The 55,769-nt window shown below is 65.6% G+C and carries 59 protein-coding genes (1 of these 59 only partly in view); 28 read left to right on the top strand and 31 right to left on the bottom strand.

What is annotated here, in order from left to right:
* The 3 genes in view from KDG50_04070 to KDG50_04080 are tightly spaced (at most 4 nt apart) and all read left to right on the top strand, a layout consistent with a single transcriptional unit that may run on beyond the window.
* On the top strand, positions 1-365 hold the end of the coding sequence (locus KDG50_04070; GenBank protein MCB1864579.1) for a penicillin-binding protein activator. The gene continues 1,516 nt to the left of window position 1, outside the view; the window shows 365 of its 1,881 coding nt (coding positions 1,517-1,881); its start codon lies beyond the left edge, outside the window; its stop codon occupies positions 363-365.
* On the top strand, positions 365-751 hold the full coding sequence (locus KDG50_04075; GenBank protein MCB1864580.1) for a YraN family protein: 387 nt from the start codon (positions 365-367) through the stop codon (positions 749-751). The genes KDG50_04070 and KDG50_04075 overlap by 1 nt, the downstream gene beginning before the upstream one ends.
* 4 nt (positions 752-755) lie before the next feature.
* Positions 756-1,346 carry a phosphoheptose isomerase gene (locus KDG50_04080; GenBank protein MCB1864581.1) on the top strand — a complete coding sequence of 197 codons (591 nt, stop codon included), beginning with the start codon at positions 756-758 and terminating at the stop codon, positions 1,344-1,346.
* Positions 1,347-1,581: 235 nt separating this feature from the next.
* Here KDG50_04080 and KDG50_04085 read toward each other — a convergent pair whose 3' ends face one another.
* Genes KDG50_04085 through KDG50_04095 form a run of 3 tightly spaced genes read right to left on the bottom strand, consistent with a single transcriptional unit; the run spans position 1,582 to position 3,889 of the window.
* Positions 1,582-2,103: an O-acetyl-ADP-ribose deacetylase gene (locus tag KDG50_04085; protein MCB1864582.1), complete on the bottom strand. Its 522-nt coding sequence runs from the start codon at positions 2,101-2,103 to the stop codon at positions 1,582-1,584.
* Positions 2,100-2,762, bottom strand: coding sequence for a thiopurine S-methyltransferase (locus KDG50_04090; protein MCB1864583.1), 663 nt, complete (start codon positions 2,760-2,762; stop codon positions 2,100-2,102). The genes KDG50_04085 and KDG50_04090 overlap by 4 nt, the downstream gene beginning before the upstream one ends.
* 29 nt (positions 2,763-2,791) lie before the next feature.
* Positions 2,792-3,889: a nucleotidyltransferase family protein gene (locus KDG50_04095; GenBank protein MCB1864584.1), complete on the bottom strand. Its 1,098-nt coding sequence runs from the start codon at positions 3,887-3,889 to the stop codon at positions 2,792-2,794.
* Between the two features lie 214 nt (positions 3,890-4,103).
* On the opposite strand from KDG50_04095, the gene KDG50_04100 reads away from it, so the two are divergent.
* Genes KDG50_04100 through KDG50_04120 form a run of 5 tightly spaced genes read left to right on the top strand, consistent with a single transcriptional unit; the run spans position 4,104 to position 6,887 of the window.
* On the top strand, positions 4,104-4,559 hold the full coding sequence (locus KDG50_04100; protein ID MCB1864585.1) for a hypothetical protein: 456 nt from the start codon (positions 4,104-4,106) through the stop codon (positions 4,557-4,559).
* Between the two features lie 19 nt (positions 4,560-4,578).
* Complete coding sequence (locus KDG50_04105; protein ID MCB1864586.1) at positions 4,579-4,866, top strand: HPr-rel-A system PqqD family peptide chaperone; 288 nt, start codon at positions 4,579-4,581, stop codon at positions 4,864-4,866.
* Positions 4,859-5,821, top strand: coding sequence for an HprK-related kinase A (locus KDG50_04110; protein MCB1864587.1), 963 nt, complete (start codon positions 4,859-4,861; stop codon positions 5,819-5,821). The genes KDG50_04105 and KDG50_04110 overlap by 8 nt, the downstream gene beginning before the upstream one ends.
* Positions 5,818-6,459 (top strand): SCO family protein, encoded by a 642-nt coding sequence (locus KDG50_04115; GenBank protein MCB1864588.1) that lies wholly within the window; start codon positions 5,818-5,820, stop codon positions 6,457-6,459. The genes KDG50_04110 and KDG50_04115 overlap by 4 nt, the downstream gene beginning before the upstream one ends.
* 2 nt (positions 6,460-6,461) lie before the next feature.
* Positions 6,462-6,887, top strand: a complete 426-nt coding sequence (locus KDG50_04120; protein ID MCB1864589.1) for a copper chaperone PCu(A)C — start codon at positions 6,462-6,464, stop codon at positions 6,885-6,887.
* An 18-nt stretch (positions 6,888-6,905) separates the two neighbouring features.
* Here the strand turns inward: KDG50_04120 and KDG50_04125 are convergent, their stop codons facing one another.
* The 9 genes from KDG50_04125 to lexA form a co-directional block, all read right to left on the bottom strand.
* Positions 6,906-7,226, bottom strand: coding sequence for a non-heme iron oxygenase ferredoxin subunit (locus KDG50_04125; protein ID MCB1864590.1), 321 nt, complete (start codon positions 7,224-7,226; stop codon positions 6,906-6,908).
* Positions 7,227-7,322: 96 nt separating this feature from the next.
* The gene (locus KDG50_04130) at positions 7,323-7,688 is read right to left on the bottom strand and encodes an SUF system Fe-S cluster assembly protein (GenBank protein MCB1864591.1); all 366 of its coding nucleotides are present in this window, start codon (positions 7,686-7,688) and stop codon (positions 7,323-7,325) included.
* 1 nt (position 7,689) lies between these two features.
* Positions 7,690-9,015 carry a Fe-S cluster assembly protein SufD gene (gene sufD, locus KDG50_04135; protein MCB1864592.1) on the bottom strand — a complete coding sequence of 442 codons (1,326 nt, stop codon included), beginning with the start codon at positions 9,013-9,015 and terminating at the stop codon, positions 7,690-7,692.
* On the bottom strand, positions 9,012-9,764 hold the full coding sequence (gene sufC, locus KDG50_04140; protein ID MCB1864593.1) for a Fe-S cluster assembly ATPase SufC: 753 nt from the start codon (positions 9,762-9,764) through the stop codon (positions 9,012-9,014). Before sufC ends, sufD begins: the two co-directional genes overlap by 4 nt.
* A gap of 32 nt (positions 9,765-9,796) precedes the next feature.
* Positions 9,797-11,245 carry a Fe-S cluster assembly protein SufB gene (sufB, locus tag KDG50_04145; protein ID MCB1864594.1) on the bottom strand — a complete coding sequence of 483 codons (1,449 nt, stop codon included), beginning with the start codon at positions 11,243-11,245 and terminating at the stop codon, positions 9,797-9,799.
* Between the two features lie 19 nt (positions 11,246-11,264).
* The gene (locus KDG50_04150; protein ID MCB1864595.1) at positions 11,265-11,732 is read right to left on the bottom strand and encodes an SUF system Fe-S cluster assembly regulator; all 468 of its coding nucleotides are present in this window, start codon (positions 11,730-11,732) and stop codon (positions 11,265-11,267) included.
* Positions 11,733-11,849: 117 nt separating this feature from the next.
* A complete protein-coding gene (locus KDG50_04155) occupies positions 11,850-12,209 on the bottom strand; it encodes a BON domain-containing protein (protein MCB1864596.1) in 360 nt (119 codons plus the stop codon).
* Positions 12,210-12,227: 18 nt separating this feature from the next.
* Positions 12,228-12,926 (bottom strand): translesion DNA synthesis-associated protein ImuA, encoded by a 699-nt coding sequence (gene imuA / locus KDG50_04160; GenBank protein MCB1864597.1) that lies wholly within the window; start codon positions 12,924-12,926, stop codon positions 12,228-12,230.
* A gap of 5 nt (positions 12,927-12,931) precedes the next feature.
* The gene (gene lexA, locus KDG50_04165) at positions 12,932-13,549 is read right to left on the bottom strand and encodes a transcriptional repressor LexA (protein MCB1864598.1); all 618 of its coding nucleotides are present in this window, start codon (positions 13,547-13,549) and stop codon (positions 12,932-12,934) included.
* A 30-nt stretch (positions 13,550-13,579) separates the two neighbouring features.
* Here lexA and KDG50_04170 point away from each other — a divergent pair, with 30 nt between their 5' ends.
* From KDG50_04170 to KDG50_04180, 3 genes are all read left to right on the top strand, one after another.
* The gene (locus KDG50_04170; GenBank protein MCB1864599.1) at positions 13,580-14,347 is read left to right on the top strand and encodes a class I SAM-dependent methyltransferase; all 768 of its coding nucleotides are present in this window, start codon (positions 13,580-13,582) and stop codon (positions 14,345-14,347) included.
* 585 nt (positions 14,348-14,932) lie between these two features.
* A complete protein-coding gene (locus tag KDG50_04175) occupies positions 14,933-15,505 on the top strand; it encodes a hypothetical protein (GenBank protein ID MCB1864600.1) in 573 nt (190 codons plus the stop codon).
* Between the two features lie 56 nt (positions 15,506-15,561).
* Positions 15,562-16,200, top strand: a complete 639-nt coding sequence (locus tag KDG50_04180) for a transglycosylase SLT domain-containing protein (protein ID MCB1864601.1) — start codon at positions 15,562-15,564, stop codon at positions 16,198-16,200.
* Positions 16,201-16,222: 22 nt separating this feature from the next.
* On the opposite strand, the gene KDG50_04185 is transcribed toward KDG50_04180, so the two are convergent.
* Genes KDG50_04185 through KDG50_04195 form a run of 3 tightly spaced genes read right to left on the bottom strand, consistent with a single transcriptional unit; the run spans position 16,223 to position 19,866 of the window.
* Entirely contained in the window at positions 16,223-17,002 is a 780-nt protein-coding gene (locus KDG50_04185; protein MCB1864602.1) for an SEL1-like repeat protein, read from the bottom strand.
* Positions 16,999-19,284, bottom strand: coding sequence for a phosphoenolpyruvate--protein phosphotransferase (ptsP, locus tag KDG50_04190; GenBank protein ID MCB1864603.1), 2,286 nt, complete (start codon positions 19,282-19,284; stop codon positions 16,999-17,001). Before ptsP ends, KDG50_04185 begins: the two co-directional genes overlap by 4 nt.
* A 33-nt stretch (positions 19,285-19,317) precedes the next feature.
* Entirely contained in the window at positions 19,318-19,866 is a 549-nt protein-coding gene (locus KDG50_04195) for an RNA pyrophosphohydrolase (GenBank protein ID MCB1864604.1), read from the bottom strand.
* A 239-nt stretch (positions 19,867-20,105) separates the two neighbouring features.
* On the opposite strand from KDG50_04195, the gene KDG50_04200 reads away from it, so the two are divergent.
* The 8 genes from KDG50_04200 to KDG50_04235 all read left to right on the top strand — a co-directional run bounded on the left by KDG50_04200 (position 20,106) and on the right by KDG50_04235 (position 28,399).
* Complete coding sequence (locus tag KDG50_04200) at positions 20,106-20,780, top strand: HAD family hydrolase (GenBank protein ID MCB1864605.1); 675 nt, start codon at positions 20,106-20,108, stop codon at positions 20,778-20,780.
* A gap of 183 nt (positions 20,781-20,963) precedes the next feature.
* Positions 20,964-21,677: an RDD family protein gene (locus tag KDG50_04205; protein ID MCB1864606.1), complete on the top strand. Its 714-nt coding sequence runs from the start codon at positions 20,964-20,966 to the stop codon at positions 21,675-21,677.
* The gene (locus tag KDG50_04210) at positions 21,674-22,648 is read left to right on the top strand and encodes a stage II sporulation protein M (GenBank protein MCB1864607.1); all 975 of its coding nucleotides are present in this window, start codon (positions 21,674-21,676) and stop codon (positions 22,646-22,648) included. The genes KDG50_04205 and KDG50_04210 overlap by 4 nt, the downstream gene beginning before the upstream one ends.
* Positions 22,638-24,140 (top strand): DUF4129 domain-containing protein, encoded by a 1,503-nt coding sequence (locus KDG50_04215; protein MCB1864608.1) that lies wholly within the window; start codon positions 22,638-22,640, stop codon positions 24,138-24,140. Before KDG50_04210 ends, KDG50_04215 begins: the two co-directional genes overlap by 11 nt.
* Positions 24,137-25,261, top strand: coding sequence for a hypothetical protein (locus KDG50_04220; protein MCB1864609.1), 1,125 nt, complete (start codon positions 24,137-24,139; stop codon positions 25,259-25,261). Before KDG50_04215 ends, KDG50_04220 begins: the two co-directional genes overlap by 4 nt.
* Positions 25,258-26,241, top strand: coding sequence for an AAA family ATPase (locus KDG50_04225; protein MCB1864610.1), 984 nt, complete (start codon positions 25,258-25,260; stop codon positions 26,239-26,241). The genes KDG50_04220 and KDG50_04225 overlap by 4 nt, the downstream gene beginning before the upstream one ends.
* A 9-nt stretch (positions 26,242-26,250) precedes the next feature.
* Positions 26,251-27,558 carry a DUF58 domain-containing protein gene (locus KDG50_04230; protein ID MCB1864611.1) on the top strand — a complete coding sequence of 436 codons (1,308 nt, stop codon included), beginning with the start codon at positions 26,251-26,253 and terminating at the stop codon, positions 27,556-27,558.
* A gap of 55 nt (positions 27,559-27,613) precedes the next feature.
* Positions 27,614-28,399, top strand: coding sequence for an undecaprenyl-diphosphate phosphatase (locus tag KDG50_04235; GenBank protein ID MCB1864612.1), 786 nt, complete (start codon positions 27,614-27,616; stop codon positions 28,397-28,399).
* Between the two features lie 207 nt (positions 28,400-28,606).
* Here the strand turns inward: KDG50_04235 and KDG50_04240 are convergent, their stop codons facing one another.
* On the bottom strand, positions 28,607-29,059 hold the full coding sequence (locus tag KDG50_04240) for a hypothetical protein (GenBank protein MCB1864613.1): 453 nt from the start codon (positions 29,057-29,059) through the stop codon (positions 28,607-28,609).
* Between the two features lie 86 nt (positions 29,060-29,145).
* On the opposite strand from KDG50_04240, the gene KDG50_04245 reads away from it, so the two are divergent.
* Complete coding sequence (locus tag KDG50_04245; GenBank protein MCB1864614.1) at positions 29,146-30,219, top strand: hypothetical protein; 1,074 nt, start codon at positions 29,146-29,148, stop codon at positions 30,217-30,219.
* 34 nt (positions 30,220-30,253) lie between these two features.
* Here KDG50_04245 and KDG50_04250 read toward each other — a convergent pair whose 3' ends face one another.
* From KDG50_04250 to KDG50_04275, 6 genes are all read right to left on the bottom strand, one after another.
* Positions 30,254-30,700, bottom strand: coding sequence for a VOC family protein (locus tag KDG50_04250; GenBank protein MCB1864615.1), 447 nt, complete (start codon positions 30,698-30,700; stop codon positions 30,254-30,256).
* Positions 30,701-30,794: 94 nt separating this feature from the next.
* Positions 30,795-32,054: a matrixin family metalloprotease gene (locus tag KDG50_04255; GenBank protein ID MCB1864616.1), complete on the bottom strand. Its 1,260-nt coding sequence runs from the start codon at positions 32,052-32,054 to the stop codon at positions 30,795-30,797.
* A complete protein-coding gene (locus KDG50_04260; protein MCB1864617.1) occupies positions 32,051-32,683 on the bottom strand; it encodes a hypothetical protein in 633 nt (210 codons plus the stop codon). The genes KDG50_04255 and KDG50_04260 overlap by 4 nt, the downstream gene beginning before the upstream one ends.
* Before the next feature lie 138 nt (positions 32,684-32,821).
* Positions 32,822-34,648: a polysaccharide biosynthesis protein gene (locus tag KDG50_04265; GenBank protein ID MCB1864618.1), complete on the bottom strand. Its 1,827-nt coding sequence runs from the start codon at positions 34,646-34,648 to the stop codon at positions 32,822-32,824.
* A gap of 157 nt (positions 34,649-34,805) precedes the next feature.
* Positions 34,806-35,618, bottom strand: coding sequence for a glycosyltransferase (locus KDG50_04270; GenBank protein MCB1864619.1), 813 nt, complete (start codon positions 35,616-35,618; stop codon positions 34,806-34,808).
* The gene (locus KDG50_04275; GenBank protein MCB1864620.1) at positions 35,612-36,475 is read right to left on the bottom strand and encodes a polysaccharide deacetylase family protein; all 864 of its coding nucleotides are present in this window, start codon (positions 36,473-36,475) and stop codon (positions 35,612-35,614) included. The genes KDG50_04270 and KDG50_04275 overlap by 7 nt, the downstream gene beginning before the upstream one ends.
* Positions 36,476-36,544: 69 nt before the next feature.
* On the opposite strand from KDG50_04275, the gene KDG50_04280 reads away from it, so the two are divergent.
* Both KDG50_04280 and KDG50_04285 read left to right on the top strand, forming a co-directional pair.
* Complete coding sequence (locus KDG50_04280; protein ID MCB1864621.1) at positions 36,545-37,684, top strand: class I SAM-dependent methyltransferase; 1,140 nt, start codon at positions 36,545-36,547, stop codon at positions 37,682-37,684.
* A complete protein-coding gene (locus tag KDG50_04285) occupies positions 37,681-38,451 on the top strand; it encodes a sulfotransferase (GenBank protein ID MCB1864622.1) in 771 nt (256 codons plus the stop codon). Before KDG50_04280 ends, KDG50_04285 begins: the two co-directional genes overlap by 4 nt.
* Here the strand turns inward: KDG50_04285 and KDG50_04290 are convergent.
* Both KDG50_04290 and KDG50_04295 read right to left on the bottom strand, forming a co-directional pair.
* On the bottom strand, positions 38,441-39,751 hold the full coding sequence (locus KDG50_04290; GenBank protein MCB1864623.1) for an ABC transporter ATP-binding protein: 1,311 nt from the start codon (positions 39,749-39,751) through the stop codon (positions 38,441-38,443). The genes KDG50_04285 and KDG50_04290 overlap by 11 nt on opposite strands.
* 25 nt (positions 39,752-39,776) lie before the next feature.
* On the bottom strand, positions 39,777-40,574 hold the full coding sequence (locus KDG50_04295; GenBank protein ID MCB1864624.1) for an ABC transporter permease: 798 nt from the start codon (positions 40,572-40,574) through the stop codon (positions 39,777-39,779).
* A gap of 90 nt (positions 40,575-40,664) precedes the next feature.
* Here KDG50_04295 and KDG50_04300 point away from each other — a divergent pair, with 90 nt between their 5' ends.
* Positions 40,665-41,120 (top strand): acyltransferase, encoded by a 456-nt coding sequence (locus tag KDG50_04300; protein MCB1864625.1) that lies wholly within the window; start codon positions 40,665-40,667, stop codon positions 41,118-41,120.
* 149 nt (positions 41,121-41,269) lie between these two features.
* Here KDG50_04300 and KDG50_04305 read toward each other — a convergent pair whose 3' ends face one another.
* Together KDG50_04305 and KDG50_04310 are read right to left on the bottom strand one after the other, a co-directional pair.
* Positions 41,270-42,214 (bottom strand): peptidylprolyl isomerase, encoded by a 945-nt coding sequence (locus KDG50_04305; protein MCB1864626.1) that lies wholly within the window; start codon positions 42,212-42,214, stop codon positions 41,270-41,272.
* Between the two features lie 121 nt (positions 42,215-42,335).
* Positions 42,336-42,701 carry a hypothetical protein gene (locus KDG50_04310; protein MCB1864627.1) on the bottom strand — a complete coding sequence of 122 codons (366 nt, stop codon included), beginning with the start codon at positions 42,699-42,701 and terminating at the stop codon, positions 42,336-42,338.
* Between KDG50_04310 and KDG50_04315 the strand changes: the two genes are divergently transcribed.
* Positions 42,700-43,074 (top strand): hypothetical protein, encoded by a 375-nt coding sequence (locus KDG50_04315; GenBank protein ID MCB1864628.1) that lies wholly within the window; start codon positions 42,700-42,702, stop codon positions 43,072-43,074. The two genes, KDG50_04310 and KDG50_04315, sit on opposite strands and share 2 nt — an antisense overlap.
* A 317-nt stretch (positions 43,075-43,391) precedes the next feature.
* Here KDG50_04315 and KDG50_04320 read toward each other — a convergent pair whose 3' ends face one another.
* The 5 genes from KDG50_04320 to KDG50_04340 form a co-directional block, all read right to left on the bottom strand.
* Positions 43,392-44,969, bottom strand: coding sequence for a hypothetical protein (locus KDG50_04320; GenBank protein MCB1864629.1), 1,578 nt, complete (start codon positions 44,967-44,969; stop codon positions 43,392-43,394).
* Between the two features lie 389 nt (positions 44,970-45,358).
* Positions 45,359-45,817, bottom strand: a complete 459-nt coding sequence (locus KDG50_04325) for a hypothetical protein (GenBank protein MCB1864630.1) — start codon at positions 45,815-45,817, stop codon at positions 45,359-45,361.
* A 165-nt stretch (positions 45,818-45,982) separates the two neighbouring features.
* Entirely contained in the window at positions 45,983-46,438 is a 456-nt protein-coding gene (rimI, locus tag KDG50_04330; GenBank protein MCB1864631.1) for a ribosomal protein S18-alanine N-acetyltransferase, read from the bottom strand.
* Between the two features lie 104 nt (positions 46,439-46,542).
* Positions 46,543-47,247 (bottom strand): uracil-DNA glycosylase, encoded by a 705-nt coding sequence (locus tag KDG50_04335; GenBank protein ID MCB1864632.1) that lies wholly within the window; start codon positions 47,245-47,247, stop codon positions 46,543-46,545.
* Between the two features lie 61 nt (positions 47,248-47,308).
* A complete protein-coding gene (locus tag KDG50_04340; protein MCB1864633.1) occupies positions 47,309-48,856 on the bottom strand; it encodes a 2-isopropylmalate synthase in 1,548 nt (515 codons plus the stop codon).
* A 434-nt stretch (positions 48,857-49,290) separates the two neighbouring features.
* Between KDG50_04340 and KDG50_04345 the strand changes: the two genes are divergently transcribed.
* The 4 genes from KDG50_04345 to KDG50_04360 are packed head-to-tail and all read left to right on the top strand — an operon-like array spanning position 49,291 to position 55,711.
* The gene (locus KDG50_04345; GenBank protein ID MCB1864634.1) at positions 49,291-52,125 is read left to right on the top strand and encodes a 2-oxoglutarate dehydrogenase E1 component; all 2,835 of its coding nucleotides are present in this window, start codon (positions 49,291-49,293) and stop codon (positions 52,123-52,125) included.
* Positions 52,126-53,319, top strand: coding sequence for a dihydrolipoyllysine-residue succinyltransferase (sucB, locus tag KDG50_04350; protein MCB1864635.1), 1,194 nt, complete (start codon positions 52,126-52,128; stop codon positions 53,317-53,319).
* Between the two features lie 11 nt (positions 53,320-53,330).
* On the top strand, positions 53,331-54,719 hold the full coding sequence (locus tag KDG50_04355; GenBank protein ID MCB1864636.1) for a class II fumarate hydratase: 1,389 nt from the start codon (positions 53,331-53,333) through the stop codon (positions 54,717-54,719).
* 5 nt (positions 54,720-54,724) lie between these two features.
* On the top strand, positions 54,725-55,711 hold the full coding sequence (locus tag KDG50_04360) for an acryloyl-CoA reductase (GenBank protein MCB1864637.1): 987 nt from the start codon (positions 54,725-54,727) through the stop codon (positions 55,709-55,711).
* The last annotated feature ends 58 nt before the right edge of the window (positions 55,712-55,769 follow it).

A 55,769-nucleotide genomic window follows, 5' to 3' on the forward strand; every position in this document is an offset into this window, starting at 1 on the left:
GTGACGCCGATCTGGATGGTGTACGTTTTGAAGACCTGCCGTGGATCATCGAACCGCAGCGCTTCGGCGAACTTTCACGCAACCGCATCGAGGCACTGCTGGAACACGCACGCAGCCAGTATCGCCGCCTGTTTGCGCTCGGCGCGGACGGCTACCGGCTCGCCGTTGCCGCGCACCGCGACGGTGACACGACGCTCGATGGCCTGACCGGACAACTCGCGATCAACAGCACCGGCGTCGTCATGCGCACGCCGGCCTGGGCGGAATTTCGCGATGGTCTGGCCATACCACTTCGCGAAGACGGCAGCATCGGTACGAGTGCCGAAGCATTGCCGACCACACCCATCGTGATGCCCGCGCGCTGATGCGCCTGCTGTCCGCGCGCCGTCCAACCCAAGCGCGCGACGGCGCCAGCGCAGAGCGCCGTGCCGAGGCGCACCTGCAACGTCACGGACTACTGACCGTCACCCGCAACTTTCGCACGCGACGCGGCGAGATCGATCTCGTCATGCGTGATGGCGAGACGCTGGTTTTCGTCGAGGTGCGCATGCGCAGCAGCTCGCGCTTCGGCGGGGCGGCGGCGTCGGTGGATCGCCGCAAGCGCGCGCGGCTCGCGGCCTGTGCACTCGAGTATATTGCGCGCCACCACGCACGCGACTGGCCGGCCTGCCGGTTCGACGTCATGACGCTCGATGGCAACGACGCCAGCGAGCCGCAGTGGATTCGCAACGCCTTTGATCTCGACGCCTGAGGCCATGACCGAACTCGAAACCATCATCGACGCGCATTTCGCCGCCAGCATCGAACAGAAGCAGCGCGCGCGCGAGACCATGGGCGGGCCGCTGGCCCGCGCATCCGCGCGCCTGTTTCAGTGTCTGGTTGGCGGCCACAAGGTGATGTCCTGCGGCAATGGCGGATCGGCCGCCGACGCGCAGCACTTCTCCTCGGAGATGATCAACCGGTTCGAACGCGACCGACCGGGCCTGCCCGCGATCGCGCTCACCACCGACAGTTCCACGCTGACTTCCATCGCCAACGATTTCGAATACGCGCGGGTTTTCGCGCGGCAGATCGAGGCACTCGGCCAGCCCGGCGATGTGCTGCTGGCGATCTCCACCAGCGGACGCTCGGCGAACGTCGCGGCCGCCGTCGTGGCCGCGCACGCGCGACAGATCGACGTGATCGCCCTGACGGGCGGCGACGGCGGATCCATCGCAACGCTTCTACGCGATCAAGACATCGAGCTACGGGTGCCCGGCGACCGAACGGCGCGCATCCAGGAAGTCCATCTGCTTGCGATCCATTGCCTGTGCGACCTCGTCGACCGGCAACTGCTGGGCGTGTGAACCGGCGGGTGCAACCCGCGATCCACCGGACCGGCACTCGGCGGCAAGGCGCGATTTTAACAGGCTGTTGAAATTCTCTTTTCAACGGCCTGTTAACGCGAGACAGGGACGTCTCGCCCGAAAATCGAACGCACAAGTGTTTGATTTTCGTGAGCAACCGAAAACCACGCTTTTCGGTTGCGACGTTGAAAAGGCCATGGATGGGCCTTTTTCAACAACCCGTTAAATCGAACGATCAACCCGTGGTGCGAGTCGCCAGCATGCGTTCATAGAGATCGCCATCGGCCACGCTGTACGCGCAGAGAACCATTCGCTCGAAACGATCCTCGAACCTCCGCAGCTCGCGCACGGCGATCTGCGCCGCGGCTTCCTTCGGATAGCCATACACACCGGTGCTGATCGCCGGATAGGCGATTGAAACCAGCGCCTGCTGCAAGGCAAGCCGCGCGGTTTCGCGATAACAGCGCGCGAGCAGTTCAGGTTCACCGTGCGAACCACCGCGCCAGACCGGGCCGACGGTATGCACGACGTGGCGCGCAGCGAGCGCGTGTCCGGATGTGATGCGCGCCGCGCCGGTCGGGCAACGCACGCCCGGTGCAAGTTCGGGAATCGCGCGGCATTCGGCGAGCAGTCCGGGCCCGGCCGCGCGGTGGATCGCGCCGTCCACACCGCCACCGCCGAGCAGGCTCTCGTTCGCGGCGTTGACGATCGCATCCAGCGCAAGGGTCGTGATGTCAGCGACCAGGACCTCGATCATGCGCCGTGTTCGCGCGGGATCAACCGCCAGGCCGTTTCGATCATCCAGTCCAGCCGGCGCTCGCGAAACCGCGGTTCGCTTGCCAGCACGTCCACGGCCTCGAGCAGTTCGACGCGGTAGTGTTCGCCGAACAGCCGCTGCACTTCGGCAGCGGGTACGGCAAACGGCGGACCGGCCATGCGGACCTGCTCGTAATCGAGGGTGACGAGCAGGATCGGGGCGTCCGGCGCGAGTCGGCGCAGATGCTGGACATAGCGCGGGCGCAGTGCGTCGGGCAGCGCCACCAGGGCCGCGCGATCGTAGACGATGTCGACATCCCCGAGCGTGTCGGACGTCAGCGCAAAGTAGTCGCCCTCGATCAGGCGATAGCGCACCGCCGTATGCAGGCTCAGTTCGCCGAGCGGGTCGGGCACCAGTTGCAGGCCATGCCGATCGGCAAACCTGGCGATGGCCACACCGCTCAGCTCCACGCCGGACACGGCGTGGCCCCGCTCGTGCAGCCATTCGAGGTCCAGCGAAGCGCCACACAGCGGCACGAAGGCGTGGCTGTCATGCGCCGTCATCGCGGGCCAGTGCAGGCGCAGCAGCGGATGCACATCCGCACGATGCCAGCCGGTATGTCCCTCGCGCCAGCGTTCCAGCCAGAAGTCAGCTTCCACGGTCGCGCACACCATTTTGGTTCACATGATTACTCCGCAGTCCGGGCGCGGCCCTTGCCCCGCCGCAGGCCCTTGCGCGTCAGATGCGCAGCGAGCTGCAACGGCGGCATGCGCAGCCAGTGCGAACGAACGTACAGCAGCCAGCGGGGAAAACGCACGCCGCGCGGCGCATCGGCATCGGCGACGGGCTCGATCGCACGCCGGGCAAGCGCAAGAAAGCCGGCACGGCGGACACGGTTCAGGCGTGAGGCCGGCAGCTTCGGCCACCGGTCGCCAAGCGGGGATGTGCCGAATACCGCGCCGACGAGGTGCAGCCCGTAGTCCAGCGGACGCTCCAGTCGGTGCCGCTGCGCGCGCCCGGCCAGCGAGTCCGCAAAGCCCGCGTGGCCCATGCCCGCGACCAGCAACCCGTGCAGATCGAACACCTCGCGCAGGCGGTTGTTCAGATCGCCGTCCTGCACCAGGTGCGCACAGCAGTGCAGGACCTGGTCGGCCCGGTCCAGCACCAGCAACCCGGCCTCGCCGACCGGGCGCGCGCCGTCGAGCAGCGCCGCTGCGTCGGGATGCAGACGCCCGGTCGGCGGCAGAATCGTGTGGTGCAGATCCGCGATGGAGTTCCGCGAACGGTGCCGTAACGGCGGCAACTCGTGCATCCACTGGCGATAGTAGCGCTCGTCATACGGCGTGAGTTCCGCCTCGATCCATCCGGCGCGACGCAGGGCGGCCTCGGCAGCGGGCAGTTCGTCCTCGGCGACGAGCAGATCCACGTCAGACACGTACCGACCAGCCGAAAACGGCAGACCCTCGGCGAAATATGCCGCCCCCTTCAGTAGAACGACTTTCGACACCTGCCCGCGCAGCGCCGCGGCAAGCTGCTCGATCTCCCAGTCGAGCATACGCGCGTATTCGTTCCCCACCCGCGTGGCGACGGCGAGCTGGCGGCGCGCGGCCGTCGGCAACTGGGCGACAACCGTCGGCGGCACGATCGCCGCGAACCGCCCGAGCAGTCCGGCCTGACGGGTGACCCGCAGCCAGTCCTCGAGCGACCGTGGCGACATTGACGCCAGCAGGGCCGGGGCGGCAAAGGCGTCGACGATCGCCCGCACGGCTCCCATACGCATTTTCATTGCGGGTCCGGAGTTGTCAAAATCCACGCCCCGGGATGTCGGATTTTTTTACACTTGCGCCAGTCCGCGTCCGGCGAAAAAGAGCCAACATACGCAAAATCATTCGCTTAGGATCCGTGGTGCGATTCTTGCTTTGTATTGTGGACACGCGCCGAAACGGCTGATACCGTGTTCGGCAACAGGATGCCCAAACGTCGCCTACAGCTCGCGAGTCATGTCGAAAACCCCCACGACCAAGCAGCCGGATCAACAACCCACCGCGGACCACGTGGTGGAGTCCCGACGCAAGCTGCTGCGCGGTCTCGCCGCCGGCGTACCGGCCATCGCGACCCTGCATGTCGGCCCGAGCGCGGCGGTCAGCTTCGTAGATGGAACCGCAAAGTGCTTCAACAACATCCAGGACGCCTACACCAATAACCCGAACGTGCCGCCCCAATGTGTGACTGCGGTGCAGGCCGGCACCGAACTCCCATCTTGGATTCGCGACCCGGAAGGGAACTTCCAGGGGGGCGGTCCAATGGATATCAACGGGGACAGCGATACCGCCGACTACTGCCTGCTGTACTTCGATGAGAACGGCAACGAGTTGCCCTCGACCGAGTTCCCGTATCAAAGCGGCGGGTATCCTATCACCGCGTCCTGCCTGACCTCGTTCGTCGTTCTCAACTGAACCAGCCGCTCGCCCGGATGTGACCGCCGCAGAAGATCGCTGGCTGGGTCCATCGGCCGACCATCTCAATTGGGCCGAATTCGACGACGAATTCTTCGTGCACCACGCACGTTCCGGGCAGACCCACATTCTGAACGCACCCGCGGCCCTGATCCTGCGCGAACTCGGCACGCGTGCAATGAGTTTAGGCGAACTGGTCGCTGTGGTCTGCGAGCAGGCCGAGGTGAACCGCACCGATGAACTGCACGCGCAGGTTCTTGCTCACCTCAAACAGCTGCAACAACTCGGACTCGTGCGCCATGCATGACTGGCAAACGGTCGGCAGCCTGGGCGCGGGACAATTGCGTGCGCAGCTAAAACGCGACGGAATCGTGTTTCGTGCCGGGCCCTGGATCGTCCGCCTGCAGAGCGACGACAGCGACTTCGCGGAGCTGTTTCGCTGGATGTATTTCGAGGCACCGCTTGCGACCAGCGAGGCCTGCGCGGATATCACACTCGAACTCCGGCGCAAGCACGGCCTGCGCCGCGTCATCCGTCCGCAGATCGAACTCAAGACCGATCGCGAGGAACTGCTGCCATTCACGCCGTTCCCGGCCGATCATGCGTTCGCCCTGTTTGAATGGGGCATGAACTGGTGCATGGCCATATCCGGCCACACGCGTTTCATGCTGCATGCGGCGGTGCTGGAACGCTACGGACGCTGCCTGATCCTGCCGGCCGCACCGGGAAGCGGAAAAAGCACCCTGTGTGCGGCGCTGGCGGTCAGCGGCTGGCGGTTGTTCTCCGATGAATTCGGGCTCATCCGGATCGACGACCTGGGCGTCGTGCCCATGCCCCGCCCGATCGCGCTGAAAAACGACTCGATCGAGATCATCCGGCGCTTCGCGCCCAGTGCCGAATTCGGCCCCGTGTTTCCGAAGACCCGCAAGGGCGATGTCGCGCACATGCGCCCGAGCGATGCGGCCGTGCGTGCAATGGACGTCGAAGGGCAACCGGCCTGGATCGTGTTCCCGACCTGGCAGGCCGGCGCGGCCACCCGAATCGAGGCCTTTCCGCGCGGTCGCAGTTTCCTCAAGCTCACCGGGAACTCATTCAATTACATGCTGCTGGGTGCCGACGGTTTCCGTACCGCGGCCGCACTCGCCAGCTGCTGCGACTGCTACACGCTGCAATACAGCGAACTCCCGGAGGCCGTCGAGGTCATTGACCAGATCACGCGCAGCCCGATGCGCGCCAACGAGAAATCCGACGTCCAACGATGAACCAGACCACCTCCGCCCCCGCCCGCTGGCCATTGATTGCCGCGGCGCTGATCGCGATCGCCGTTGGTTTTCTGATAGGCCGGATGTTTCTGGACCAACCGACGCCGTTCGACGCCAACGCGCCGACCCAATGGCCGGAGCCAAAACCGCTCGCGCCCTTCGAACTGGTCAGCGACAGCGGCAAGTCATTCACCAACTCCGCACTCGCTGACCGCTGGTCATTGGTATTCTTCGGTTACACGCACTGTCCGGATGTGTGCCCGACCACGCTGTCATATCTGAACAACGTGGCCGGCAAGCTCGCCAAGGACCACACGCTGGAACGTCCGCTGCAGGTCCTGTTCGTGTCGGTCGACCCGCAACGCGACACGCCCGCGCAACTCGGCGAATACGTCCGCTACTTCAATCCGTCGTTTACGGGGCTCACTGGATCGGATTCCCAGCTCGAGGCATTCGCCCGCCAGCTCGGTTCGATCTACATGCGCATCGCGGGCTCAAGCGAAACCGATTACCTGATGGACCATAGCTCGCATATCCTGCTCGTCGACCCGAAGGGCCGCCTGAGCACCCTGTTCCGCACCAACCACAGCGTGGAAACCATCACCGCCGCCATTGCGCATCTGGATAAGGAATTCTGACCATGAAACGCAGTCTGCTCGCCGCACTGTTGCTCGCGACCATGGCCGTGACGGCCAGGGCCGCGAAAGTCGAAATCGTCGATGCGTGGATCGCAGCGGCCCCGCCGAACGCGACGGTGTTCGCCGGCTATCTGAGCGTGCGCAATGATGGTGACGAACCGATCCGGATACTGGGCGCAAAGAGTCTGGATTTCGGCGCGATCGAAATGCACGAAACCGTCGAACAGGACGGTATCGCGCGCATGCAGGCACTGACTGATACGCTGATCATTCCCGGCGCCCAACTGCGTTTCGAGCCCGGCGGCAAGCACCTGATGCTGTTTCGGCCCGCGAACTCGCCCGTGCGCGAAGGCGAAACCCGCAACGCCAGGCTGCATTTTTCCGACGGCGACTCGCGCGTCGTAACGTTCACGATCCGCCGCCGATAAGCACGCCCCGCGCGGCAATCAATCCCAGCGCGCGTCGCGCACCTGAATCGTTTCACCCGCGACCTGAACCGGAAACGTGGCGGTCGGCTCATACGCGGGCGCACTCAAGGCCGCGCCGGTGCGAATCGAAAAGCGCGCACCATGCCGCGGACACACGATCACATCGCCCTCGACGTCCCCGCCGGTCAGGCATTCGTAATCGTGCGTGCAGACATCCTCGATCGCGAAGTATTCACCACCCAGGTTGAACACTGCGATGCGCGTATCGTCGATCTCCGCAATTGCATGAGCACCGTCGGCGATTTCTCCGACGCGCGCAACATCTACCCAGTCGGCCATCTCGGAAGGCTCCTGTCGTGTTTAATCAAGAATGAAAAGGCGAACAGGGCGCCAGACACCACCGGCGCGCGAAGTTGATCGTTGGACTTCGTGTACCTACAGCAGGCCCAGTTCCAGCTTGACCTCGTCGGTCATCCGGTCGGTCGTCCAGGGCGGATCCCAGACCAGTTCCACGCGCGCGCTCGCAACCCCCGGCACCTCGCGGACCTTGCCCTCGACGGTCGCCGGGAAACTCATCGCAACGGGACAGCCCGGCGTGGTCAGCGTCATGTCGACGATCACATTTCTGTCGTCGTCAATCTCGATGTCGTAGACGAGCCCGAGATCGTAGATGTTCACGGGAATCTCCGGATCGAAAACCGTGCGCAGCTGATCCACGATCTGCTGATGCAGGCCCCCGGCACCGACGCGTTCCGTGCCAGCTGCCTGCGCTTCGGTAACCTCGGTGGTCTGCGCGCACATTTCAGATCAGCTCCCGCAGAGCCCGCGCGCCGGGCAGGCGCCGGACCAGAAACGACTCCACGTGAGAGCGCACGGCTTCGAGCGGCATGCGCGAGAGCACATCGCCGGCAAACCCCCAGGTCAGCAGTTCGCGCGCAGCGTCCCGATCGATTCCCCGCGCACGCAGGTAGAACAGCTGTTGCTCGTCGAGCTGGCCGACCGTTGCCCCGTGTGAGCACTTGACGTCGTCGGCGTAGATCTCGAGCTGCGGTTTGGTGTCGATCTCGGCATCGCGCGACAGCACGAGATTCAGATTGGCCTGCCGGGCATCGGTCTTCTGCGCATCCGGATGGACGTGCACATAGCCGCTGAACACTCCGCGACCATGGCCATCGAGAATGCCCTTGTAGTATTCGTCACTCGTGCAGTTTGGCGGCGCGTGTTCGATGCGCGTATGAAAATCGACATGCTGCCGTTCGGTCGCGAGGTAAAGACCGTTCAGACCCGCGTGTGCGTGTTCGCCCTGAAATACGACTTCGATATCGTGGCGCGCAAGCCTCGCACCGACCGATACCGCGTGCGAAACAAATCGGCTGCGAGCCGCCAGGCGCGCGTGCAGCGCCCCGACATGATAGGCGCCGGCGCCCTCGTTCTGGATACGGTAATGCTCCAGCCTTGCACCTTCGGAAAGCACAATCTCGGTCGTGGCGTCCGTCAACTGCGCTCCGGGACCGATCGATACATAGCTTTCGACGATCTCCGCCGCCGAGTCACCGCCAGCGACGATCAGCACGCGCGGGAACACGGCCACATCGTCCGCACCCGAGGCCGCGTGCAGCACATGCAGGGGTCGATCCAGCGTCACGCCATCGGCCAGTTCCACAATCACGCCATCGCTCAGGAACGCCGCGTTGAGCGCGGCGAAGCCGTTGGCGCCCGCGTCCGCGCCACGTGCCAGATGGGCCTCGACGAACTGCGGTCGTTCGCGCACGGCATCGACCAGCGATTGCACTCGCACACCGTTGACGCCACGCGGCAGCTCCGAGAGATCGGCAAGCACGCATGCATCGCTCAGCACGACACGATAGGCATTGAGACCGGCAATCTCGAAGCCGGAAACCGCCGACCGATCCAGCGCACCGCGCGGCGCGCCGATTGCAAACCGGCGTTTCTCGATCGCGCGGACGTTGGTGTATTTCCACGCCTCGTCATGCGGCCCGGGAAACCCCAGTTCCTCGAAACGCGCCAGCGCATTGCGGCGCGTTGCGTTCAGCCAGCCGGGGCCGTCCATCGCCGCGCCCTCGAAGGCGCCGCGGTAATGACTTGCGAGCGCGGGTTCGGTGCTCATGCGTTGACGGCCTGATCGATCCAGCCGTAGCCCTGCTGTTCGAGTTCCAGCGCGAGCGACTTGTCGCCGCTGCGCACGATCTTCCCGCCCGCGAGAACATGCACATGGTCGGGGACGATGTAGTCGAGCAGACGCTGATAGTGCGTGACGACGATGAACGAGCGCTTGTAATCGCGCAGCGCGTTGACGCCATCGGCAACAACCTTCAGCGCATCGATGTCCAGACCGGAGTCCGTCTCGTCGAGGATCGCGAGCGTGGGCTCGAGCACGGCCATCTGGAAGATTTCATTGCGCTTTTTCTCGCCGCCCGAAAACCCCTCGTTCACCGACCGCTTGAGCAGGTCCTGTTTCATCTGCACGAGCGCCATCTTCTCGCGCACGAGCTTCATGAAACCCATCGCGTCCAGGGGTTCCAGCCCGCGATGCGCGCGCACGGCATTCAGCGCGGCCTTCAGGAAATAGCTGTTGTTGACGCCGGGGATCTCGACCGGGTACTGAAAGGCCAGAAAGATGCCCTCGCGCGCACGCTCTTCCGGCTCGAGCGCAAGAAGGTCCTGCCCCGCGTATTCGACGCCGCCGTCGGTGACTTCATAGCCATCGCGACCGGCCACCACGTTTGCGAGTGTGCTTTTGCCCGAGCCGTTCGGGCCCATGATCGCGTGCACCTCGCCGGGCGCGACTTCGAGATCGATTCCCTTCAGGATCGGCTTGCCTTCGACCGTGGCATGCAGGTTGTGGATCTTCAACATGAATCTGAACTCCGAAACATGACGCGACCGGGTTAGCCGACCGCACCCTCGAGACTGACGGCCAGCAGTTTCTGCGCCTCCACAGCGAACTCCATGGGAAGCTCGCGGAACACGTCCTTGCAGAAGCCGTTGACGATCATGGACACGGCATCCTCTTCCGACACACCGCGGGAACGGCAATAGAACAGCTGATCCTCGCCGATCTTGGACGTGGAGGCCTCGTGTTCGACCGTGGCCGTCGGATTCTTGACCTCGAGGTACGGGAACGTGTGCGCACCGCAGCGATCACCGATCAGCAGTGAATCGCACTGGGAATAATTGCGGGCGTTTTCGGCCGTGCGCGCGACCCGCACGAGCCCGCGGTAGGCGTTCTGCCCGTGGCCGGCGGAAATGCCCTTTGAAACGATGGTGCTGCGCGTATTGCGCCCGAGATGGATCATCTTCGTGCCGGTGTCGGCCTGCTGGCGGTTGTTGGTCAACGCGACCGAGTAGAACTCGCCGATGGAGTTGTCGCCGCGCAGCACACAGCTCGGGTACTTCCAGGTGACGGCCGAACCGGTCTCGACCTGCGTCCACGAAATCTTTGAATTCGCGCCGCGGCACTCGCCGCGCTTGGTCACAAAGTTGTAGATGCCGCCGCGACCGTTTTCATCGCCCGGATACCAGTTCTGCACGGTCGAGTACTTGATCTGCGCGTCGTCGAGCGCAACGAGTTCTACGACGGCCGCGTGCAGCTGATTCTCGTCACGCTGTGGCGCGGTGCAGCCCTCCAGATAACTGACATATCCGCCCTCGTCGGCAATGATCAGCGTGCGCTCGAACTGCCCGGTGTTGCGCGCATTGATGCGGAAGTACGTCGACAGTTCCATCGGGCAGCGCACGCCCCTGGGGATGTACACGAACGAACCGTCGGAAAACACCGCGGAATTCAGCGCCGCGTAATAATTGTCGCCCTGCGGCACCACTGAGCCGAGATACTGCTTCACGAGGTCCGGACGTTCCCGCACGGCCTCCGAGAACGAACAGAACACGATGCCCTGATCGGCGAGCTGCTTCTTGAACGTGGTCGCGACCGAGACCGAGTCGAACACCGCGTCCACGGCGACGCCGGCCAGCGCCGCGCGTTCGTGCAACGGGATGCCGAGCTTTTCGTAGGTTTCTAGCAGTTTCGGGTCGACCTCATCGAGGCTCTTAGGCGCGTCTTCGGGACGTTTCGGCGCTGCGTAGTAGGAAATGGCCTGATAATCGATGCGCGGATAGTGCACATGCGCCCACTCGGGCTCGCGCATGGTCAACCAGTGGCGATAGGCCGCGAGCCGCCAGTCGAGCAGCCACTGTGGTTCTTCCTTTTTCGCCGAGATGAACCGGATCACGTCCTCGTTCAGGCCCGGCGGAACGGTTTCCTGATCGATGTCCGTAACAAAACCGGCCTCGTAGCCGCGTTTCAACCGGGCTTCGACTTCCTGCATGTTGGTGCTCATGATCGTTACCGTCAGTGGTTCAGGAGTTGCAACCCGGGTTCGCCCCCGCGGAACGCAGCGGCCTCGCAGGCATCGCGACCGCCCGCTTGGGCGCCGCCAGATCGGCCAGGGTCATCTGGCCCAGTGCGTCGCGGATCGCCGTATTGATGCGCTGCCAGTTCGGTCGCACGCTGCAATGCGCGGCCTGCGCGCAGGCCCCGTCGGTCTCGCTGCATTCGGTCAGAGCCACCGGCCCCTCCAGGGCGTCGATGATTTCGACCACCGTGATCTTCGACGCCGCGCGCGCGAGCCGATAGCCGCCATGGGCGCCGCGGAACGAATCCAGCAGCCCGCCACCGGCAAGCGCCTTGAGCAGTTTGCTGACGGTCGGACCACCGAGCCGGGTGCGGTCAGCGACCTCGTTCGCGCGCAGCACGTCGCCGTCGGCCTGCGCGAGGCAGGTCATCACGACGGTGCCGTAATCGGTCAGTTTGCTCAGTCGCAACATCGCTGGTTCGGGCGCCTTGGACGCCGATAGCGGACCATATTAGTCCGAATTAACCGCAAAAAAAGAGCGGAAATATAAGAATATTAATTATTGCTCATTTAGATGCGGGTGGACAAGTCAGGGATAACCAACCACGAGCCCACCTGCATCCACGCCGGTGACGCCGCGAACGCCCGCCGCCGCACCGGCGGCGGCCTGGCGATCGGCGAGGGAACGCACGCGACCGTCCAGGATCACGACGCCGGCCGGGGTGACCCGCACCCGCACGGTCGAGGCATTCACGCCGCGCGTGCGACGCAGCGTTCCATCGACCTCCGAGCGGATATGGGCGCGCTGACCGCTGTCGAGCGCCGCCGGGCCGGCTCCGCTCGATTTTTGCGCCACGGCCGGAGCGGTCGCGGTGACCAGCACCCCGCTGCACGCCAGCAGCGCCGCCTTCACAAAGGATGACCACTTGGCTGAATTGTGCTTGCGCATTGGGGCTTGTCTCGTTGGCTATTCCGTCTCAGTGGACACGAAGCCTGACACATGGTTCGCCACGCAAGCACCCAGATCGACCGCAATCCGCTGCCCGGCCCAGCCGCCACGCCGCTTGAGGACATGCAGGTCCAGCCCCGCCCCTCCCGGCTGCAACCGCACACGCAGAGCCGCGGGCGTGGAGCCGCGCGCCAGCGCGGCCGGGCGAAACAGGAACCCGCAGGCATCCCCACGCGCGGCGGCCAGTTGCAGCCGGCGCAGGCTGCCTGTGACCATCCGGCCGTCGCGATCAGGCCAGGCCAGCACGGCCGCGCAGGTACCGCCGGCCAGCGCCTGCTCCAGCGCCCAGACGCGGGCTGCGGCGGTCTTTGGCCATACCAGCAACATGCGCGACAACTGCAACCCTGCGGCGATCAGCCCGGGCGCATAGGGCAGGGCCGGCGGGGCGATCCAGGCGATCCAGCGTTGCCCGGCGCTCAGGCGCGCCAGTGCCGGCAACAACAGGCGCAGGGTGGCACCCGGCTCACCCAGCAGTTCACTGACGGCCGCATGCGGCCACAGACCCTGCGGAAATCTTTCATCCAGCGCAGCATGCCCGCTGACAAGCGCCTGCGGGGTCGACGCCAGCCGCGCACCGCCGCGCCAGACCCCGGCCTGCGCCAGCGCCTGATTCAGCCCGGGCGCGACCCCGGCCGCGGCCGGCAGCGGATCATGCATGGCATTCAGCGCAGCGCCGTGCGCAACACGCCGACGGCGAGGCCCTCAATCGCCACGTCGACCTCGCGCAGATCGACCTCGATCGGCTCGAAGTCCGGATTCTCCGGCAGCAGCCGCACACGGTTGCCCCGCTGGCGCCAGCGCTTGACGGTAACCTCGTCATCCAGACGCACGACGGCGATCTGCCCCGAACTGACCTCCGGCACACGATGCACGGCGAGCAGATCGCCATGCATGATGCCGGCGTCACGCATGCTCATGCCCTGCACGCGCAGCAGATAATCCGCGCGCGGGCGGAACACCTGGCCCAGGGTTTCGTAGTAATCCTCGATATGCTCTTCGGCCAGGATCGGCTGGCCGGCCGCGACCCGCCCGACCACGGGCAGCGCATCCGCACTGACATGATCGACAAGCTGGATGCCGCGCGCGGCGCCGCGCACGATCTGCAGCACGCCCTTGCGCTCGAGCGCGCGCAGATGTTCCTCGGCGGCGTTTGCGGAGCGGAACCCCAGTTCGGCGGCGATCTCCGCGCGCGTGGGCGGCATGCCGGTATCATCGAGGTATTCGCGGATCAGATTCAGGATCTGCGCCTGACGCGCGGTGAGATTCGTCCGATCGCTCATGGGCATCACCTGTATAATTACACAGCATCGATGGTAACGCCGGACCTGCCCAACACTCAAGCACGCGAACTGTTCGCGCGGGGCGGCACCCGATATGCCAGGCACCGCCCCGGCTATCCGCCCGAACTGTTCGACCGGCTCGTGGCGCTTGCGCCCACGCGCTCGACCGCGCTGGATTGTGCGGCCGGCACTGGCCAGGCCACGCTGCCGCTGGCCGAATATTTCGAACGCGTGATCGCGATCGACACGAGCGCCGATCAGCTGCGCGCCCTGCCCACCCACCCGCGCTGTCACCGCCTGCGCGCCGCCGCCGAACAACTTCCGCTGGCGAATGCCAGCGTTTCACTCGTCTGCGTAGCGCAGGCCCTGCACTGGTTCGAGCACGAACGTTTTTTCGCGGAGACACAACGCATTCTGATACCCGGCGGGGTATTCGCGGCCTGGACGTATGCACTGGCGCGTGTGAACGACGCCGTCGATGCCGTCGTCGACCACCTCTATCGCGAGGTTCTGGAGCCGGACTGGCCGCCGCAACGTCGGCATGTCGAAACTGGCTATGCACAACTGCCGTTTCCGTTCGCGCCGATTGCGTTCGATCCCATGGCGATCGAACTCGATTGGCGGCTGGGCGATCTGGTGGCCTATCTCGGCACCTGGTCGGCCGTCGCACGCCATCGTGAACGCACCGGCCACGATCCGCTCGCGCTCATCGATGTTGACCTTCGTTCCGCCTGGGGCGAACCATCAGAATCCAAACGCATCCGCTGGCCGTTGGCGCTGCGTGTTGGTCGTCGGTAAAAATGACCGGAACGCCCACCGTAATCACCGCAGGGTGCGCACCGCGTACCTTTAGCAGGCTGTTGGAATTCTCTTTTCAACGGCCTGTTGGCGCGAGACAGGGACGTCTCGCCCGAAAATCGAACACCCAAGTGTTTGGTTTTCGTGAGCAACCGAAAACCACGCTTTTCGGTTGCGACGTTGAAAAGGCCATGGATGGGCCTTTTTCAACAACCTGTTAGACACGTTTGAAAATCTCTACTGGACGAACAACATAGAACCATCGACCGACTCGAGGCGGCGCTGGATAGATGGTTGTCCGAATAACCAAGGAAGATCTGAAAAATCGACCTTGTTCAATGTCATTCATCGAACAAGTGGGTTTGCCAAGGCAACGGATGATGTTCGCTGCCATGGCTGCAGGTAGTGGATGGTGCGCGGTACGCACCCTACGCGGACTACGACAACGGTGCGCGGGGCGCGCCCCATTCAGACTGAAAATCCCTTGGCGTACTTGGCGCCTTGGCGGTTCAAAAGCGCAGATAAAACCCGGCACAGGACCCGCTCACGTACAATGACGGCCCGTTTTTCGCCGTCAGGATACCCATGACCATCATCGTCGCCGTTCGCAAGGGCAATCGCGCCGTGCTCGCCGCGGACACCGCGGAGTCCGAAGGCTCGATGCTGATTCCGGCGGGCTACCGGGCGAACCACACGAAGATCATCAAACACCGGCGCGCCCTGCTCGGCATGGCCGGCTGGTCGGCGGTCAGCGATGCGATGGAATCCGTGCTGCGCGGTGAACCGGACATCCTCGACACCTCCTCGCGCGCGGCCGTCTACGAGTCGTTCCGGCGCATTCACGACGTGCTGAAGAAGGACCACTACATCGAGACGCGCGAGGACGAAAAGGAGCAGCCCGTGGAATCCAGCCAGGTCGACACGCTGATCCTGACGCCGGAGGCGATCTACTCGGTCGAAAGCTATCGATCCGTCGCCGAGTACACGCGCTTCTGGGCCATCGGCTCGGGCACGCGGCTGGCGCTCGGCGCGATCTATTCGCTGTACCGGCGCATGGACAACCCGCGCGACATCGCCCGCGCCGGGGTCGAGGCCGCCTGCGAGTTCGACGACGCCTGCATGCTGCCGCTGGAGGTGCGCGCGCTGCGCGGCGCCTGAACCCGGCACGAACTCGAACGGGCGAACCGCCGGGCGGCTGCTAGAATTGCCTGCATATGCAAGCGCCGCCCACGAGTCCACAAGCCCACCGACGCGCCCGGCTCGGGGCCTGGGTGTTGGGCATCGCGGCATCGGTCGCGGTTGCCGCCGGACTCCCCGGGGTCGAGCACGAGAAGTGGTCCGACGAGTTCGACCCGCACTTTCGCAAGTATTCCAAACGCTATTTCGGCCCGCATTTCGACTGGCACTGGTTCAAGGCCCAGGGCATCGTCGAATCCAGGCTGAACCCCAAGGCCAAAAGCCCGGCCGGCGCGGTCGGCATCATGCAGGTGCTGCCGTCTACCTTCGAGGAGATCGCCAAGGTCAATCCGAGCTTCGTGCTGATCGACGAACCGGAGTGGAACATCGCCGCCGGCATCTATTACGACCGCACGATGTATCGCAAATGGCCAACGCCACGGCCCAGCGAGGATCGGCTGTTTCTCGCATTCGCGAGCTATAACGCGGGCTACGGGCGCGTGCTGCGCGCGCTGAAATCCGCCGGCGCGGACACCGCGCCGTGGTCGAAGATTCGGCCGATGCTGCCGTCGGAAACGCGGGCCTATCTGGACCGCATCAGCACCGTCATGGGCACCGAGGCCGACCGGCCGCCGCCGGCCCGGGGGATCGAGGCGATTCTCAAACGCCGCAGTTAGACTGCCCGACCGCGCGGCGCGCTCAGGGCTTCTTCGCCCCCGGCTCCAGGGTCGGCGCGGCAACGAGCTTGCCGTAGATCCAGCCCACCTGTGACTGTTCCGGCAGCCAGACTTCGACCCAGTCGCCGTGGCGGCTCAGCTCGCCGAGCGCCGCGTCGCGCGTCAGACTTGCAACGAGCTTCTTTCCAACGTCCGGACCGGAACGCACATTGGCCTTTTCCACGCTCACGACCAGCGGTGTGGTGAGCTTTTTCCAGTTCTTCGCGAGCAGCTGCTGATAGAGCTCGCGCGCGCCATCGACGCCACGCGCCGTGAGATCGCGCAGGAAATCCCGTGCGTCCTCATGGCCGTTTGCGATGGCCTTGCCGAGCCATTCCAGCGCCTTGGCCGTGTCGCGCTCCTTCTTCGGACGATCCATGAGCGAGGTCGCCAGCGCGTACTGGGAATCGGCATCGTTCTGGTTGGCCGCCTTGCCCCACCATTCCTGCGCACGCTCGTCGTCGATCGAGAGTCCGTAGCCGTTGTGATACATCCAGCCCAGGCTGTACTGCGCATGCACGTCGCCGGCCTCGGCCAGCGGCCGCCACACGCAGAAGGCCTCCGCGTAGTTGCCCTCGGCCATCGCGGCTTCGGCCTTGTCGTGCTTGCCGGAGTTGTCGGGCTTGCGCCCGGAGCTGTGGACGTACGGCGCAATCGGATAGGAGTAATAGCCCCCGTAGTAGCGCTGCGCTTCGGCCGGGTTCGCAATCGCGCCGGCGGCAACGATGGCGATCAGCACCGGCACGGCGCGCAGGCGCATCATCGGCCGGCCCGCACCAGGCCGCCGAGCCCGGCCTCCTCGAGCGCGGCACGCACCACGTGCCGCACATCGTTGCCGGTCTCCAGCGCCAGCACGCTGTCCAACAGCGCGCGCGCCTGGGTCTGGCGGATGGCTCGCACCACCGCCTTCACGCGCAACAGGTTGCCACCGCTCATGCTCAATTCATCGACCCCCATGCCGACCAGCAGGATGGCCGAAACCGGATCGCCGGCCATTTCCCCGCAAACGGCGACGGTGCAGTCCAAGCAATGGCCGCGCCGAACCGTATCGTACACGGCACGCAGAACGGCCGGATGCAGCGAGTCGTAGAGGTCCGCAACCGCCCGGTTGTTGCGATCGACGGCGAGCAGGTACTGCGTGAGATCGTTCGTACCGATGGACAGAAAGTCCACGCGCCGGGCGATGGACTCGGCCTGATACACGGCCGCCGGTACCTCGATCATCACGCCCACGCGCGGGCGGCGCACATCGAGCCCCTCGTCGCGCAGTTCGTCGTAGGCGCGGTTGAGCAGCGCCAGGCTCTCGTCGACCTCGCTGACGGTCGACACCATCGGCAGCAGGATCTGCAGGTTGTCCAGTCCCTCGGAGGCACGCAGCATCGCGCGCAGCTGCGTGAGGAAGATCTCCGGATGATCGAGCGTGATCCGGATGCCGCGCCAGCCGAGGAACGGGTTCGCATCGTCGATGCGGAAATACGCCAGCGGCTTGTCGCCGCCGACATCCAGCGTGCGGATGGTCACCGGCCGCGGCGCGAAATCCGCCAGCACCCCGCGATAGATCTCGCTCTGGGCCTGCTCGCTCGGAAAGTGGTCGCGGGTCATGAACGGAAACTCCGTCCGGTACAGCCCGACGCCCTCGGCCTCGGTGCGCGTCGGCGCGTCGCTCTCGGCCAGCAGACCCGTGTTGATGAACAGGTGCACGCGCACCTCGTCGATGGTCTGCGACGGCAGTCCGCGCAGCTGCTCGAGCGACGCGTTGAGTTCGCGCTCCTCACCAGCCAGCCGTTCGTACTCGTCGAGCAGGGCGCGGTCCGGGGCGATGTGCACGATGCCCTGGTAGCCGTCGAGCACCAGCGTGGAACCGTCCAGGCGTTCGACCGGGAGGTCCTCCACGCCCATGACGGCCGGCACGCCGAAGGCCCGCGCGAGGATCGCCGCATGCGAGGAACTCGACCCCTGCGCGGAAACGATGCCAGCAAGCCGGCCCGGCGGCACCTCGGCAAGATGCAGTGCGGTGAGGTCCTCGCCGACCAGGATCGTGCGATCGGCAAAACTGCGCTGATCCTGCACGCCGGGGCTGCCGGCGCGGATGCTCAGCAGATGCGAGAGGATGCGCCGCCCGAGGTCGCGCACGTCCGAGGCACGCTCGCGCAGATAGTTGTCGTCCATGCCGTCGAACACGCGGGCGTGGTCTTCGACGGCATCGCGCAGCGCCGCGGGCGCCCACTGCCCTTCGCGAATCGATGCGACGGACTGTTCGACCAGGCTGTCGCCGTCGATCATCATCAGCAGCGCATCGAACAGCGCGCGGTCGGACGGCGGCAGGTCCTTCTCCACGCGCTTGCTGAGCGCACGCAGCTGATCGCGCACGGCCTCGACCGCGGTGCGGAACATCGTTTCCTCCGCAGCGCGATCGTCGACCTGGCGATCCGGCACCGACGCCAGATCCGCCGCCGCGAACACGACCTGCCCCTTGCCGATTGCCACCCCGCTGGAGCCGGGCAGACCCTTGAGCATGGGTTGCAGCCCGCCGGCACCCTGCGCGGCACGCGGCGCGACCGTATCGAGCGCCGTGGCATGCGAGATCGCCCCGGCGAGCTGGGCGCCGAGCGTGAAGACGAAATCGACCTCGTCGGGCGCGAAGCGGCGCGGTTCGCGCTGGCGCACGACCAACACGCCGAGCACGGTGCGGTGCTGGATGATCGGCACCCCGAGAAAGCCGTGATAGGCCTTTTCGCCGGTTTCCGCGACGAACTCGTAGGCCGGGTGCGCCGGCGCGTCGTCGAGGTTCAGGGACTCGGCACGGGCCGCGACCAGCCCGACCAGGCCACGGCCGAAGGCGAGTCGCACGCGGCCCACGGCATCCGGCGCGAGACCGTCGGTCGCGCGCAGCACATGCTCGCGGCGTTCCGGATCGGCCAGGTACACGGAGCAGACGTCGGCAACGATGGTGGCCTTGACGCGCGTGACGATGATCTCGAGCGCCTGGTCGAGATCACGCGCGGTGTTGACCTCCTGGATGATCCTGCGCAGGCGGTCCAGCATGCTCGAGCTCGATGACTCTGCTGCCATGGGCCGTCAGCGGTGTCGACGCTGGCGCCGACCGCTGCCCGTGCGCTGGCGATGCGCACAGGGGTCGCAGTGTTCGCGCATCACGGGGGCCAGCTCACGCAGGGCGCGCAGGTACACGCGGCGCTTGAAGAAGATCACCTCGCGCACCGGCAACCAGTACGACACCCAGCGCCATTCCTCGAATTCCGGTCGATCGCAGGCATCGAGCTGCACGCAGCATTCATCGGTCTTCAGGCGCACGAGGAACCAGATCTGCTTCTGGCCGATGCACGGCGGCGAGGCGTTGCGGCGGATATAGCGCTTGGGCAGTTCGTAGCGTAGCCAGTCGCGCGTGCAGCCGAGCACCTCGACGTCGTCCGGGCCCAGGCCGGTCTCCTCGAACAGCTCGCGGAACATCGCCTCTTCGGGCGTTTCGGTCGGTTCGATTCCGCCCTGCGGAAACTGCCAGCCACGCTGCCCGACACGCCGCCCCCAGAACACGCGGCCGCGGTCGTCGACGAGAATGATCCCGACGTTCGCGCGATAACCCTGACGATCGATGACCGAATCGGACATTGCCTGCGTGCGCCGCTGGACGCCCCCCCTGGACATGAAAACCCCGCAACGAACACTGCCGGCGGGACGGATTGCTGCGCCCGACCCGGTCCGCCCGCCCCCACGTCGCGGCCCAAAGTCGAAGCCTCCGCATTCTTCCATAGCCCCGTGAAACCGGCAAACGCACTGGATTGCCACAGCGCCGGTGTGGTGATGCGTTGCTGATACCATGGCGCGCCCTGCACCTTCGACGCGCCCCCATGGCACTGGCCCTGTTCGATCTCGACAACACGCTGCTCGCCGGCGACAGCGACTATCTGTGGGGGCAGTTTCTCGTCGCGCGCGGGGTCGTCGACGCGGACCACTACGAACGCACCAACCAGGCGTTCTACGACGACTATCGCGCGGGACGTCTGGACATCGACGCATTCCTGCGCTTTGCGCTCGCGCCGCTGGCCGCACACCCGCTGCAACGCCTGCTGGCCTGGCGCGCGGATTTCATGCGCGAGGCGATCGAGCCCATCGTCACCGGGGCCGCGCTGGCGCTGATCGAACAGCACCGGTCGCAGGGCGATGACCTCGTCATCATCACGGCGACGAACCGGTTCGTGACCGAACCGATCGCCGCGCGCTTCGGCATCCAGCAACTCATCGCGACCGAACCCGAGTTCGACGGCGAACGCTACACCGGGCGCGTCGCCGGCCGGCCGGCCTTCGCGAACGGCAAGGTCGAGCGCCTCGATGACTGGCTCGCCGAACGCGCCAAGTCACTCACCGGCAGCACGTTCTACAGCGACTCGATCAACGACCTGCCGCTGCTCGAGCGCGTGGACCATCCGGTGGCAACCAACCCCGACGCCCGCCTTGCGGCGGTCGCCGCACAACGCGGCTGGCCGGTGCTGAACCTGCACGATTCGACCATCCACACGCGTTGATATACTCCGGCGACGGCCGCGCGGCGGCCCCCATCGCAGGACACGGACCCGCGTGCGTCGACGCAATCTCATCATCCTGATCAGCTCGCTGATTCTCGCGCTGGCCGCCCACCTGTGGATCGGCCCGGCGCGACCGCCGGCTTCCTTTGCAGGCGCCGACGCCGCAGGCGCACCGGCCGCGAAATGAACCCGGGCGCGGGCGTGGCGCTGGACACGCGGCTCGCCGTCGAGACCCCGGAAGCGATCGATCTGTATCTCGCCGTGGCCGGCCCGGCCCCGCGCGCACTGGCCTGGCTCATCGATTTCGCCATCCGCGCGGCAGTGTTCCTCGCCATCGCCATTCCGCTCGCGGTGTTCGGCGATTTCGGCGCCGGGCTGCTGCTGATCCTGGCGTTTGCGGCCGAATGGCTGTATCCGATGGTCTTTGAGGTGCTGCGCAACGGCGCGACCCCGGGCAAGCGCGTGCTGGGCCTGCGCGTGGTGCATGACAACGGCACTCCCGTCGGCTGGCAGGCCGCGGCCGTGCGCAACCTGCTGCGGGCCGTGGATCTGCTGCCGCTCGTCTACGGCTTCGGGCTTGCGACCATGCTCGTGCGGCGCGACTTCAAACGCCTCGGCGACCTGGCCGCGGGGACCGTGGTCGTGCACGACGCCGCGCGGCGCTCACACCCGACCCTCGCGCCCGGCCCGGCGCTCGCGCCGGCGCGCTCGCTGCGCCCCGACGAACAGCGCACGCTGATCGAACTCGCCGAGCGACAGGGCCGGCTCAGCGCCGCGCGCTTCGACGAACTCGCCGCCCTCGTGCCGCTCGGCGCCGACCGCGACACGGACCGGGCCGCGACCGTCGCGGCCCTGGCGCGCTGGCTGGCCGGGGCCCGCGACCGGCCGACCGCGTGAAACAGCAGCGCTTTGAAGCCGCGCGCGCCGACGACTGGGCGCGATTCGAGGCACAGCTCGAGCGGATCGAGACCCGCCGTTCGACCGGGCCGACGGCCGAACTCCACCGCTTCGCGCTGCACTATCGCGCGATCGCCCACGACCTCGCCCTGGCCCGGTCGCGCACCTACAGCAGCGCGCTGGTCGAGCGCCTGCACGGGCTGGCCCGGCGCGGTCATGACGTGCTGTACCGACCACGCCCGGCGACACGCGCACATTTCGCGCGGTTTGTCGCGCACGAGTTTCCGCGCACCGTACGCCGCCACGCGCGGCTGCTGTGGCTGGCCGTGGCGCTGTTCTACGGGCCACTGCTGGGCATCGCCGCGGCCGTGCACCATGACCCGGGCCTGATCTACCTGATCGTGGATGCCGACACCGCGGACGGCTTCGAGAAGCTGTATTCGGAAGATCGCGAGTCGCTGGCACGCGAGCGCGAGTCGGACTCCGACTGGGAGATGTTCGGCTTCTATATCTGGAACAACGTCGCGATCGGCTTTCGCACCTATGCCGGCGGCATGCTGTTCGGCCTGGGCACGATCTTTTTTCTGCTGTTCAACGGGTTCTACATCGGCGCGGTCGCGGGCTTCGTCACGAGCGGGGCGGCGATGCACAACTTCCTCGGATTCGTGATCGGGCACGGCGCGTTCGAGCTGACGGCGATCGCCATCAGCGGCGCGGCCGGACTGCGGCTGGGCGCGGCGCTGGTCCGCCCCGGCCACCTGCGCCGGGTCGAGGCCCTGCGCGCGGCCGGGGGCGAAAGCGCGCCGCTGATCTACGGCGCGGCGCTGATGTTTCTGGTCGCGGCGTTCATCGAGGCGTTCTGGTCATCGAAGGGTGCACTGCCGGTCGAGATCAAGTACTCGGCAGGCGCCGCGCTGTGGGCGCTGGTGGTCGCCTACCTCGTACTGGCCGGGCGCCGCGATGCGGTTTGAGGCGGCCAGCATCGAGCTGCGCGCACGCTCGCCGTGGGAGGCCGCGGACCTCGGGCTGCGCATGGTGCAGCGCTGGTGGCGGCCGATCTTCGCGGTCTGGCTTGCCCTCGCGCTGCCGCTGTTCGCCCTGCTGCACCTGCTGTTCCGCGACCAACTTTGGCTCGCCATCACGCTGTTCTGGTGGCTGAAACCGGCGCTGGATCGCGGCGTGCTCGCGGTCGTCGCCACGGCGGTGTTCGATGTCCCGCCGACCTTGCGGGCCGCGCTGGCGGCCACACGCGATGCGCGCCGGCCCGGACTCGTCTGGGCGCTGACGCTCGGCCGGCTGGATCCGGGTCGCAGCTTCCACCTGCCGATCTGGCAGCTCGAGAAGCAGCGTGGCAAGGCGCGTCGTGCGCGGATTCGCGCGCTACGTGGCCCGTCGGCCGGTGCGGCGATCGGACTGACACTCGCCTGCCTGCATCTGGAAGCCGCGCTGTACCTGAGCCTCGGCGGGCTAGTGGCGTGGCTGGCCCCGCAACCGGACGGGTTCGACTGGACCAGCCTGCTGTTCGACACGGCCACCGAGACCGGCGCCTGGGCCTGGGCCTGGAACGTCTTCTATCTCGTCGCCGTCAGCGCGATCGAGCCGTTCTATGTCGCGGCCGGGTTCGCGCTGTACCTGAACCGCCGCACCGAACTCGAGGCCTGGGATCTCGAACTGCGACTGCGGCGGATCGCAAACCGGCTCGGCAGCGCGACCCTGGCCGGGCTGCTGGTCACGGTCGCGCTCTGGCCGGCACCGCCGGCACACGCCCAGCAGGACGCCGAATCCCTGTTCGAGACCACGGCCGAGGCCCTGCGCTGTGGCCGTGACGGACCACTGATCACCAAGCCCGCCGACCGCTTCCAGGAAGCCGCACAGTCCGTGCTCGACGATGCGACCTTCGGGCGCTGCCATCGCGCCACCGGCTGGCATGCGCGCGACGGCGAGGTGGACCTCGACGATGCCGGCGACTACGCGGCCTGGCTTGAATCGGTTGGTCTGTGGGTCGCGCGAATCGGCGAATGGCTGCTGTGGATCGGCGTCGCCGCGCTGGCGGCCTGGCTCGCCATCCAGCTCCGGCGCCGCTGGCGGCCGTTGCGGCGCGCGGGCCCCACGCCGGCCGACGCCGTGCCGGACTTCATGACGCGGCCCCTGCGTGATCTGCCGCCGGACATCGTTACGGCGGCCCGCGCGGCGTTGGCCACCGGCGATATCCGGCGCGCGCTCGCGCTGCTGTTTGGCGGGGCGATCGTGCGTCTGGCGCGGCGCGGCTATGCGCTGGACTCGGCCACGACCGAGCGCGAGGCCCGCGCTGCCATTCGCGCGCAGGGCCCGCAGACGCTCGCAGACTACGTGGACGGTCTGGCCGCCGGTTTCCAGCGCGCGGCCTGGGCGCACCGCCCGGTCGGGCCCGACGAGGTCCGTCGCTTGATCGACAGCTGGTCCGCGCAGGTCGACGCGACATGAGCCGCGCCCACGGCTGGTTGCCCTGGGCCGGTCTCGCGACGCTGTGCGTGATCGGGTTGATCTTCTGGTGGACGACGAACTTTCGTTACGGCAGCCACTGGGACTACGAGTGGCCCACGGCCGAGGCCCTGCGCAACCCGTGGCTCGCCGCCGAACGCACGCTGCATCGGCTCGACGTGGACGCACACTCCGACACCGGCCCCGGCGCCACTTTCGACCTGCCGCCGCCGACGGCGACGCTGGTGCTGCGCATCGATGCACGCACGCCGGACGCCACGGCCGGGGCCCTGCTGGAATGGGCCGGACGCGGCGGCCACCTGATCGCCGAACCCGCGCCGGACATGGACTACGGACCGTTCTACGACGAACTCGGCGCATGGGCCGGCGAGCCCGACGAAGGCGTTTCCGGCCGGCACGCCCTGACCGTGGACCCGGGCGACGCCGGCCCGCCGCTGCGCGTGCAGTTCGACCCGTGGCGGGTGCTGCATGACGAGAGCGGCCGCGCCGACTGGGCCACGGGCGGCGACGAAGGGCTGCACCTGCTGCAATATCACTACGGCGAAGGGCGCATCACGCTGGTCTCGGACCTGGACATGCTCACGAACGCCCGGATCGGCGAGCATGACCACGCCCAGTGGCTATACCGGCTGGCGACCTACGACGGGCGCGAGGGCGGCGTGTGGCTGCGCCATCGCTCGCTGAGCCCCGGGCTCTGGGCCTGGCTGGTGATCCACGCCTGGCCGGTGTTCGTCGCGCTCGCCGTGTGGCTGTGGCTCTGGCTGTGGCGCGCGCTACCGCGCTTCGGGCCGGTTCGCGCGGCGCAATCCCTGGCCCGGCGCAGCCTGCTCGAACACCTGGACGCCAGCGCCCGGCTCGACTGGCGCCTCGGCTTCGGCGCCGATCTGCTCGCCCGCTACCGTGACGCCCTGCACGCGCGGCTTCGCCAGCGCCACCCCGCCTGGCTGAAGCTCGACCCTGACCGCCGCGCCGCACGTCTGGCCGCGGCCAGCGGACTGCCAGCCGATGTCGTCTCCGGCGCACTGGCGGTCGTGGCGCCCGCGAATGCCGCCGAGATGACCGAGCGCGCCCGCACCCTGCAAACCCTGAGGAACGCCCTATGAACGACACGGCCCATCCCGGCATGGACCCGGCCGCCGCCCGCGCCCTGCTCGACGAGGTCCGCAGCGAAATCGGCCGGGCGGTGATCGGCCAGACCGCGGTCGTCGACCTGCTGCTCGTCGCGCTGCTGGCCGGCGGGCACGTACTGATCGAGGGCGTGCCGGGTCTCGGCAAGACCCTCATCGCCCGCGCACTGGCGACCGCGGCCGGCGGGCAGTACTCCCGCATCCAGTTCACGCCGGACCTGATGCCCGGCGACATCACCGGCCACGCGATTTTCGACCTGAAGAGCGAGCGCTTCCGCATTCGCCGCGGCCCGGTGTTCGCGAACTTCGTACTCGCCGACGAGATCAACCGTGCGCCGGCCAAGACCCAGGCCGCGCTGCTCGAGGTGATGCAGGAGTACCAGGTCACCATCGAAGGCCGGGCCCTGCCGCTGGAGGCACCGTTCATGGTGCTCGCGACCCAGAACCCGATCGAACACGAGGGCACCTACCCGCTGCCCGAGGCGCAGCTCGACCGCTTCCTGCTGAAAATCGACATCGACTATCCGGGCCGCGACGAGGAGGTCGCGCTGGTCGGGCGCGTCACCGCGGATGCGCTGGGCGACCAGCTCGATCTGAGCGCCGTGCACCCGGTGCTGGACGCCGCGAAGATCGCCGCCCTGCGCGCGCAGGTCGTCGCGACGACGGTCGACCCGGCACTGACGGACTACGCCGTGCGGCTGGCGCGCGCGACCCGCGACTGGCCGGGCATCGCGATCGGTGCCGGACCGCGCGCAAGCCTCGCGCTGGTGCGGGCCGCACGTGCACTGGCCGTGGTCGATGGCCGCGATTTCGTCACCCCGGACGACGTCAAGCAGGTCGCGGCGCCGGCACTGCGTCATCGCGTGCGACTCAGCGCCGAACTGGAACTCGATGGCCGCGGCGTGGACGCGGTACTCGCCGACCTGATCGGCCAGACCGACGCGCCGCGCAGCTGAGTCCGACCGGTGGCACCGGGCGCCCCGCTGCTCTGGACCGCCGGCGTCTGGCTGGCCGCGTCGGTCGCCGTGAGTTTCCGACCCGCATGGCTGGAGTGGTGGCTGCTGGCGGCGGCCGTCATCGCCGCCGTGGCGGCCGTGGATGCGCTGGTACTGCGACGCATCCGCACGCCCGCGGTACGCCGCATCGCGCCCCGCGAACTCGCGCTGAACGGCCGCGCCGAGGTGCGCGTGGAACTCGTCCACGCGGCCGGCGCGCCAGTGCGCTTGGACGTCCATGACAGCCCCGGCGAGGGACTCGCGGCCGAGGGGCTGCCCGTGTCCATGCTGCTCGCGCCCGGCGCCACGCGCGTGCTGCGCTACGGGCTGCGGGCCACGCGGCGCGGCGATGCCCGCTTCGGGCCGCTGCATCTGCGCATCGAAAGCCCGCTGCGCCTGTGGCGATCCCTGCGCCGGGTCGAACAGGGGGCCGAACTGCGCGTCGTGCCGGACCTTGGCGCAATCGTGCGCACCGCGCCGCTGGCCGGCCCGCGACTGCACGTCATGCCGGGCCAGCATCGCGCGCGGCGACGCGGCGCCGGGCTCGAGTTTCACCAGCTGCGCGACTACCGCGACGGCGACACGCTGCGCCAGATCGACTGGAACGCGACCGCGCGGGTCAAGCGCCTGATCGCCCGCGAGTACGAAGAGGAGCGCGACCAGCAGATCGTGTTCTGGCTCGACACCGGCCACACCATGCGCACCCGCGACGGCCATTGCAGCCACTTCGACGCGGCGCTCAACGCACTGCTGCTCATGGGCTGGGTGGCCCTGCGCCACGGCGACTCGGTGGGCCTGCAGGCGATCGGTGCGGCGAACATGCGCTGGCTGCCGCCGGCGAAGGGACTGCCGCAGCTGCACCGGATGATCGACGCGACCTATGACCTGGACGCCGGCACCGCCGCGACCGACCTGCATGCCGCGGCCGCGGAGTTCCTGATCCGCCAGCGACGGCGGGCCCTGGTCGTGATCCTCAGCAACCTGCCCCTGGACGATCAGCCGGAGGCGGCTTCGCTGCTACGCCGCGTCGCGCAGCGCCACCTGGTGTTGTTCGCGAACCTGCGCGAATCGGCACTCGACGACAGCCTGCGCGACCCGGTCACCGACCACAACGCGGCGCTGCGACAGGCCGCCGTGCTCGATTTCCTGGCCGAGCGCCGATTGCGCATGGAAAGGCTGCGGGCCGCGGGCATCGTGTGTCTGGACACCAGCGCGCGCGAACTCGGCGGCGGTCTGGTTGGGGAGTACCTCGCCATCAAGCGCGCCGGCAGGCTTTAACCGGGTATGCTTGCGCGCGCGCCATTTCGGCCGCGCTCCACCCGCCTCCTCCGCCATGGACCTCAGTCACGCGATCGTCCTCGCGCTCGTGCAGGGCATCACGGAATTCCTGCCCATCTCCAGTTCGGCGCACCTGATCCTCGCGCCGCGCCTGCTCGGCTGGCCCGACCAAGGGCTCGCGCTGGATGTGGCCGTGCATGTGGGCACGCTGATCGCGGTGGTGGCGTATTTCCGCGCGACCATCTGGCGGCTGCTCAAGGCGCTGCCGCCGCGCGCGTCCGGCACCGACGAACACCGGCTGGCCTGGGCATTGGGCATTGCGACCGTGCCGGCAGCGCTCGCGGGACTGGTATTTGGCGACTGGATCGAGGCGAACCTGCGCTCGCCGCTGGTGATCGCGGCCACAACGATCGCCTTCGGGCTCGTGTTGTGGTTTGCGGATGCGCGGCGTGGCGGACGCAGTCTGACCAGTCTCGGCTGGGGCGAGATCATTCTGATCGGACTCGCGCAGGCCCTCGCGCTGGTGCCGGGTACCTCGCGCTCGGGCATCACCATGACCGCCGCCCTGCTGCTCGGACTCGACCGCGAGAACGCAAGCCGCTTCTCGTTTCTGCTCGCGGTACCGGTGATCGCGCTCGCTGGCGGTTACGCGACCCTTAAGCTCGCGACGGCCGATCACACGGTCGACTGGACGGCCGTCGGGCTCGCGACCACGGTCAGCGCGGTGTTCGCCTATTCGACGATCCACCTGTTCCTGCGCTTCGTCGCCCGCGTCGGCATGGGACCGTTCGTCGCCTACCGTGTCGTGCTCGGGCTGCTCCTTTTCTGGCTGTTTGCCTGAACCGCAAATCCGGACCGATCGCCGAGGAAACGCTGGACGATTCAGAGTTTCCCTAAGGAAGCTCTGATTAATCCATCCTGGATTAACAGAGCGACGAAAACGAAAAAGTGCGATTTTTCGTTTTCTTTCATTTTCAACGTGTTACACCCGTTGAAAATGGCAGCACGTCCATGTGCTGCGGGAAACTCTGAATTTTTCAGAATTTCCCTAACCAAACAGTCGCTGCCACCAGCGCCGGCGGCGACCGGTCGACTGACCGGCAAGCGGCTCGGGCGGCACCCGCGACAGGACCCAGCCCGGCGGGATCGGCTCGGTCGAATACCCGCAGACCTTGCCGAGATTGCCCGGATCGTAAACCTTCACGAGATTCGGGGATTCAAGGTCATCGGCGTAGACGATGCCGCAATACGGCTCGTCGTGCTCGTCGCGCAGCAGGGCATCGAGTTCGGTCAGGAACCGATCCAGATCGGCTGCGGTCGCAGGGGTGTGTGGCGTCGACTCCGCCAGTGCGTAGACGTACCAGCCATCGCGCTCGCGCACACGCGCCCACAGTCGGGCGAGATCGTCCCAGCCGCGCGCGGCCGTCAGTTCGCCGCGATACAGCTCGCGAAAGCCATGGGACGTTTCGGGTTCTGTGCTGGCTTCGGTGGTCGCGTGCATGGGCTCGTGTTAGATTCGTTCGCTACTGAACAAGGTCTTTGTCAGGCGTGCTCAAGCATCAATCTTCAACTTCGGTATGGGCCGCTGTGCCCGCGTTGCTCGCGCTGTCCGGCGCGGCACAGGCGGACTGCATGGACCAGTTCCTGCAGAAGGCCAACACGCTGCTCGGCCGCTTCGAAGAGACCATAGACTACCCCCAGCGCGAGCCCAGCGAACAGATCGAACGACTGGTCGCGGCCGAACGCCGGGTGCTGGCCTACGTAGATGGCGACTGGGCGCGCGAATGCATGAGCACCGCACCGGAGAGCCGCGTCCGCTACGAGCGTTTTCGCGTCGACCGTGTCGAGGCCACCATCACCCGCGCCCGTGAACAGCGCAACACCCTGTGCACGGGCGAGGCACGCGACGCACTCAGCGCATTCGACCGGGCCTTCGAACCGCTGCTCGAAAAGCGCGACGCTGCGGGGCTCGCGAAGGTTGCCGCGAAGCTGCGCGACCGGCTCACGACCGATCAGGTCGTCGCCGAATGCGACGTCATGTTCGCCGAACTCGAGCAGGCACGTTCTTATTCGATCCCGACCGCCGAGGCGCTGAGCCGCAACATCGACGCGCTCGGAATCCTGGATCGCTATGCGCCGGGCATTGCCAAGACCTGGCAGCTGCTGCGCGATGCACTGGCCAGCGACGGCAGCGTACTGGCGCCCGATTACCTGACCGATGCGCGCGATGTGCGCACCCTGCGCAAGGGCGTGGAAAGCTGCGTTGCGTCCGCATCGCGGCTGCGTGAGGCCGGAGTGGCGCTGGACCTGTCGCTGATCAGCGTACCGATCGCGCTGACGCTCGGCGATATTGAAGACCTCTGCTCGCGTGCGCTGGTTGAACTCGACGGCCTGCCCGCGAAGGTCGCGACCCACAACGCGTCGTTCAGTGCCCACAAGGCCGACTGGGAAAAGCACAACGTCGTCGGGCGCGCGATGCGGCGCACCTTCGACGACCATCGCGGCCGCGTGCCACTGGTCGAACCGGACGCGACCACCGGCGCCGTGAAGTGGACCTATCGCGAGGTCGTCACCACGACCGACTTTCACAACTGCCGCATCTACGTGTTCGACGCGGACGGCACGCGTCTGCGCGACCTGCGGGTAACGCCCTGCATTTAGCGGGCCGTTCGTCCGCCTGCCCGCCCCCGCGACATTACAGACGCAACGGCCGCACCGGATCGTTCATCCATTCGGTGCGGGTGCTCCAGTCGTAGTCCGGCACATCGACATACAGCTCGATCTCGTTGCCGTCGGGATCGCGCAGATACAGACTGTGGCTGATCCAGTGATCCGACATGCCCTCGATGACGACGCCTGCGCGTTCCAGTTCATCACGCGCCTGGCGCAGCTCCGCATCACTGTCACCAATGCACCAGCCGATGTGATAAAGGCCCACGCGACGCCCCCGCGCGGGCCCGGGTGCATCGCCGACCTCCAGCAGCAACAGTTCGTGATGCGTGCGCCCTGAACTCAGCATGCAGGCGCGACCGTCGAAGGTCTCGCCGAGCGCGCGCAGTCCCAGCAGGTCACGATAGAACGCCAGCGATCTTTGCAGATCGCGAACGTACAGCACGACATGGCCGAGATACTGCGTCTTCATCGATGTTCCGGTTCAAATGTCGAAAGGCGGAGAGTGCACGCAAGCCCGAACCATTTCCGATCATGAAATGCCGCACAACGCCCGCGGAACAGGCTCAGGGCAGCGGCGTGATCTCGATGGCCTCGTAGTTCTGCGTCTGGCGCGTCCATTTCAGACGCACACGATAACGCTGCCCGTCGTGCAGCAGGTTCTGGATCGTGATGGTGTCATTGGAATCATGCGTGACCGTCGCACCCGAGAGGCTGACGAGACCATCGTCAAAAACAAACGGGTTGTCGAAGCTGTCCACCGTGAAGGTGACCAACAACTGCTCGACACCCCCCAGATTATCGGTCGCCAGCAGTCGAATCGTATGCTCACCCGGCCCTATGTTGTCACCGAAGTTCAGCGCAATATTGAATCCTGATTCACCCGAACCGGCATATTGAGGAAAGGCATCGCCAACATCCGGACGAGGTCCATGGTGTTCAAGATCACCATGGAACACGCCGTCGATATAGAGCGAAAGCCGGGTCGGCGGATTCAGCGCAACAAGATAACCCCTGAGGTTGCGCACGCCGGCCTTGACCGATCCCGAAAACGGGTCTTCCACGCTCAGGCGCATCGGTGGATTGCTGGCGCCGGAGGATGAACCACCACTCGATGCGCTCCCCGACGAGCTGCCGCTGCCCGAGGAAGACGATCCGCCAGACGAGGAGCTCGAAGACGAGCTTGAGGACGATCCACCGACCGGTTCGCCGAAGAGCGCGGCCACACCGTTCAGGTCATCCGCTAACGGCGAGATGACCGTCGACCCGCTGCTGATCACTGCCCGCATGATCGCAGCCTGAGAAAACTCATGGTCCAAGCCGAGGGCATGTCCCAGCTCGTGCACGGCGACGCGGCGGAAATCCGACACGCTCGACTGCCAAGGGCCATCGTAGACATTCCACAGCTCGTTCTGGTTGAAGACGATGTCCGTCTCGAGCGTTTGGTTGTTCGATGGATTGAAATAGGTCGTCGTGATCGCCAGTGTGGAGCTTCCGAACGAGTCGCCGCAGTTGGTCGGAAAAAAACCCGCGCCGTTGCGTCCGCCGTCTTCAGGAATTCCAATCCCCGTTCCGGCGCAGGGGTGCGATGGATTGGAGTTGCCGACGGTGAAACTAAAATTCGTCGTGCTGTTCCACTTCTCCGCTGCCTGGGCGAAGGCGGCGTTCCAGCTGGTACCGGAAGGGCTGAGTGCAGCAAGGTTGAGCAGGATGTTCACGTGAAAGGTCGCCGCCGGCGTTGGCCATTTCGGGCCAAGCAGTTCATAGGCAGCACTCGATCCCGCACCCAAGGCGGCCAGCAGCGCAATACCCGCAACGCGGTTCACCTTGTCAGCTCCCGCAGCCGCGCCTTGAAGGTCTCGACATCCATCGGCGCTTCGTCGGCGATCTGGGGCGAGGTCAGCACCCCGGGCGCGGTTCCCGTCGAGAGCCCGCGCCGAACTGCGGACGGGCGCGCCTCGATGCTGAACACCGGTCGACCGACCGCCGTGCGCACGATGCCGCGCTGGCCGGGCGACGCACTGACGAGGAAATGACCCTGCGTCCAGCCCAGCAGTGGGTTGACCTGGCGCCGATCGAGTCGCTCTACGAAGTACACCCCATGCTCGCCGACCGCCGGGATGCGCATGTCGGAGACTTCCATTGCGAGGTGTCCGAGCCGACCGCCGCTGAAGGCGAGGTCGATGGTCGGTTGCGCCCAGCGCCCGGCAACGACATCCAGCACCTCGAACGTTACGAGGGTGTAGATGTCGCGCGCGTGTTGGCCCTGCTCGACGCGTTGCCCCACTACCCGGCCCTCGAATACGAGTTCGGCGCTCGTCGCGAGGTAGTCGATCGGCAGTTCGACCACCGAGCTCGCCTGTGCGCCCGCCGGCGCGGCCAATGCCAGAAGCCAGACGAGCGCCAGCAGCAGGCGTCGGCAGGAATATGCGCAGCAGGGAACGGGTGGTTCCATATTTCAGATGCTAGATCCGATCTGGCTCGAAGTCCGGACCGCAGGCGCGGGTGGCGCCCGCGGCCGATCGGGCGGAGTGTTTCAGTCGATCTCACCCTGCCCGAGTTCGCCGGCCCGGGCCACCGATCGGGTCACGTTTCAGCGCCGGCCGGCACTGCGCAGTGGAGCACCGTTCGCGCGGGCGGGGTTCACGTCCGGCTCGCCAGGTCCGACGAGCCGTTGCAGGGCGTCGACCGCGCGCGTGGCGTCGCGTGCGCTGACCGCCTCGCGAATCTGCGCGAGCGCGCCTTCCACCCAGTCCGGCGGGGCCGCGGCGGGGCGCGCGAGCAGAATCTTCGAATGCCCGCTTGGGACAACCTGCTCGGCCGTCTCGAACAGCGACTCACCAAGCCGCTCGCCCGGGCGAAGCCCGGTGTAGACGATCTCGACATCCCGCCCTGGCTCGTGCCCGGACAGGCGGATCATCTGCTCGGCGAGATCGGCAATGCGGATCGGCTGCCCCATGTCGAGCACGAACACCTCGCCGCCTTCGGCCACCGTGGCCCCCTGCAGAATCAGGTGACAGGCCTCCGGTATGGTCATGAAGAACCGCTCCATGTCCGGGTGCGTGACGGTCACCGGGCCACCACGGCTGATCTGCTCGCGAAAGATCGGGATCACGCTGCCGGCGGAATTCAGCACGTTGCCGAATCGCACGACCACGAAGCGCGTGGCGCTTTGGCCCTGTAGCGCGCGCACGATGAGTTCAGCGGCCTTTTTCGTGCGGCCCATGACGTTGACCGGCGCAACGGCCTTGTCGGTCGAGATCAGCACGAAACGCTCGACGCCAGCGGCAAGCGCCGCACGCGCGACGACTTCGGTCCCCAACACGTTATTGCCGACCGCCGGCAACACCTGCCCTTCCAGCAGCGGTACGTGCTTGTAGGCGGCCGCATGGAACAGAAACTGCGGGCGGACCTCGTAGAGCAGTGCGCCGATCGCCACCGCGTCGCGGATGTCGACGAGTTCGCAGCGACAGCGGTCGGTAAAACCCGCCGAGGCGAGATCCATCGAGATGGCGTGCAAGCCATTTTCATTCTGGTCGACCAGCACCAGAAGCTCGGGTTCGGCCGCAACGATCTGTCGGCACAGTTCGGAACCGATCGAGCCGGCCGCGCCCGTCACCACCACCCGTTTGCCGGCCAGCGCCGCAAACACCGGCCCCGGATCGAACCGTACGGATTCGCGTCCGAGGATGTCGCCGATCGACACTTCGCGAAGCTGGCGCAGGCCGACGCTGCCCGAGAGCATATCGGCCACGGCCGGCAGGGTCCGGAACGGCACGCCGGCGCGCTCGCACTGCTCGACAATCGCCCGCATCTGGTCGCTGCGCGCCGACGGAATCGCGATCATGATCAGCTGGATGCCGAGCTTCTGGACCAGCGCCGGAATGTCGCGCGTGACACCGGCGATCGGCAGGTCATGGATGCGCCGGCCGAGCTTCTGGCGGTCGTCGTCGATCAGCGCGATGGGCTGGTAGCGATCATGTGCATTGCGCACGAGGTCGCGCACGAGCAGCTCGCCGGCACGCCCGGCACCGACGATCAGCACGCGTTCGCCACTGGACAGCCGCAGCTTGTGGTCCTTGAGCCAGCGGTAGAACAGCCGCGGACCGCCCAGCAGAACGAGCAGCAACAGAGCGTACAGCGGCAACACCGAACGCGGCACGCCGCTGGCGCGCACGGTCAGAAACAGTGTGACGCCAATGATCACCACGCCGGTCAGCACCGCCTTGCCGATGCGAACGAGATCGGGCAGCGAGGCGAAGCGCCAGACGCCGCGATACAGTCCGAAATACCAGAACGCCATGACCTGCACGGCGAGCACGACGGGCAGCGCCCCCCAGGCCACGCTGGAGAAACTGTCGGGAATCGGGCCCAGATTGAACCGCAGCCAGTAGGCGCCGAGCCACGCGGGCACGATCATCGCCACGTCGTGAATGAACACGCCCGAGCGATGGCGAATCCGGTTGATGAAATCTGCGAGCTTCACTGGCCTGCGGCTGCGTGGGCGCCCGGGGCGAATTGGCGCATTTTATCAGGCGGTGGCGGCCCGCCCGGCCGACCCTCTCCCGGCCGGGCGGCTACCACCAACGCCAGCCGTGGCGATTGAAAAAACGCACGGCCGATCGCGCGAACCAGAAACGGTGACGCGGGCCCTTGCGCGCGGCCTGCCCACCACCGTGAACAATGCGCATGTTCGGCACCTGACCGACCGCGCCAAGCCGGAGCGACAGGTCGAAATCCTCGAAATACATGAAGAACTTCGGATCGAATCCGCCGATCTCCCGAAGCACCGGACCGCGCGCGAGCATGAAACAGCCGCTGGCGAGCGGCACGGCGGCCGGCGCGGTCTCCCGATCGAGCGCATGCAATTCGTAGCGCGCCAGCCGGGCGGCAAAGCGCTCGCGCAAGCGCCGCGGCGCGAAACCACGCAACCACAGATCGAACACGGTCGGGATGGCCTTGCTCAGGTGCGCATGCGCACCGGCCGGCGTGCGCCCGACCGGTGCGAGCAACCGCCACCGCGGTTCACGCGCAAGGACCTCCAGACCAGCGCTCAGCGCCGTCGGCTCGATCAGGACATCGGGATTCAGGATCAGGTGCGGCCCGTCCCCGGCGCGCCGGATCGCCCGGTTGTGCGCACCGCCGTAGCCGAGATTGCGTTCGGTCGGCACAAGTTCGTAATCGCCGAGCGTGCTGTCCCAATGTTTGCCGAGCAGTTCGGCAAGCTGCCGCTGATAGTCGGGGTTGACCGAGTTGTCGATCAAGAACAGGCGCGCGCGGTCGATCTGACCTCGGTCGATCGCGAACCGGATGGCGTGGCGCAGGCTCTCGAGCGTGGTGGCGAGCGGTCCGATGGGGCTGTGAAAGGTCACCAAGCCGATCGTCAGCATGGGGCGGTCAGGCGCTCCAGAAGCTCATCGGGCGAATGCCAGTGTTCACCGCACACCAGCCGCGGCAGTGCCCAGCGCGAGTCCGCCCGGGACACGCAGCGACCGGCGGTGTCGAAGGCGGCGCGGGTGCGGTGCAGCGGCTGATTGGCCGCCCACCAGTGTTCGCGCAGGTAACGGCTAGAATGGCCGAACGGATACGCAAACAGGTTCGGCCAGCGGCCGCCGACTCGGGACTGGATGTACCGGGCGGCCTGCACGATCTCGCAGGCGCAGTCCGCATCTCTCGCCACGGCCGTAAAATCGCCACGCCGATCGTTGGGCCCACAGACGCGGTCGGCCACGGCGTGCATGTGGTCCCAGGAGTGATTCTGCACACGAATCAGCCCACCGGCCTCGGCCTGTGCCCACCAGTCGTCGGCGAGCCACCGGCGACCGTCGAAGTTGTGGGTTTCGAGTCTGCGGCGGGTATGCGGATCGGCAATGACGAAAGCCGTCGCACGCAGTCCGGCCTGCACAGCTGGACCGACTTCATCGAGGAAGCCCCGGAGCACGGCCGCAAAGCCCGGCTGTAGTCCGAAGCCGGGATAGTTTTCCGGCTCGAAATCGAGGGTTGCGCCGTCATCGAAGCTGATGACAGCGATCCGCGCGTCGCGCGGAAACTCGCGCAGTCCGGAGTGCCAGTCCACCACCGAGTCGAGCGGCTCGAACCGGAAACCCGCGGCGTGCAGCCGGCGCAGGTCGGTCGCAAGCGCGACGTGGTCGTTGCGTGCGTATTCGGGCGGGCCGACATTCACCGAATGGTAGGTCAGCACCGCTACTACCGGCGCGTCGTAGGAAGAATGTTCGTTCGTGGACATGTCGCTTTCCGGCGGTCATTATAGGCGAGTGTCGATGCATGACCCGGCACATTCGCGCATGTCCCACTGATGCCTACTGAACCGAACACCGACCGGAGCGTGCGCGTGTCGATCATCGAACGCGCGGCGCGTGCGCTCGAACCGATCGAGCTATCCGCACCTGGCATCGAGGTCAATACCGCCCGACTGCGCCCGCCCGGCATCTATGTCATCGACGCCTCGTGGATCAACAACCCGCTCACGCGTCATCTGCTCGAATTTCATCCGCACTGCCTGCACGTTCGGCACGACGATGAGATCACCGAACAGGTCCTGCGCCTCGCGCGGCTTTTCGAACTGCCGGTCTGCATTGAGCGCAACCGGCTCGACGGAGATCTCTCCTTGTCGCTGCACGGCGCCGAGGAAGGCGCTGCGGCCGAAACCGTAACGACCGCCGCGGGCGCACTGCCAGACCTCTGGCGCCGCCTCGCACGGCCGGACGATGCGGACCGCCCTCAGCGCATCGACTATGCGCTCTATGAACTCGGGCTGCGCGACCAGGGCGAACTGGCCGATCAGTATCGCGCGCCGCTGCAATTTTTCGAGTCCGGAACGACGGCGCTGGATCTCGCCTGCGGCGCCGGCACATTCGTCCGCCTGCTGCTGGCACGCGGGGTCGACGCCATCGGCGTGGAACGCGACGATCGCGTCGTCCGTTACGTTCGCTCACTCGGGCTGCCTGTCGAACACAGCGATGCGATCGACTATCTCGAACAAACCAACCGACGGTTCGATCGCGTGTTTTGTTCGCACTTTGTGGAGCATTTGCCGATCGACGTCGTCGAACGGTTGTTGCGCGGGTTGATGCGGGTGCTTTCACCGGGTGGCCGGGCGGTGCTGGTCTTTCCCGATCCGGAATCGATTCGCTCCCAACTGCTCGGTTTCTGGCGCGACCCGGAACATGTGCGCTTCTATCATCCCGACCTCATCGAGATGATGGGCAACGCGATCGGACTGAGAACCTTTCACCACAGCCACCGCGAACGACCGCATCCGGTGGGCCCATTCGCCGCGACGCCGCCGCTAGCGGCCGACGTGTCGGGGACCGACACCGGGGCACTCTTGGCACGAATCGATGCACTGGAAAACAGCGTTCGCGATCTCTGGCGCGCGAACCTCACCTGGGCCTGGAATGACAACGCATGTCTCGTGTTCGAGCGCAGCCGATGAGCGGACACGACAACAGTCCTTTCTTCATCGTCGGGTCTGTACGCTCCGGTACCACACTGCTGCGCAACCTGCTGCGCTCCCACGCTCGTCTGGCCTGCCCCGAAGAGACGCATTTTTTTCGTTGGGGTGAGCCCTTCGCCTCGGAACGGTTCAACGCGCCGTATTTTGCAGCCGACAGCGTGCTGCGCATCCATCGAAACATGGACGGCGTCGCCGAGCACGACTTTGCGCGACTGTTCGACCAGGCCCAAGATCGCGGTGACCTGCAGCGGCGCTATGCGTCAGCCTTTCTCGCCGCTCAGGGAAGCCCTGATCGACGCTGGTTCGACAAGACCCCACAGAACGTCTACGGCATACTGTTGATCAGTGCCCTGTTTCCGGCAGCTCGCTTTGTGCATCTGCATCGCGATCCGCTGAATGTCACGGCCAGCCTGCTGCGAGGCGAACAGCTGCCGGCGCAGCCGCTCAATGCCGCGATCAATCATTGGCTGGAAGCACGGTGGATCGTTGGGGAATACCAGCGCGGTTTTGCCGACCGGGTGTTCGAGATCGACTATCGCAATCTATGCGCGGACGCTGGCCCAGTGCTCGGCGGTCTCCTTCGGTGGCTGAACGAAGATCCCGGTGGCATCAGTGTGAACCTGAGCACAGTTCAGCCCGAGCGCGATGCATGGCGGCGCGAACTGACCGCCGAGCAAATCGAGACCGTACAGGAACGTTGCAGCGCGTATATGTCGGACTACTCGATCCCGGGTATCACCGCATGATCGCGGGCCCGGACGGGTCCACTTCGAGTTCAACGGACTCCATTGCGATCCCCACCAGCCCGCGATGCGGACTCTTGGCTCTTGAGCTCAGTTTCAACACGTCCCGGTACCAAGCGAGAATCAGCGGCCGATCCTGGGTGCCGGTTCCCACCGCGACGTCAAACAGGTATTCGTCGACCGGCAACACGGGCATGGTGAATACGAAGCGGGCGCGCACGGTTGCGCCAACGGTCGCGCCCGTTTGGCAGCCGGTTTCAAACGTGTTCTCCCCAAACAGGTTCTGTCCGCGGCGGTCCTTGATATAGAAACCGACCACAGGCCGGTCGACCGCGGTTTCGAGTCGAGCGGCAACCTCCAGTTCAACCCGCTCGCCGCCCTCACACCAGTTCGAGACACGCCCATCCACGCGCAGATCAACGGATACGAGTTTCGCGCCGCCCACGCCAAACCGCTGCGCGGAATCCAGAACCGTCGTACGATTCTCAACCGTTCGCGCGCTGCCGTTGGACGGGGCCACCACTGGAGCGCTCGCATCCTGTTCCGAGACCGGCTTTCTCGCCGCCGCCGCGCGCAGGCCGCGCGCCTCGTCTTCGGGCAGGTCCGTCCAACGGGACGCCGAATACGCTTCGCAGACGGTCTTCGCGTCGCCAAACATGCGCATGCGGCCGTGGTCCAGGAAAAGCACCTGGTCACAGAGACTCGCAATCGTTGGAATCGAGTGACTCACCAGCAACAGGGTTCCGCGCTGGCTGAATGCCCTGAGAAATCGCATGCATTTCTGCACGAAAAAGATGTCGCCCACGGCCAGTGATTCGTCAATCACCAGGATGTCAGCATCCACGTGAACGACAACCGAGAACGCCAGACGCATCATCATGCCACTGGAATAGGTTTTTACCGGGCGTTCGATAAAATCGCCAAGCTCCGCGAACGCGGCAATCTTCGCGAATCGGGCATCGATCTCAGGCCGAGTTAGACCGAAGATCGCAGCATTGAGGTAAACGTTTTCTCGGCCGGTAAACTCCGGGTTGAATCCGGTGCCCAGTTCCAGCAATGCGGCGACGCGACCCTGAATCTCCACCCTTCCAGAGGATGGCTGTAATTTTCCGCACAGCAGTTTGAGCAAGGTCGACTTTCCGGCACCGTTGCGACCGATCACGCCAACGGTCTGGCCTTGGCGTACCTCTAGATCGACACCTTCGAGCGCCACGTGTGGACGATAGAAACGGCGCCAACGGCCAAACAGCAGCTGTTTGAGTCGATCACTCGGCCGTTCGTAGAGCGGGTATGATTTGCTCACCCCGTGGGCACGGATTACCAGCGGCTCAGATGACATCTCCGAACCCCTGTGAGAGTTTCAGGAACAGCCAACGACCGAACGCGGCCATGGCCACGCAGATGACGGCAACCATCAGCCACTCACCGGGCGGGGGTAGTTTTTCGGCGAACACGGCATCACGCAGCCAGACCGTTGCGTGTGTGATCGGGTTGAGCCAATACCAGCCGCGCAGCGTTTCGGGCACCAGATCGAGCGAGTAGAAGACCGGCGCGAGAAACATGAACGCCGGCATGACCGAGCTTACAAGGTTCGGCAGATCCCGCAGGTAGACGGACAGGGCCGCAACGATCCAGGCCAGCCCGAAAAGCAGGCAAACAAAAGGCGCCAACAATAGCGGAATCGCGGCCCAGTTGGCGGTGATGGGCTGACCCGAAACGACGGCAGCCAGCAACAGGACTACAAGGCCAAACAGGAACGAGACCGCAGCGGCCGACACCGAGATCAGCGGCAGCATCTCGACCGGAAACACGACCTGGCGGACGTATCGATCATTGTCCAACACCGCGCGACTGCTGGTCGTCACCGCCTCGGCGAACCAGCTGAACAGCAGGAGCCCCGAGTAAAGATGCAGCGCGAAATCCAGCAGACTGTCGTTCTGCGCGCCGCCCCAGCGGGCCTTCAGGATCACGCCGAACACCAGCGTATAGATCGCCAGCAGGACAAGCGGGTAGAGTACGAGCCAACTCAACCCGAGGATGGAACCCCGGTATCGCGCCTGGATGGTGCGCAGTGTGAGCGCCTTGTACAGGCTCCAGGTGATCCGCGGCGAAAGGCTATGTTGCACGAATTTCTAGGGGTACCGAAGGTGGTCGAGACCGCTCCGCCGGGGTTCGATCGAATCGGCGCGGGCTGTCGAATTGATCCGAGCGTTTCGGTGTTCCGGCATCCGTACACAACCGCCGATCGCGGGATTGTTCTCGGGTCCGATTGTATCCTCTTCGAGCATGTGCGAGTTCTGATCGGCGATCTTCGACATTGCGCGGACGCCGACATTCAAATCGGCGACCACGTCTTCGTCAACGCGGGTTCCTACCTGTCGGGCGAGGGTGGACTGGTGATCGGCGATCACGCGATCATCGGCGCCCACTGCCGACTGTTAAGCGCCGGGCACGACCCTTATGGACCAAATGAAGCAGTCAATCAGAATGCACTGACCTTCGGGCGCATCAGCATCGGTCGCGGTGCGTGGCTCGGTGCCGGAGTCACCGTACTGCAAGGCCGCAAGATCGGCACTGGCGCCGTAGTCGGCGCGGGTAGCGTGGTGACACGCGACATTCCGGACCGAGCCATTGCGGTCGGAAATCCCGCTCGAGTCGTAGGGTCACGGTAGGCCAGAGCCACTGTCCAGGAACCAGCGGTATCCGGTGGCAACCGTGAAAGCGCTCGTCAGGCCGGCGTTGGATGGCGATCGCGGTGGAACGTTGAATTACTCAGTGCCCCGCCAATGCACGGCCGACGGTTCAGGCCCCAGCGCCGGCCTCACCTGGGTGCATCACCAGAAGCTGTTGCGGCACCGTTTGCCACGCCCGGTTGTGATCCGGCCGTTGCTGGCACCTGACCGGTGATGTCGGTGACCAACTTTAGAATTTCATCGGTGTGGGGCGTGGTCTTGGTCGGGTCGATGATTCCGTTCCGGTAAACCTCCGACTGCTTGGCGAGGTATTCCGCCTTCGCCTTGCCGATGATTCCTTCGCGAACCACGGAGAACGGCATTCTCCGCTCGGGGTCGCGTTCGACGAGTTCGATGATATGCAGACCAAACCGGCTGGTCACGACGGCGGAACGCTGACCGGGCTGAGTCAATGCAAAGGCGGCAGCCTCAAAATCGGGATCGGTGACCCCGCGGCCGAAACTGGGCATCACTCCACCGCGGTGTGCAGTGGCCTGGTCCTCGGATCGCTGCATCGCCAATTCCTCGAAGTTTGCGCCGCCATCGAGTGCCGTTAGCAACGACTGCGCTTCCTCCATGCGTTTCTCCGCCAATTCCGGTGAGCCGGCCCGCAACAAAATGTGCCGTACGCGGATCTGTTCACGATTGCGGTAGCGTTCCGGATACGCATCGTATTGCTCACGCGCCGACGCTTCAAAGTCGGGAAACTCCACACCGTCATTGAAATTCTGTAGAACTTCACTGATCAGAATGTCCCAGCGCGCGCGCTCCAACCGTGCATACACCCTCTCCTGATCCTGCAACTTCAATCTTTCCGCTTCGCAGACAAAGGCGCGACGTTTGTACATGTCGTCGATGAATTTTAGGAGTAGGTTTGGGTCCGCCTCGTAGCGGCTGCGCGTCTCCGGCTTTTCCGCCATGAGGCCCTGGAGAATTTCGGCTCGTGTGAGGCGGCAACCGTCCACCCCGTCAACCAGGACGACGTCGGCCGCCTGCGCGACGGAAGCGGAAAAGGCAAAGAGGAGCAGACTCACGATTCTTATCGTCATTGAGAAAACCCGGAGGGGACGCCGAATGGGCGGCAATTATATACGGACAACAAAAAGGGGCGGTCGTGCCGCCCCTTTTTATCACTCGCCGAAATTTTGTCGGCGTTTACGGTACCTGACCGATCGGCGCCATTGCGGACGGCTCGAATCCATTATGGATGATCACGCGGCAGGTACTGCCCTGTCCGCAGGTCGATGCGCCGGTGCCGGACATCCTCACATTCACGTAGAAGATCGTGTTTGCCGGGATGAAACAGTAGCGTTTGCGACTCAACGACGCATTCAGCGACGCATCAACGAAGCTGGTGGTCTGAAGCACCGTCTGTTCCGCATGGCAGCCCAAGTCCGGCGGATTGAAGTCGCCCGGCGTCGTCGAAAAGGCGACATCGAACGTCCCATAGGTGCTCAGGCTTTGGTTCGTCGTGACCGAAATCTGTTGCAGCGAACTGGCATGCAGGAACGGAATACGCATGGCGTACTGCTGCGTGCCGTTGATCGTATTCTGGAACTGGCAGACGTATTCCGGCCCTGAATGGCCAATGCACCCTGGGATGTGCATACGGTCGCCAAAGCTTGCGCGATCGAAGACAATCGTCCCGTCCGGGGCCGTCCATGTACCGCGTCCCGGGTCGCTAGAACCGCCGCTGGAACCGCCGCTACTGCTGCTGGAGGTGCTCGATCCGCCGCTACTGGAGGTGCTACCGCCACTGCTGCTGGAGGTGCTCGATCCGCCGCTACTGGAGGTGCTACCGCCGCTGCTGCTGGAGGTGCTCGATCCGCCGCTGAGGCAACTCGTGGTACCCAAGGTCACAGAGCCGGAGGGGTTGACGCTAATCGAGCTGTAACTACAACTAACACTCCCAGAGCTGTCGTTGATCTGTAAGGTCCCCGCTGGCGTGAGACTGGGAATGAGGGCCGCAAGCCCAAAGGCGGATACGGCATAGGCGAATTGTGAACGTCGCGGAGTCATGCGCATTGCCTCACTCGCTTTGGAGGCCCCTAGGGGCGGTATCTCTTTGTCGTCCCAGGCTCACGGTGGAGCCAAGGTTCAGGCATATTATTGCAGCTTTTACAAAAAAAAAACGAGGAGTCGGTCACGACTCCCCGTTTTATTTGTCCGGTCGGGCGGAAATTCCGCCCGACCGGTTACCCGACGCCCGTCTTAGAGCACGTACGGGCTGATATCGCGCTCAACACCGTGCGGGATGTACCACATGTAGTTCAGCACGTTACCGATCAGGCTCACGCCGTTCTCGAGCGACTGGAACGCACCACCGATGACCGGCAGACCGCGCCAAGTCAGATCACCCTGGATCGGGAGGGTGCCGTCAACCGACGGGAACTGGCCAGCGTTGACGAACTCGAGACGCATCCAGCCCTGGGTCAGGTCGGTCACGATCGTCTTCGTGTTGACGTTCGCACCCAGGTTGCCGGTTGCCAGCTCACCGAGAAGATCGCTGTTATTGAAGGTCAGAATGTTGACCTCATAGCAGATCGAGCTCGGCGGCGTGCCCGGCTGCGGCGGCGAGAAGCCGAGATCCGGCGGAACGTCCGGCTCAAGCTCTTCGCGGTCGAAGTAGCGGAAGTCGACCGTCACGCAGGACAGACCGTTGCCGTCGCCGTCACCCTGGAACTTGAACTCGAACGGATCCGGATTGCCACCGAAGAATGCCGTGTCGACGAAGAAGTTCTTGGTCGGGAACGTCACGGCCCAGTCGGTCTGCGCGTTCGTGCCTTCGAAGGTGTCGAACTGGTTCAGCACAGCCGTACCCGCCAGGATCGCGGCCACCGCCTCGACATCGCGAGCGAAGTTGTTGTCGAACCGGAAGTTCGAGGTGCCGGCACTGTTGAACAGGGCCTGCGCGTTGGCCGGCTCGACCTGATCCAGGAACGGAGCCAAGCTGGCCGGCAGGTTCACGAGGTCATTCGACGACGCGCCGTCGAGGAAGTCGCTGCCGATGTCCGGGTTGTAGAAGTTCGCCAACACGGTCGGATTGATGGCCGACGCCTTGCCGCTGTCGACGTTGATCAGCGTGCCGGAACCCATCAGGACATTCTCAGGCTCGTTGAACTCGTCCTGGATGCCACCGAGGTTGCTGTTGAACGCGCTGACAATGGCGTTACAGTTGCGCGGAACGCCCTTGTTTCCACCCGTCTTGTTGATGTGGTAGGCGTTGTACGCGACCGTGCCCATGATGTCTTCGTTCGGGGTCGGGCTGACACCCATTTCGATGACCTCGACGTAGCCAACGCGGCAGCGGTCAAGATCCTGCGTGCCGGTGTCGTTGCGCGCGCCCGTGAAGTCGTTCCAGAAGAACTGCTGACCACGCAGATCGCCGATACCCAGCGGGTCCGGAAGAAGACCAAGGACCGGGGCCGTGCAGGAATGGTCACGCGTCTTGACGATACCGCCACCGGCCGGGCCGGTCACGTCAGCGTCATAAGAAATCGTGGCCGTCCACACGTCGTACGGAGACAGAATGACGTTAAAGTCCAGACACTCGCGGGAGTTCTCACCCTCGAGGAAGTGGATCTTGAACATCACCGTGTCTTCGCCGGTGTTGACGATGTTCAGATAGGTGTCGAAACCGTTGCGAACCGTGTAGATCGGATACAACAGCACTTCACCGATGCCGTCCTGCGCGACGTTGACCGCCTGCGCGACTTGCGTGCCCGAGCCGGCCGCCAAGGCTACCCCCAGCGCGGCTGCAAGCTTGTTCATTTTGAATTCACTGCTCATTATCAGCGTTCTCCTGTCTCGAAGTAGTTTGCGAGAAAAAGCAACCCGAAGCTCACAATCTCGCGACGTAGTTTATCGGCCCGCGCCCGGCTTTACAAGCAATCCGAACAGGACCATTTCAACGCCATTTCAGGCCCGAATGACCGTTGGAAGCCTGGAAACCCAGGGTTTGCGAACCCGGCAATCCGCTGCATTACTGGCGCAGGCCAGATGCACCGAATCACGACCCGAACACCCGTGGACGGGGCGCAGACCGATGCCGCCGCCTCGGCTTGATGCGAAAGGATACCGCCCCGCCCGCGAATGTCAAGGGATTTTTGTGCAAATTGCCACGGTTGTGACCGGATACGCCACAGCGTCAGCGCGACTGGTGCGCATTTACAACGCTCTCACTCGCGTAGGCCCTGGTACCACCAGTCGCCGTCAATCCGGCTCCAGCGCTCGGCAATCTGGCGATGCGACGGGATCGGCTTTACGCCGGGGACCTTGGCCGTGTAACTCACCCCCAAGAGCACATTCATGAGATCCGGCTCGCCCTCGATCGGGCTTACGCTAAGAATTTCGGCGCCATCCCAGCTCACGGCCGGCCCGGGGGCCGCAGCCGCGATAAATGTCGTTTTGTTGTGCGAGGCCCGGTATGCCGGCGACTGGAAATCCCAGACCTTCTCAAACTCGCCAGCGACCTTGGCCTGCCAGCGCTCCAGGGCGCGCTCGGCGACAATCTCGGTGTCTGGCCGATTCTCACAACCGGCCGCCAGGAAGACCGCCGCCAGCGTCAGGGCAATCACAAGCGAAGAACCGGACGGAAAGATGCTGCGCATATAGCTGGTCAAGGCAAAGGCCTCCATTTAAATGAATGAGTGTCGCGGGACATCCGGTCTAGCCAGGGCCTGTTCACACTACGCCTGGCGCAGTGAGATCAGGCCCTAGGGATTCGGCCAGTCGCCATGCAATCCCACCCGGCACAGGGCGTCAACCGCGCTCGGGCCATGCACCGGGCCTGCGTCGTTGGACTATTCAGTCAGACCGTGGGATTCCTGCGGAAGGTTCATGTCCAACGTCAGGACCAGACCATCTTCGCGCCCGCCAGCGGCCGGGTAGTACCCGTCGCGGCGGCCAATGATACGCATCCCGATCCGCCAGTACAGCGCGAGCGCGCCGATGTTGGAGGCCCGTACCTCCAGGAACACCCGCCGCGCACCGGCGCCGGCGGCGCGCTGGAGCATCTCGCCGAGGAGCCGACGCGCGTGACCGCGACGCCGAGCCGCCGGCACCACACAGAGGTTCAGGACATGCGCTTCGCCGGCGGCGACCGCAATGATGCCGTGACCGATCAGACCCGAACCGTCCTCAAGCACAAGGCTTTGGTACCCGGCATCCAGACAGTCTGCAAAGATGCGTTCGGACCAGGGAAACTCATATCCGGCCGCATCGTTACGCGCGACCTGCGAGACATCGGCAGCCGTCATCGCCCGAATGCTTGCCGGCGACGCGCCGGCGGGGCGATCACGCCCGGGGGCGACGGCTGAGGCAGGCCGACGCCCACCGTGCGCCGCGCCCGACGGTTCGGCACTCATGCCGACTCCGCGCGACCGGAGACCCCGCGCAGCACCTGCGCGGCGAGCAGGAGGTCTTGCCAGGACTTGCGCTTTTCAGCCGGCTGACGCAGCAGGTAGGCCGGATGGTAGCTGACGACCACCGGGATACCGCTGGCTGCATGACGATGAACACGCCCGCGCAGCCGCCCGACGCTCTGGTCGGTCTCCAACAGGCTCTGGGCGGACACCCGCCCGACCGCCAGAATCACCCTGGGGGCGATCCACTCGATCTGGCGCGCGAGATAACCGGCACACGCGGCCGACTCCTCCGGGCGCGGGTCGCGATTGTCCGGCGGCCGACACTTCACGATGTTGGCGATATAGACCCGCGAGCGATCCAGCCCGAGCGCCGCGAGCATGGCATCGAGTAGTTTCCCGGCCGGGCCGACGAACGGCTCGCCGCGCCGGTCTTCCTCGAAACCCGGGGCCTCACCCACGACCAGCCAGTCCGCCCGGCGGTTGCCCACGCCGAACACGCTGCGGGTGCGCCCGGAGTGCAGTCCGCAGGCCGTGCATTGCGCGACCTGCGACTCAAGCCCGGACCAGTCATCGGCCGGCGTTGGGCGCTCGCGCGTGACGGACGCTCTCGCCGCGACCGAAGCAGGCGACGTGGTGCCGTGATCCAGCCCGGAATTCGAATCGCGAACGGGCTCACGCGGCACCCAGCGCTGGATGCCCATCGCATCCAGAAGCCGGGTACTGCGCGCGTTCCAGACCACCGGTCGCTCCCCGGGCGCCCGGTCAGACGTCCGCAGCCTGCGGATGGGCCCGCTCGGCCGGCGCCAACACCTTATTGATTGCGTTCACATAGGCCTTTGCCGAGGCCGTGATGATGTCGGTGTCCGCGCCCTGCCCGTTGACGATCCGGCCGTCCTTTTCCAGGCGGACCGTGACCTCGCCCTGGGCATCGGTGCCGCTGGTGATCGCATTGACCGAATACAGCTTCAGCGTCGAGCCGCTGGGCACGATGGCCTCGATCGCCTTGAATGCGGCATCGACCGGGCCGCTGCCCTCGGCGTCCGCGCTGCGCTCGCCGTCGTCGAGCCACAGGGTCACGCCCGCGCGCGGCACCTCGCCGGTCTCGACCGCGGCCTTCAAAGACACGAAACGCACCTGTTCGTTTTCGGTCTCGACGCCCGCTTCGCTGACCAGGGCCTGCAAGTCCTCGTCGAAGATCTCGTGCTTGCGGTCGGCCAGATCCTTGAACCGGGCAAACGCCGCGTTGAGTTCTTCCTCGCCCTCGAACTCGACACCGAGCTCGGCCAGGCGCGTGCGAAACGCATTGCGCCCGGAATGCTTGCCGAGCACGATGCGGTTCGCCGTCCAGCCGACGTCTTCTGCGCTCATGATTTCGTAGGTCTGGCGGTGTTTGAGCACGCCGTCCTGGTGGATCCCGGACTCATGCGCAAAGGCATTTGCGCCGACAATCGCCTTGTTCGGCTGCACCGGAAAGCCCGTGATCGTCGAGACCAGCCGCGAACAGTTGACGATCTGGGTCGTGTCCAGCGTCGTGTCGCACTCGAAGATGTCGCGACGCGTGCGAACGGCCATGACGATCTCCTCGAGCGCCGCGTTGCCCGCGCGCTCGCCAAGGCCGTTGATCGTGCACTCGACCTGGCGCGCCCCGGCAAGCACCGCCGACAGCGAGTTCGCCACGGCCAGCCCGAGGTCGTTGTGACAGTGCACGGAAAACACCGCCTTGTCCGAATTCGGCACCCGCTCGATGAGCGTGCCGATCAGTGCGCCGAACTGCTGGGGAACGTTGTAGCCGACCGTGTCCGGGATGTTGACCGTGCGCGCACCGGCGTCGATGACCGCCTCGAGTACGCGGCAGAGAAAGTCCGTCTCCGAGCGTCCGGCGTCCTCCGGCGAGAACTCGACATTGTCGGTGTAGCGACGTGCACGGCGGACGGCCGCCACGGCGCGCTCGACGACCTCGTCGGGCTCCATGCGCAGCTTCATCTTCATATGGATCGGCGAAGTTGCGATGAACGTATGGATGCGTGCGGATTTCGCATCCGCCAGCGCCTCGCCGGCGCGGTCGATGTCGGCATCGGTGGCGCGCGCGAGGCCGCAGACGGTCGAGTCCTGCACCGCGCGGGCGACGGCCTGCACGGACTCGAAATCGCCGTGGCTGGCAATCGGAAAGCCGGCCTCGATGACGTCGACGCGCATCTTTTCGAGGGCTCGGGCGATACGGACCTTCTCGTCGCGCGTCATCGACGCGCCGGGGCTCTGCTCCCCGTCACGCAAGGTCGTGTCAAAAATGATCAAACGATCGGTGGCCATGTCCTGCTCCGGGCAAATAAGGGAGCCCGGCCCTCAAAACGAGGCCGGGCCAAAATCACACCAGGGAGATACGCGTTTGCCCTCGCCAGGGTATCGCTGCCTGCCCTAGCCGGGCAGCAGGAGCAGCGATTCGAGCAGGAGAGGCAGGCGGACACGCCCGACCGACGCGCGGGGGAACGCTTCGGGATGCGCCGGGTTGGACGTGGAATGAGCCATGGGGCGACTCTAGCTCAAAACGGCCATTTCTGGCAAGGCCGCCCGTTCGGACCGTGACCGCCTCGGGGCGCCCGGACACAGTCCGACGTCGCCCAAAATCCGGATTCGCGAACCCCGGACGGACGATCAGGGTCAATCCTGAATATTCACACGAATTATTGGAAAACATCCGCAAGCCGCTCTATGGTTTGGAAAAGCACGAACGAAAAGGCCTGCCCATGAGCAACCCCGTCGAGCGCCTGCGGCCGCAATCCGGCTATTCCGCAGCAAACGCCGCGTGGATCGAGGCACTCTACGAGCGATTCCTGGCCGATCCGGCCAGCGTTTCCCCGCAGTGGCGCGAGCACTTCGCCCGGTTCGCGCGCAACGGTGCGACCGGTCCAGAGCCTGTTCACTCGGAGATCCGCGCCCGTTACCTGCATCCGCCGCGCCACGCGCCGGCACCGGCAGCGGCGGACGATGATGACCTCGCCGCCCGCCAGACGCGCGTCCTGCAGCTCATCAACGCCCACCGCGTGCGCGGGCACCGCTGCGCGAACGTCGATCCGCTGAACCTCGCGCCGACCGAGTGCGTGCTCGATCTCGACCCAAACTTCCACGGCCTGACCGACGCCGACCTCGCCAGCACCTTCAACACCGGCTCGCTGGTGGCGCCCGACCGGCTGCCGCTGCGCGAGATTCTGGAGATCGTCCGCGAGGTCTACTCCGGCACGATCGGCTCGGAGTACATGCACATCACCGACACCGAGCAGAAACGCTGGCTGCAGGCGCGGCTCGAGGGTCCCCGGGCGCGTCTGGACATCGACGCGGCCGGCCGTCGCTGGATCCTCGACCGGCTCACGGCGGCCGAGGGCATCGAGCGCTACCTGCACAACCGCTACGTCGGTCAGAAGCGCTTCTCGCTCGAAGGCGGCGAGTCGCTGATCCCGCTGCTCGACGAACTGATCCAGCGCGCCGGCACGCAGGGCGTGCGCGAGATCGTCATCGGCATGGCGCACCGCGGGCGGCTGAACGTGCTGGTCAACATCCTTGGCAAATCGCCGGCGACGATCTTCGACGAGTTCGAAGGCCGCAACGGCTCGGCCAACGGCTCCGGCGACGTGAAATACCACATGGGCTTTTCGTCTGCCGTGGACACCCCGGGCGGGCCGGTGCATCTGGCGCTCGCGTTCAACCCCTCGCATCTGGAGATCGTCAACCCGGTCGTGCTCGGCTCGGTGCGCGCACGCCAGGACTGCCGCGGCGACATGACCCACCTGGAGGTTCTGCCGGTACTGATTCATGGCGATGCGGCGTTCGCCGGACAGGGTGTGGTCATGGAAACCCTGAACATGTCGCAGACCCATGGCTACAAGGTCGGCGGCACCGTGCACATCGTCGTGAACAACCAGATCGGGTTCACGACCTCCGACCCCTACAACGCACGTTCCACGGCCTACTGCACGGATGTCGCGAAGATGGTGCAGGCGCCAATCTTCCATGTGAACGGTGACGATCCCGAAGCCGTGCTGTTCGTCACACGCATCGCACTGGACTACTGCAACACCTTCAACAGCGACGTGCTGATCGATCTGGTCTGCTACCGGCGCCACGGCCACAACGAGGCCGACGAACCCGCGGTCACGCAGCCGGTGATGTACCGCAAGATTCGCACGCATCCAACCGTACGCGAAATCTATGCCGCGCGGCTGGCCGAATCCGGCGATCTGCCACGCGAAGACGGCGAGCAGATGGTGCGCGAGTACCGCGATGCACTCGATCGCGGCGAACTCGTCTCGCGGCCGGTGATCGACCAACCGCGCGAGTGTGGCATCAACTGGAAGCCGTATCTGGACGTGCCGTGGACCATCAGCGCGAACACCGGCGTCGATGCCGGGCATGTTCGCGAACTCGGCAAGCGCGTTCTCGCGCTGCCCGACTGCTTTCGGCTGCATCCGCGCGTCGAGCGCATCTGGTCCGATCGCACGGAAATGCTTGCCGGCGAACGCGAAGTCGACTGGGGCATGGCCGAAACGCTCGCCTACGCGACACTGCTCGATGAAGGTTACGGCATTCGCCTGTCGGGACAGGACAGCGGTCGCGGCACGTTCTTCCATCGCCACGCGGTGATCTACGACCAGAAGACCGGCAAGCCGCACGTACCACTGTGGCAGTTCCAGCATGATCGGGTGATCTATCGCATCATCGACTCGCTGCTCTCCGAAGAGGCCGTGCTCGGATTCGAGTACGGCTACGCCACCGCCGATCCGCACACGCTGGTGCTCTGGGAGGCGCAGTTCGGCGACTTCGCCAACGGTGCGCAGGTCGTCATCGACCAGTTCATCAGTTCCGGTGAAGCGAAATGGGGCCGTCTGTGCGGACTGGTCATGCTGCTGCCGCATGGCTATGAAGGCCAGGGCCCGGAACACTCCTCGGCACGCCCCGAGCGCTACATGCAGCTGTGCGCCGAGCACAACATTCAGCTCTGCCAGCCCAGCACACCCGCGCAGGTGTTTCACATGCTGCGCCGGCAGATGCTGCGCCCGTTTCGACATCCGCTGATCGTGCTGACCGGCAAGAGTCTGCTGCGGCACAAGCGCTGTACTTCGCCGGTCAGCGAACTCACCGACGGCGAGTTTCAGACCGTCATCGACGAGACGACGCAGATCGATCCGGCGCGCGCGCGCCATCTGGTGTTCTGCAGCGGCCGTGTGTACTTCGACCTGATCGAGGCGCGCGAGGCGCGCGGGATCGACGACGTGCCGATCATCCGCATCGAACAGCTGTATCCGTTTCCGCACGAGGCATTCGACCGCATCATGGCCCGCTATGGCGGCGTCGAAAAACTCATCTGGTGTCAGGACGAGCCGCAGAATCAGGGCTACTGGGACCAGATCAAGCATCGCTTCTACAAGCCGCTGCAGGCCGGTCGTCGATTGTTCTACGCGGGACGCCCCGCGGCCGCGTCGCCGGCCACCGGTTACAGCAAGGCACACGCCGCGCAGCGCGATGCGCTGGTCGAACAGGCCCTTACCGGCGAGATCGCGCCGGAACTCAATCGCAGGAGACCCTGAATGAGCACCGAAGTACGCGTACCGACGCTTCCCGAGTCGGTCGCTGATGCGACACTCGCCGAGTGGCACAAAGCCGTTGGCGATCGCGTGGAACGCGGCGAGAACCTGGCCGATCTGGAGACCGACAAGGTCGTGCTGGAACTGCCGGCACCGGTCAGCGGCACGGTGCACGAACTTCGCGTCGAGGTCGGCGCAACCGTCCAGGCCAATGCCGTCATTGCACTGATCGAGGAAACCGGCGAAGCCATCGAAGCGGCGCCCGGCGCGGCAGCCGACAGCAGCGAAAAGCCTGCCAAACCGGCCGCAACGGCGTCCATGCCGCCGGCCGAAACCACACCCGCTGCAACAACCGGCGCGCAATCCGCTGCAAATGCGAGCCCGTCGGTGCGCCGGCAGATGCGCGAACAGGGCGTCGATCCGTCCAGCGTCCAGGGCAGCGGCAAGCACGGCCGCATTCTCGCCGGCGATCTCAGCGGCGCGCGTGCCACCGGTGAACGGCCCTCCGAGCGCGTGCCGATGACGCGGCTGCGCGCGCGCATCGCCGAACGTCTGCTCGACGCGAAACAGTCCACCGCCATGCTGACGACGTTCAACGAGGTCGACATGCTCGCGCTGATGGAACTGCGCAAGCGCCATCGCGACGCCTTCGAGAAACGCCATGGCGTGAAGCTCGGCTTCATGTCGATGTTCGTGCGCGCGGCAAGCGAGGCGCTGCGCGCATTTCCGGCCGTGAATGCATCGATCGACGGCCCGGACATCGTCTATCACGGTTTCTACGACATCGGTGTCGCGGTATCGACCGAACGCGGCCTGGTCGTGCCGGTGCTGCGCGATGCCGACCGCATGTCACTCGCCGACATCGAACGCGGCATCGGTGACTTCGCCACTCGCGCGCGCGATGGTTCGCTGAGCTACGAAGACCTCGCCGGCGGAACGTTCACGATCACCAACGGTGGCGTGTTCGGCTCGATGCTTTCCACGCCGATCCTCAATCCGCCGCAAAGCGCCATTCTCGGCATGCACGCGACTCGTGAGCGACCCGTCGTCGTCGACGGCCAGATCGTCGTGCGGCCGATCATGTATCTGGCGCTGAGCTACGACCATCGCCTGATCGACGGTGCGGAGGCCGTGCGCTTCCTGGTCCACATCAAGGACTCGATCGAGGATCCGGCGCGGCTGCTGCTGGATCTGTAGCGATCACGAACATGTCCGACGCAACGCGGCGTACGGAACACGACTCACTCGGCAGCGTCACCCTGCCGGCCAGCGCACGCTATGGCGCGCAGACCCAGCGCGCGATCGACAACTTCCGCATCTCGGATCTGCGGATTCCGCGCGGCCTGATCGAGGGACTGGGTCTGATCAAGGGCGCCGCGGCGCATGTGAACGCGCAGCTCGAACTGCTTGCAGTCGACAAAGCCGGAGCGATCGAGGCATCCGCCGACGCGGTCGCCAACGGCGAACACGACGCGCAGTTCCCGGTCGACGTGTTTCAGACCGGCTCGGGCACCTCCTGGAACATGAACGCGAACGAGGTCATCGCGAACCTGGCCAGTGAACGGCTCGGCCGGCCCGTGCATTCGAACGACCATGTCAATCTGGGACAGAGTTCCAACGACACGATCCCGAGCGCCATCCATCTCGCCGCAACACTGGCATTGCAGCGCACGCTGATTCCGGCACTGGACCACCTGCGCGACACGATCTACCGGCGCGCAAACGATTACAGCGATCTGGTCAAGACCGGGCGCACACACCTCATGGACGCGATGCCCCTGACCGTCGGCCAGGAATTCTCGGGCTGGGGCTGCCAGGTGCGGCTTGCAAGCGAACGCCTGCGCGGCACGCTGATGCGCATCTCGACGCTCGCGCAGGGCGGAACGGCCATCGGCACCGGCATCAACGCCCATCCGGAATTCGGCGCGCGCGTATGCGAGCGTCTCAGCGAACGCACGGGAATCGAGTTCGCATCGAACCTGAATTTCTTCGAGGCACTCGGCGCGCAGGACGCATCCGTGGAGCTTTCGGGACAGCTCAAGGTCGTCGCGGTGAGCCTGATGAAGATCGCCAACGATCTGCGCTGGATGAACTCCGGTCCGCTCGCCGGGCTCGGCGAGATCAGCTTGCCCGCGCTGCAACCGGGTTCGAGCATCATGCCCGGCAAGGTCAACCCGGTGATTCCCGAAGCGGTCGCGATGGTCGGCGCGCAGGTCATCGGCAACGACGCCACCATCACGGTCGCCGGTCAGTCCGGCAACTTTCAGCTCAACGTCATGCTGCCGGTGATCGGCTATAACCTGCTACAGTCGATTGAACTGCTCGCGAACGCCGCGACGGCGCTTGCGGACCTGGCGATTGCGGGGCTGCGCATCAACGAGAAGACGCTCGCGCGCTCGGTCGAACGCAACCCAATGCTGGTGACGGCACTGAACCGCATCATCGGCTACGAACGCGGTGCGCGCATCGCCAAACGCGCATACGCCGAAGGCCGGCCACTGATCGACGTGGCCTGCGAGGAGACCGATCTCGCGCGCGAGGAACTCCAGCGTCTGCTCGACCCGAAATCCCTGACCCGAGGCGGAATAAAAAAATGACGAAGATCCCGGCGTTTCCCGCGTTTCGAATCCACGACGACAAGGGGCGTGCCGGCGTCGAACCGACGACCATCGATCAGCTCGGCGAGGATGCCGTGCTCATCCGCGTCGACTGGTCGTCGATCAACTACAAGGACGCGCTCGCAGGCACCGGCAGAGGCAAAATCCTGCGCCGCTTTCCGCTGATCGGGGGCATCGATCTCGCCGGCACCGTCGTCGAGTCGGCCGACAAGCGATTCAGCGCAGGCCAACCCGTCATCGTCACCGGCTACGGGCTCAGCCAGACCCACGACGGCGGTTACAGCCGCTATGCTCGCGTGCCCGGCGACTGGGTCGTCGCAATGCCCGAAGGCATGACCGCGCGCACGGCCATGATCCTAGGCACGGCCGGATTCACCGCCGGTCTTGCGCTCGAACGCATGGAAATGATCGGGCTCACACCCGCGCACGGGCCGATTGCGATCACCGGTGCCACCGGCGGCGTGGGCTCGATCGCGATCGACCTGTTCACGCAGGCGGGCTACGAGGCCGTTGCAATCACGCGCAAGACCACGCGCGCCGATGAGCTCAGGGGTTTCGGCGCGACACGCGTCGCGCATCCGAGCGAATTCGACATGGGCACACGACCGCTGGAGGCCGCGCTCTGGGGCGGCGCGGTGGATTCCGTCGGCGGCGAGCTACTGGCCTGGCTCACGCGTACAACCAACCCATGGGGCGCGATCGCGTCCATCGGGCTCGCCGGCGGGCATCAGCTGTCGACGACGGTTATGCCGTTCATCCTGCGCGGCGTAAGCCTGATCGGCATCAACTCCGCCGACTGCGCGATGGACCTGCGGCTGAAGGTCTGGGCACGGCTGGCCGGAGCCAACGCCCCGCGTCATCTCGAAGAACTCGTGAGCCAGGAGATCGGGCTCGATGAACTGATGCCGACCTTCCAGCGCCTGCTCGACGGCGACCACGCCGGCCGCACGCTGGTGCGTCTGCGCGACTGAAACACCGCTTAACAGGCTGTTGAAATTCTCATCTCAACGGCCTGATAACGCGAGACAG

The sequence above is a fragment of the Chromatiales bacterium genome (assembly GCA_020445605.1).
Lineage (GTDB): Bacteria > Pseudomonadota > Gammaproteobacteria > JAGRGH01 > JAGRGH01 > JAGRGH01.

What these genes read in the sequence shown, in the direction of transcription:
- KDG50_04075 (MCB1864580.1), top strand. Translation starts at nt 365, where the DNA reads ATGCGCCTGCTGTCCGCGCGCCGTCCAACCCAAGCGCGCGACGGCGCC.
- KDG50_04080 (MCB1864581.1), top strand. Translation starts at nt 756, where the DNA reads ATGACCGAACTCGAAACCATCATCGACGCGCATTTCGCCGCCAGCATC.
- KDG50_04085 (MCB1864582.1), bottom strand. Translation starts at nt 2,103, where the DNA reads ATGATCGAGGTCCTGGTCGCTGACATCACGACCCTTGCGCTGGATGCG.
- KDG50_04095 (MCB1864584.1), bottom strand. Translation starts at nt 3,889, where the DNA reads ATGAAAATGCGTATGGGAGCCGTGCGGGCGATCGTCGACGCCTTTGCC.
- KDG50_04100 (MCB1864585.1), top strand. Translation starts at nt 4,104, where the DNA reads ATGTCGAAAACCCCCACGACCAAGCAGCCGGATCAACAACCCACCGCG.
- KDG50_04110 (MCB1864587.1), top strand. Translation starts at nt 4,859, where the DNA reads ATGCATGACTGGCAAACGGTCGGCAGCCTGGGCGCGGGACAATTGCGT.
- KDG50_04115 (MCB1864588.1), top strand. Translation starts at nt 5,818, where the DNA reads ATGAACCAGACCACCTCCGCCCCCGCCCGCTGGCCATTGATTGCCGCG.
- KDG50_04120 (MCB1864589.1), top strand. Translation starts at nt 6,462, where the DNA reads ATGAAACGCAGTCTGCTCGCCGCACTGTTGCTCGCGACCATGGCCGTG.
- KDG50_04125 (MCB1864590.1), bottom strand. Translation starts at nt 7,226, where the DNA reads ATGGCCGACTGGGTAGATGTTGCGCGCGTCGGAGAAATCGCCGACGGT.
- KDG50_04130 (MCB1864591.1), bottom strand. Translation starts at nt 7,688, where the DNA reads ATGTGCGCGCAGACCACCGAGGTTACCGAAGCGCAGGCAGCTGGCACG.
- sufD (MCB1864592.1), bottom strand. Translation starts at nt 9,015, where the DNA reads ATGAGCACCGAACCCGCGCTCGCAAGTCATTACCGCGGCGCCTTCGAG.
- sufC (MCB1864593.1), bottom strand. Translation starts at nt 9,764, where the DNA reads ATGTTGAAGATCCACAACCTGCATGCCACGGTCGAAGGCAAGCCGATC.
- sufB (MCB1864594.1), bottom strand. Translation starts at nt 11,245, where the DNA reads ATGAGCACCAACATGCAGGAAGTCGAAGCCCGGTTGAAACGCGGCTAC.
- KDG50_04150 (MCB1864595.1), bottom strand. Translation starts at nt 11,732, where the DNA reads ATGTTGCGACTGAGCAAACTGACCGATTACGGCACCGTCGTGATGACC.
- KDG50_04155 (MCB1864596.1), bottom strand. Translation starts at nt 12,209, where the DNA reads ATGCGCAAGCACAATTCAGCCAAGTGGTCATCCTTTGTGAAGGCGGCG.
- imuA (MCB1864597.1), bottom strand. Translation starts at nt 12,926, where the DNA reads ATGCATGATCCGCTGCCGGCCGCGGCCGGGGTCGCGCCCGGGCTGAAT.
- lexA (MCB1864598.1), bottom strand. Translation starts at nt 13,549, where the DNA reads ATGAGCGATCGGACGAATCTCACCGCGCGTCAGGCGCAGATCCTGAAT.
- KDG50_04170 (MCB1864599.1), top strand. Translation starts at nt 13,580, where the DNA reads ATGGTAACGCCGGACCTGCCCAACACTCAAGCACGCGAACTGTTCGCG.
- KDG50_04175 (MCB1864600.1), top strand. Translation starts at nt 14,933, where the DNA reads ATGACCATCATCGTCGCCGTTCGCAAGGGCAATCGCGCCGTGCTCGCC.
- KDG50_04180 (MCB1864601.1), top strand. Translation starts at nt 15,562, where the DNA reads ATGCAAGCGCCGCCCACGAGTCCACAAGCCCACCGACGCGCCCGGCTC.
- KDG50_04185 (MCB1864602.1), bottom strand. Translation starts at nt 17,002, where the DNA reads ATGATGCGCCTGCGCGCCGTGCCGGTGCTGATCGCCATCGTTGCCGCC.
- ptsP (MCB1864603.1), bottom strand. Translation starts at nt 19,284, where the DNA reads ATGCTGGACCGCCTGCGCAGGATCATCCAGGAGGTCAACACCGCGCGT.
- KDG50_04195 (MCB1864604.1), bottom strand. Translation starts at nt 19,866, where the DNA reads ATGTCCGATTCGGTCATCGATCGTCAGGGTTATCGCGCGAACGTCGGG.
- KDG50_04200 (MCB1864605.1), top strand. Translation starts at nt 20,106, where the DNA reads ATGGCACTGGCCCTGTTCGATCTCGACAACACGCTGCTCGCCGGCGAC.
- KDG50_04205 (MCB1864606.1), top strand. Translation starts at nt 20,964, where the DNA reads ATGAACCCGGGCGCGGGCGTGGCGCTGGACACGCGGCTCGCCGTCGAG.
- KDG50_04215 (MCB1864608.1), top strand. Translation starts at nt 22,638, where the DNA reads ATGCGGTTTGAGGCGGCCAGCATCGAGCTGCGCGCACGCTCGCCGTGG.
- KDG50_04220 (MCB1864609.1), top strand. Translation starts at nt 24,137, where the DNA reads ATGAGCCGCGCCCACGGCTGGTTGCCCTGGGCCGGTCTCGCGACGCTG.
- KDG50_04225 (MCB1864610.1), top strand. Translation starts at nt 25,258, where the DNA reads ATGAACGACACGGCCCATCCCGGCATGGACCCGGCCGCCGCCCGCGCC.
- KDG50_04235 (MCB1864612.1), top strand. Translation starts at nt 27,614, where the DNA reads ATGGACCTCAGTCACGCGATCGTCCTCGCGCTCGTGCAGGGCATCACG.
- KDG50_04240 (MCB1864613.1), bottom strand. Translation starts at nt 29,059, where the DNA reads ATGCACGCGACCACCGAAGCCAGCACAGAACCCGAAACGTCCCATGGC.
- KDG50_04250 (MCB1864615.1), bottom strand. Translation starts at nt 30,700, where the DNA reads ATGAAGACGCAGTATCTCGGCCATGTCGTGCTGTACGTTCGCGATCTG.
- KDG50_04260 (MCB1864617.1), bottom strand. Translation starts at nt 32,683, where the DNA reads ATGGAACCACCCGTTCCCTGCTGCGCATATTCCTGCCGACGCCTGCTG.
- KDG50_04265 (MCB1864618.1), bottom strand. Translation starts at nt 34,648, where the DNA reads ATGATCGTGCCCGCGTGGCTCGGCGCCTACTGGCTGCGGTTCAATCTG.
- KDG50_04270 (MCB1864619.1), bottom strand. Translation starts at nt 35,618, where the DNA reads ATGCTGACGATCGGCTTGGTGACCTTTCACAGCCCCATCGGACCGCTC.
- KDG50_04275 (MCB1864620.1), bottom strand. Translation starts at nt 36,475, where the DNA reads ATGTCCACGAACGAACATTCTTCCTACGACGCGCCGGTAGTAGCGGTG.
- KDG50_04280 (MCB1864621.1), top strand. Translation starts at nt 36,545, where the DNA reads ATGCCTACTGAACCGAACACCGACCGGAGCGTGCGCGTGTCGATCATC.
- KDG50_04285 (MCB1864622.1), top strand. Translation starts at nt 37,681, where the DNA reads ATGAGCGGACACGACAACAGTCCTTTCTTCATCGTCGGGTCTGTACGC.
- KDG50_04315 (MCB1864628.1), top strand. Translation starts at nt 42,700, where the DNA reads ATGGCGTACTGCTGCGTGCCGTTGATCGTATTCTGGAACTGGCAGACG.
- KDG50_04310 (MCB1864627.1), bottom strand. Translation starts at nt 42,701, where the DNA reads ATGCGTATTCCGTTCCTGCATGCCAGTTCGCTGCAACAGATTTCGGTC.
- KDG50_04320 (MCB1864629.1), bottom strand. Translation starts at nt 44,969, where the DNA reads ATGAGCAGTGAATTCAAAATGAACAAGCTTGCAGCCGCGCTGGGGGTA.
- KDG50_04325 (MCB1864630.1), bottom strand. Translation starts at nt 45,817, where the DNA reads ATGGAGGCCTTTGCCTTGACCAGCTATATGCGCAGCATCTTTCCGTCC.
- rimI (MCB1864631.1), bottom strand. Translation starts at nt 46,438, where the DNA reads ATGACGGCTGCCGATGTCTCGCAGGTCGCGCGTAACGATGCGGCCGGA.
- KDG50_04335 (MCB1864632.1), bottom strand. Translation starts at nt 47,247, where the DNA reads ATGGGCATCCAGCGCTGGGTGCCGCGTGAGCCCGTTCGCGATTCGAAT.
- KDG50_04340 (MCB1864633.1), bottom strand. Translation starts at nt 48,856, where the DNA reads ATGGCCACCGATCGTTTGATCATTTTTGACACGACCTTGCGTGACGGG.
- KDG50_04345 (MCB1864634.1), top strand. Translation starts at nt 49,291, where the DNA reads ATGAGCAACCCCGTCGAGCGCCTGCGGCCGCAATCCGGCTATTCCGCA.
- sucB (MCB1864635.1), top strand. Translation starts at nt 52,126, where the DNA reads ATGAGCACCGAAGTACGCGTACCGACGCTTCCCGAGTCGGTCGCTGAT.
- KDG50_04355 (MCB1864636.1), top strand. Translation starts at nt 53,331, where the DNA reads ATGTCCGACGCAACGCGGCGTACGGAACACGACTCACTCGGCAGCGTC.